This is a genomic window from Bacillus sp. CH_48 (assembly GCF_038008465.1).
GTDB lineage: Bacteria > Bacillota > Bacilli > Bacillales > Bacillaceae_G > Bacillus_A > Bacillus_A thuringiensis_S.
In genome coordinates, this window is sequence record NZ_JBBOZF010000001.1 from 5,276,391 (window position 1) to 5,334,061 (window position 57,671).

Sequence of the window (57,671 nt, forward strand, 5' to 3'; positions counted from 1 at the left end):
AGAAAAATTGCTTCGCTGCATCTGGCTTCTCTTTTAATGCTTTCGTTAACTTTTCGTCATCAATTTCCATCGTTCCATCTTGCTTTAATTGAATACCAAATGTGAATAAATAATTACCATCTTGAGAAAATGTTACGACATTGTTCATCGCTTGACGTACACTTTGCATAATAGCTTGACCTTGGAAAGCTCCACCTTTTCCAGCAAAGATATCTACTGTAGAAACAGCTTTATTATAATCAGCTACCATTTTTTTAATAACATTCGATGCATCTGTTACGTTTGAGTCATTTACTGTAAATTTTAGGTCTATACCTTTTGTTTTGGGATCTGTTGTTGTACCAGCATCTGGCGCTCCTTCTACTTTCGGCTCAGTTACCTTTAACAACTCAATTTTTACACCAGGAAGAGCTTCAATTGTATTAGTAGAACTTTCATCTGTAATACCATTAATACTATATTTAGCATTTTGTGCTTCATTGATTGTATTGAGCGCTTTGCCATCCGCGTTAGCTAAACCAATATCTTGAAATAGCGTAGATGTGTTCGCCTCAAACTTAATCTGTCCATCTGTTCCCTCTTTTTTCGAGGTCATGAAAATTTTATTTCCAAGTGTATAAGCTGATACGCCATAATCTCCATCATTAATCTTATTAATTAAATCTTTATATGTCATATCTGTTGTTACTTTTAATTCTTTACCGCCTAGTTTTAATGTTTCATCTTTAGGAAGCTTTGCATTTATATCTTTAATTTCATTAGAAGCTATTTGATGACGTTGCGCGAGCTGTGTAATTGTCATATTAAAAGTTCCTGCAATTGCACCACCATCAGCTTTTACATTAATATAACCGTCTTGTGATGTTGTTACTTTTTTCTCATTCCCTTTAAAAGCCGCTAAGTTTTTAAAAGTTTGCGTGAAAGAGCTAAATTCTGATTTCAAACTTGTATATAATAATTTATCATTTGTAAGGTCGTTCTTTTCTTTCGTATACGGTGTCTTTTTCATATCTAACGCATTCATTTCTAATTCAACGAAGTGAGAAGTATCGATCATATTATTTCCAAGATTCCAAATCTGTTGTCTACCACCAATGCCTGTCATCGTTCCTGCCATATTTATCACTCCTTATTATTTACATATAATCTAAGATGCTCGTTTTACTCATCGTACTAACAGCTTTAAGCGTCGCTTCATACGTTGCATTTATATATGCTAAGTCAGAAATTGCGACCGCTAAATCAACATCCTCAATTTCTTTACGGTTTTCTTGAAGCGCTAAGTTTTGCTCGCTTAAAATTGTTTTAAACGTCTCCATTGTATTCATTGTTGAACCAACTTCAGTTGTACGGTTAATGATGCCATCTAAGTTTGTCTTATTTTCTCCTAATAACGGTTGTAACGCTTTTTGATCACCTTTTTGCATCGCTTCGCTCATCTGTTTTAACGTTTTTATAACCGGAGATAATAATGCTTCTCCGTTACGAAACGCTTTTAATTCATAACCGTCATTTAGTTGCCAATTCACATCATCTTTTCCACCTTGATATGTACCATCTTCTGTAAATGGTTGCTTCTCCGCACTATCACCACCGAAAATATAACGGCCTTGCTCTTTCGTATTTGCTAAATATACAACTTGTTTTAAAATTTGATCAATCTCTGCACCAATGGCTTTCAATTCTTTTTCACCATTTGGCTCATTTAATGCCTGTACCGTTAATTGATCTGCTCTCGTTAAAGATTTAAAAATACCTTGTAAAGTATTCTCAGTTTGTGTTAATACATTTTTCGAATCCGCTATATCTTTTTGCATTTGCTCCATATTCGCCAATGAATGTTGAATCGCAAATGACTTACTTGCCGCAAGTGGATCTTCACTCATAAGAAGGTTTTTCTTCCCTGAAGTTACTTGATTTCGATGATATTGCTGTTGCACGTTCAAATCCATTAACTGATTCTTTGCCCAGCTTGCATTTTGAAATGTTGATACTCTCATTTCTATCTCCTCCTTATATATTTTCAATCAATTATTATCACTTATCGAATAATCGAAAATAGACTATCAAACACTTCATTCATCGTAGTAATAGCTTTAGAGTTTGCCACGAAGTATTTTTGGAAGGCCATTAAATTTACCATTTCCTCTTCCATATTTACCCCTTCGACGCTCATTTTTTCTTGCTGAATGCCTTCTAATAAGTCCCCATGAATTTTTTGATAACCATTCACTGCACTTTTATCAGATGCAACACGAACTATAAATTGGTCTAATGCTGCTTTATAAGAAAGACCTTCTTTATAATCTCCATCTGTAATTGCTGCTAGTTTATTTGCTGTTTCAGCAGATATTTTCATTTTCGAAATATCTTTTTGGAATTCTGGATTTAACTTCATATCCTTCGCATAATCTCCAACGAAGAAATCTTTTCCCATTACTGTATTCACTTGACTTTTCACTGAACTCATTAAGTCTTCAAGATTTTTTTTATAATCAACAATTTTCGCTTTCGTATCAATCGCTGATTTTATTGCTCCGCTAGTTACAGAGATTTCTGAACCGTAAATCTCAACTGACATTGGGTCTTTTTCTTTATTTAATTGAAGTGGATATGTATCTTGCCCATTTACTGTTAAAATACCATTCATTCTAACGCTCGCGATATTAGGATTCATAGATTCATAAGATACTTCGATGTTTGCATACTTAGACATCTCTGTAACGATGCGATCTCGCTCATCTAAAAGTTGATTCGGTACTTGTGTACCCGCTTGTCCAATTTTATGATTCGCTTCTGCTAAACTAGCAGCAAGACGATTAAATTCATTAACATGCGCTTCAATATCTTCTGCCGTCTGCGCTTCCACTGTATCTAAGTTTTTCGCAAGACGATTTACTTGACTTGTGAACTTCCCAGTTTCAGAAATTAATGTATCGTAGTAGTTTGGTTGTTCTGGATTTTTTGCCACTTCACGAAAGGCATTAAAGAAACCGTCCATTAAACTAGATAATGAATTCTTTCCTGTCGTTCCAACCATAGACTCTACACGTGATAAAGTCGAATTCATATAGTTATAGTAAGAGAGCTGAGATAATTGATCATTAAACTGCTTCGTCTTTACCTCATCAGTAATACGGTCAACACCTAGCGTTTGTACACCGTAACCAATTCTCTGTTCTGGCGTATGACCATTACTTGCTCCAACAGATCCGTAATTCACCATTTGACGCACATAACCCGGTGTATGAATGTTAGATAAGTTTTGTTTCGTTGTTTGTAATCCCATTTGAGCCGCTAGCATCCCTGATAGCGGTGTATTATAATCAGATAATCTCATAAAGCTTCACTTCCCCTTTACAATAGTTCATTCATAAAGATTTGCGAATTATTGTTTCGCTCTAAATTATATTCAGAAACAGAATCCACAATACTTTCTGTAGTTTTTAATAGTACGTTTAAGTAATATTGATTTTTCAAAAGAATCATTTTTACATTCTCTTCTAATTCAGTTACGTTTTTTTGTAATTCTTCCATTTTTTCAATTTCTTCTTGAGAAAAATACGAAAATAATGCACTTACACGAGATGCTTCAACATCTTTTTCTTTACAAAACTGAACAACCATTTCTTCGAATGAGCTAGATAGTCCTTTTAAACCATCAATGTACTGCAATTGTTCTACTTGTAACTTTTGAACTGCATTTATATCTTTATTTTTTAAATTCTCATATATTTGCTCTCCAAGCGCTTGAATATTTTCATACGCCTTTTGTATAATAACGAGCTTTTCATATAATTGTATGTACATATAGCTTCCTTCCTTTTACAAGACTAAATTCACAATTAAACCATGGATTTCTCCAATTTGATTTAACATTTCTAAATGTCCTGTTTTCGTATTAATTAAATTCATAACATCTTCTAATTCATTCAATCCCATTTCTGCCTGTTTCACAATCGTCATTTTCTGTGAATATCCATAACGTGGGTGACGAGACATGACATCTTTATACTGCAATACATTATCAACGTAAAAATTCAAAAATGATTTTACTGTATTTTTGTATTCCATTACATTATCAAGCGTTAATTCCATTTCAATTTTTTCTTTAATTTCTCCAATATTATCGACAAACGCTTCCATTTGTTCTAGTAATTTATCTTTTTTCGGATCTGCATGCAAATTATCCGAAAATGCAAGTCCTGTCCTGACATTTGCATCTTTCGGCATTTGAGTAGCAGGCGGTATATGCGATAAAATTGGATTATGCGAGATAGAACGTAGCATATATATCACCTATTTATTTTTTTATTTCTTCCTAAACTTAATCGTAAAATCCAGTTATTTATAATTATACTCTGAACAGTAATATTTTGCAGTTATTTTTTATAAAAGATATGTTACAATTTAGCATGAGGTGGCACAATTCTATGAATATTTTCCTTTGTGGTTCAAATCAATTAACAGCATTAGATCAAGAAGAAATCAAAAAATTTTTAACTGACTATGCTCACAAACATAAAATTTACATATTATGTTATAAATCTATTGAAAATGAGGTTCTTCGTTTTTTCGTTGAGAATGAAAGACTCGCTCAAAATTTATGCCTTTACACGCTGCAACCATTGCAAGCAATAACAGATGAATTTCAAGAAGTCGTTGATTACTTAAAAAAACACGGAGCCGAATATGTTGCTTTCGATCATCCTTCCGACTCCATTTACCGATCAGATTATATGTTTTTTGTTAAACAAATTATTGAAGACACTGATTTAGTTCTCTGTTTTTATAATGGGGACAAACATACATCTGTCATCCCTGTCGATGTTGCAAAAGAAGCAGGTATTGATGCTGTCATTTATGATTTACCAGGATTACATGAAAAGCAAATGAAAAAAAGCTTTGAACAAAAAATTCGTATGATGTAAAGGGGGCGGCACAATATCATTATTGTGCCCATTGTAAATATGATAATTGAACAAGATTATGATCATTTTATCGCGAGTTTTAAACAACAATTCAATATGGATATCGCTTCGTATAAGCAAGATAGAATGCGCCGTAGAATCGATGCTTTCATTTCGAGAAAAGGCTTTGAAAACTACACTAATTTTTTAAACAAATTACGTGCTGATCAAAATTTATTTTTAAATTTTATTGACTATATTACAATTAACGTTTCAGAGTTTTTTAGAAATAAAGAACGATGGCAAACTTTAGAGTCGAAAGCACTACCTAAATTACTCGAACAAAATAGCGGAAAATTAAAGGTATGGAGTGCCGCTTGCGCTGCTGGTGAAGAACCGTATACACTTTCTTTAATTTTATCAAAGCATCTAGCTCCATTTCGTTTTGAAATTCAAGCAACAGATCTTGATTTTCATATTTTAGAAACTGCAAAACGCGGTCAATATACAGAACGTTCGTTAAAGGAATTACCTAATGATTTGAAAGAACGTCATTTCACAAAAGAGAATGATCTATATTCATTGCATCAAAACATTAAACAAAACGTCTCGTTTAAACAACATGACCTTTTAATGCAGTCGTTCGATACAAATTATGATTTGATTATTTGTCGCAACGTAATGATATATTTCACAGAAGAAGCAAGAGTAAAACTTTACGAAAAATTTAGTCGTTCTTTACGAAAAGGCGGTGTACTATTTGTTGGTAGTACGGAACAAATTTTAACACCCGAGCGTTACAATCTTCAGCGATTTGATACATTCTTCTACGAAAAAATATAAAAAAGGTCGTCACAATGGAGTGACGACCTTTTTACATAACTCGAATTAAAATAATACCGACAATCCATATGAAGAGAAAAAGAAACGTCATAGACCATTTATGTTCTTGCATCGTTTGTTTCAATGCCTGTGATAATTGTGTCATGTTCATTTCCGCAAGCGCTCTCCATACACTTACATCCCGATCTTTAGCAATGCGGTCTGTAACGCTAATTAAAATTGTTTCGTTAGACAATTTCGTTATATAAGCAGTAATAACCGTTACCATCAAATTTATATTTCCTTCTGAAGAATCACTTTCCACTCTAGAAATAAGTGCGCTCACATCTAGTAACGGAATATGTACTTTTCTACCAAATGATAGTTGTACTTCAGCGAAATCATATGTTCCATCTAACAAAGGAAGGTCTTTTATATGCGCCTGCTTAACAAGCCCTTGTAGGCTTCTAATTACTTGTTCAAATATTTTTTCTGTTTGCTTACCTTCTCCAGATAACGTATGTAGCTTTTTAAAAAGTTGTAACACTGTATCCATCTCTTTAGAAAGCATTTCCTTCATAATCTTTCCATCACTTAAACTTGCAAGTAAAATACCTATTTCATTATTTTTCGAAATAATTTTAGACTGTCCAGTAAACACTAAATTGCTACGCTTTCGTTCTTTCTGGATTTCATGCTCCGAAATAGCTGCAGGCTGTTTTAATGGTTGTAGCGTCTTATCTTCAATTGTCGTACGTTTAATCTCCATTTAAGCGCCTCCACTACTATGAAATAATTAGCCCCATTCTTTATTACTCTTTAAAACTAAAAACAGTACGAATAAACCTGACATGATAGTAAACACATCCGAAGCTTGTACTCCCTGTTCACCTTTTTCTTCTTTCTTGTCTTTTGATTCTTCTTTTTGTTCTTTCTTTTTAGAGGCAACTTGTTTGTTATTTTTCTCTTTTTGGTCCTTCGCCTTATGTACTTCCTTGTTGTCTTCGAACGGCTCTTTTATGACGTAAGTAAATTCCTCTTTCTCTTTCAACGGTTCTTTTATAAACTTATTTACTTTCTCATCTTGCTTCGGAATTTGAACAACTGGTAATTTTTCTTCTGGAAGCGGGTTTTTGACTTTCAAATCCTCTTGCTTCTCATTTTCTTTCTTATCTTCTAATTCATTTTCTAGTTTATTATCTAATTTATCTTCTTTCTCTTTCTCTTCTATCTTTTTGTCATCTTCGTTTTTTGGCGCCAAAATAGAAATGGTATATTCACTTTCCTCAACAAGTTTATTACCTGCTGCATCTATTATCTCTACATGTAATTCGTATGGCCCAGCTGGCAATTCTTCTGCTATTTCAAATACTTTTTGCCAATCCATATCATACTTGTTGTAGTCTAATAAAAACGAAAGCTCTTTATTTTCTTTCCCTTTTAATGTAACGCGCACTTCTTTTACAGCCGATTCTATATCTGACGCTTTTACTCGTATATGTATAGAATCTCCCTGTTTTCGTTCAACTAAGTTTTCTTTTACTTCATCAATAGTAACTTCCTGTAACTTTGGCAATTCTTTATCTATAGTAGGCGTTTCATTTTTAATACGAATGAGCGGGACTTTCAATTCATTTTTTATGAGGTCTTCTTTCTCATTCTCTTTGTAACTTTGAAAGAGCTGAAGATTCCAATCACCTTGCAAATCAAAATCCCCTGCTTTATAGTTAGCAACCCAGCTCTTCGTTTCTTCATCATACTCAAAAGATAGCATTCTTTCTTGCGCATATTGCTCGCCATTTTTTTGTAACTGCAATATACCTTTCATGCTTTGAATGTTTTTCCCATTTGGTTCTACAGCAATTCGCACTTCTTCGCCAACTTTAAGCTCCGGCTTATTTACTGTAACAATTCCTTGTTCCGTTTCTATCTTTCTTTCACCCAATTGTTTATTTACTACTTCTTGTTGTTCTACTTCTTGTTGTTTTACTTCTTTTTGTTCTACTTCTTTTTGTTTCTCTTCATCTTGTTTCGTTTCCACTTGCTCTGACTTTTCTTCTTGTACATTCACTTCATTTATTTTTTGATCTGGCTCAATTTGTTCCTCAGCCTGACTTTGCAAGGGGAAGAACAAGCACACATGTATGCATAGCCAACTCATTAGAAAAAACTTTACGTTTTTCATCTACTAGTTCAAACTCCTATTTCAATGCCTTATAATGATTTCGTTACTTTTACTCCGAAAAATCCATCTACATTTACAAGTTCACCATACGCCACTAATACATCATTTACATAAATACGAATCGGTTCATCAATATCCTCATCTAGTACAACTGCTTCATTTTCTTGTAAACTTAATATATCTTGAATCGTTTTCACTGTACTTCCAAATACAAATTTCACGTTCATTTCTACATTTTGTAGAATGGACGTGTCCATATATACTGGCTCCATTTGTTTTACTTCTTTAAATTCAATAGGTTGCACAACTGGTTCTACAATTTTTTCTTCTTCAATTTCTTCTGTGGCAATCTCTTCTTCTTCCACCATTGGATACAGAAGTCGCCTTACCATTTCTTTCGCTTCAGAAATCGGCAAAATTTGATACATTTTCGATTGAAGCAGATCACCAATTTCAAGATTGAACGTAATTTGAACGAGTTCGTCCACTTCCATTGACTCTCCCAAATACTCCATTTCTTCTTTTAACGTTACAAATTTAACATTTGGCGGCGTCATGTCCATTTTTTCTTGGAACATTTCTGACATCGCCGTAGCAGCATGACCCATCATTTGGTTCATAATTTCTTTAATACCGCTCAGTTCTAATTCAGTAAGCTCTTTTTCCGGATCAACTTCCCCTGTTCCCATCATCATTAAATCTACCATTGTTAAGGCGACATCTTTCGTAAATACGAATACATTCTCATTCTTTAGCCCTTCAACAAAGTCAACATTTAAAATAACAAATGGTACTGGTACTCCATCATAATGACGAACATTGATTGCTTCCACATTTGGTGTACTAATTGTAACTGGCTGATTTAAAAGCGTTGACAATACTGTTGAAGCGGAACCAATTGAAATATTTGCAATTTCACCAAGCACATCTTTCTCTTCTTGTGTTAAATGCTCTTTTTCAACTTCTTCTACAATCTCAGTTTCCACTACTTCTGCTGTCTCGTCTTTTTCTTCTACTCCACCAGATAATTGCATTAATTTATTTACCATTTGTTTCGCATGCTCAACAGAAACAATTTGTACAAGTTTAGAGTTTACAAGATTATCTATCTTTAAATCAAACGACACTTTAACAATCGTATGATTTCCATCGATTTCAGAGATCTTCTCCATTTCTTCTGATAACTTTACAACTTTAATCGTCGGCGGAGACATATCTACTGTATCTTGGAAGAATTCCGACATAGATGTAGCTGCGAATCCCATCATTTGATTCATCGCTTCTTGTACAGCACTTAGCTCTAATTCACCAAGTTCTTTTCCGTCCTCCACCTCGCCTGTTCCCATCATCATTAAATCAGCAATAGACAATGCAACATCTTGCTTAAGGACAAGAAGGTTTTCCATATCTAATCCTTTTGTAAAGTGAATGTTTAATACAACATGTGGAACTTCGACATCTCTTGAATCATATAAATCTACCAACTCTATGCGAGGAGCAGTAATGCTTACTTGCCTATTTAAAATTGTTGATAATACAGTCGAAGCTGAACCAAATGATATATTTGCAATTTCGCCAAGAATATCGCATTCTTGAGGCGTTAAATGCTCATTTTCTTTTTCTAGCACAATCGTGCTCGTATCCCCTTTTGTGTGTTGCTCAGGCATTTTCCCTGCCTCCTCATTTCTGTTTTTCTATCAAATAATATAAACTCTCATTTGATTTTAGCAAACTTATTATATAAAACGTTAATATGTATGTATTCCCATTATTAAATTAGTAACGATTAGCCAAAAAGCTCCCCAATTGTATACAAGTGGGGAGCTTTCCTTCATTCCTATTATAAACCTTCTGGGTTTAAAATGAGGACCACTCGTCCATCACCGAGAATCGTCGCACCAGAGAAATAGTTAGAACTCTCTGCAAAGAAGTCACCTAATGACTTTAAGACTATTTCTCTTTGACCGATAATTGTGTTTACAATAAGTCCATAGCTGCGATGTGTATTACGAACAATTAACACAGGAACCATTTGACCATCATATGACGCAAACGCCTCATCTACTGTTTTTTCACCAAATACAGTACTTAAATGTTTCACTTCAATAATTTGATTACGATAATTTAACACATCTTTTCCTTGTAAGGATTGGATGTCTTCTTTCTTAATTCGAATTGCTTCAACGATATTTCCAAGAGGTAAAGCATAACGCTTATCATTCGTTTGAACAAGCATAGATTGAATAATAGACAACGTTAACGGAAGTTCAATTCTAAATGTACTTCCCTTGCCTTCCTCAGAATCAATGATTAAATGTCCACCTAAACTATGAATCGTATGTTTTACAACATCTAATCCGACACCGCGTCCAGAAAGATCTGATACAACTTCAGCTGTACTAAATCCTGGTTGGAAAATAAGATCAAACACTTCACGATCTGTTAATCTATTGGCATCTGCTTCAGTTACAACGCCATTTTTAATCGCTTTTTCTAATACTTTCCCTTTATTAATACCGTTTCCATCATCCGTAATTTGAATAACGACATGATTTCCACTATGAAAGGCTTCTAATTTAATAGTACCTGTCTCATTTTTACCTGCATCACGTCGTTTTTCAACAGTTTCAACACCGTGATCGATTGCATTTCGAATTAAATGAACGAGCGGATCACCGATTTCATCAATAACAATTTTATCTACTTCAGTATCTTCACCTGTAATTTGTAAATCGATTTTTTTCCCTAAATCTTTCGCTAACATACGTACCATACGCGGGAAACGATTGAACACAGTTTCAATCGGTACCATACGCATATTTAATAGTACATTTTGAATATCTTTTGAAATATCGCCTAATCGATTTAAATGTTCAATTAGCTCCTTGTTTTGAATCGTTTGAGCCAATTCATCAATGCGCCCACGTTCAATTACACTTTCTTCAAACATATTCATTAATCTTTCGATTTTCTCTAATTGGACACGAATTGAACGATTCTCCACTTTAGCATTTTTCGTTTTTGTAGTACTTTTAGCTGGCTGATTCGTTGCCACTATCGGTGATTCTACCTGCGTAGCCACAGCTGGTTGTAGCGTTTCTTCTACTTGCACAACTTCTTGTGTAACGACTTTTTTAGAAGCTACTTCCCTCGATATAGGTTCTCCTTGCTTTACTTCCACTTTCTCAATTTCAGAAACATGAAGTACTACTTGTTTCAATTCTTCTATACTACAATCAGTATCCATAAATACTGTAAATTCAAATCCGAAAGCATCTGCTTCAATTTCTTCAATACTCGGAGCTGTTTTTTGTATATTCCCCACATTTTGTAATGCTTCAATACACATAATGGCACGTACTGCTTTTAAAATTGCTTGCTGTTCAACTGTTATATGCACTTCATGTGAAACTGCATCATCGTTGTCTATATGATTTTGCTCTATACGTTCCGTAGTAGTTTCTACATTGCCGTTCAATAATGCTTCTAATTTCTGTTTAGTTGAGACTACATCAATATTGCCCATTCCACCTTGTTGCACATCTGCAACCATCTTCTCCAAATTATCAATGCACTCAAAAATCACATCAATAATATCCGCATTTACAACTATATTTCCATGACGAATTTCATCTAACACATTTTCCATCTTATGCGTTAAATCAGCCATTTCTGTAAATTCCATGCTCGCAGACATACCTTTGAATGTATGAGCGGATCGGAATATTTCTCCTACAACATCCATATCAGCAGGATTTTGTTCTAACACTAGCACATTTTCATTTAGCGACTGTAAATGTTCTTCTGACTCTTCAAAAAATATATTTAATAGATCTGTTTGCATTTTTATCCCCTACCTGTCTAACAAACATTTCATTTATGTATAACAATTTAGTGTTTTACAATGAGAAAAAAGGGGGCCACACGTCGATCCGCTATCACTGTTTTGATTCCTTGTGGCACCCCTTCTATATTAACTATTTGCTACTTTTGTTAAAGCTTCAATTACACGATCCGCTTGGAATGGCTTTACAATAAAGTCTTTTGCCCCGCCCTTAATTGCATCTAATACCATACCTTGTTGTCCCATTGCAGAACAAATAACAACCTTTGCACTTGAATCAATTTTAATAATTTCTTTTAATGCTTCAAGCCCATCCATTTCTGGCATAGTAATATCTAATGTTACAATATCAGGTTGAAGTTCTTTATACTTTTGAATTGCTTCTACCCCATTCTCTGCTTCGCCAATAACTTCAAATTCAGCATTACTTTTTAATAAGTTTTTAATCATCGTTCGCATAAACATCGCATCGTCTACTACTAAAATTTTATGTGCCATTCTTTTTAATTCTCTCCTTCTATGTATAAATATATCTTAATATTTCACCTTATCATTCTCACTCATTATACAAAATAAAATGATAAAATTTAATATTTTTTTAAAAGAATTTTCGTATTTTTATTATTTTATTATTAAAATAATAATATACTACTCTTTTATATAAATAACAACGCGACGGTTTTTTTCCCAGTTTTGCGGTGAATCATTTGGTACAATTGGCTTTGTGTCTGCATATCCTACCGCAGCTAGCCTTTTATCATCCACATTATACACTTCAATTAAATGGTGAATCATATTTGCCGCTCGTGCTGAAGATAACTCCCAATTTGAAGGGAATTTCTCGTTATGAATAGGTCTACTATCTGTATGTCCCTCTACAACAATTGGGTTAGGTACGGATTGAAAAAATCCAACTAATTGACTTATTATCCCTTTCGCTTCGGGCTTAACGTTTGCATCGCCTGTATCAAATATTAAATTATCTACTATAACGACGCTTACCCCTGTATCCTCTCGATATACATTCACTTGACTAATACCGTTATTATCTACATACGCTTTTAACTTCTTATATAATTCATCCATTCTCTTTTTTGAGATCATCTTTTCATCATTTTTTTCATGTGAAATATCCGGTATTGTATTTTCCATTACTTTTGCATCTACTTGCCCCGTATCACTAAACTTTTCAAGCATCTTTGACAATTTTACTGCATCTTGCTTTGATGTAGCAACTAGTAATACAAAGAAAGTTAATAATAACATTGTTAAATCTGTAAAAGTCGTCATCCAACGAGGCGATCCCTTTTGCGGTCCTTTACTCATCATACCACTCCTTGAAATATTAGGCTGCTCCTTTTACCTTTTTTACCTTTGTTTCGTATACGTATGTATCCAGTTTCAACTTTAATTTAGAAGGGATTTGTCCACGATACAATTCTGAAATTGCTTCTATTACAAACTTCTTCTCTGTATATAAATCTTCAATACCACGATATACTTTTTCCGCAAGAGGGATTGCAATCATATTCGCAAGTACGGACCCATATAATGTCGTTAACATCGCAACTGCCATCCCTGTACCAATTTGCGATGTATCTTGTAAGTTTTGGAGCATAATGATAAGACCGATTAACGTACCAATCATTCCCCAAGCTGGAGCAAAATCACCAATTTTATCTAATAATGCTGCTCCTTTTCTTAACTCATACACTTCCGTTTCAATATCTTTCAGTAACACTTCTTTTAATTCATCTTCATCGTAACCGCTTAACATTAATCGAATTCCTTTTTGAATAAAAGGATTGTCTACTTGCTCTCCATCAACCTCTAAAGAAAGCAAGCCGTGCTTTTTAGACTTTTTCGAAAAATCGACAAACAAATCCGTTAACTGTTCTAAATCTTCTTCTCTTCTATGTAAAACAGTAAAAATGCTTTTCGTATATTTTTTTATTTCTCCAAATCGATATGCCACAACAATTGTCGCTGTTGTTCCCCCTATGACAATTAAAATAGATGAAACATCTAAAAAGTTTTTAAAAGCTTTTATTCCACCGCCGCCAAGCATAATTGCTGCTATCACTATAATGAAACCTACTATAATGCCCACTGGGCTAGAAATATCAAACTTCCTTTTTCTTCTTTGTGGTCTAGCTAATACTTGATTTTTCTCTCCCATATTTCTGCCCTTTCCTTTCCATTTTTATATAACATTTTTTTATTTTAATAATACGTTTTCACATATAACATGTATTATACGCTTATCATCTATTTATCGCAATATACTCATGAAATTGACACATTTCATTTCTATATTAGAATTATAGTATGGATAAATGAGGAGGATCACGATGGAACACAACATTTTACAAGTCATTGCATTAGCAGAAAAACTAAAATATGAAATGCGACATAGCTGGCTTTCTAACGGACGTCAAGAAAGTGTTGCCGAACATACATGGCGTATGTCTCTAATGGCTATTTTAGTTGAACCTTATTTGGATCAAAAAGTAAATATTGAGAAATTACTTAAGATGGTTATTATTCACGACCTAGTCGAAGCCGAAGCTGGTGATATCCCTGCTTTTGATACAATGAATAGTCACGAATTACAACTACAAAAACAAAAAAATGAACTAGAAGCTATTTTAAATATTAAACAAACATTAACAAGTTCTCTCGGTGAGGAATTATATGACTTATGGATGGAGTTTGAAGCGAAAGAAACGTACGAAGCAAAAGTTGCTAATGCACTCGATAAACTTGAGGTGAAAATCCAACATAACGAAGCTGATATTGATACGTGGTTACCAATTGAACATAAAATGACATTCCAAGTAGCAAAGCATACAAACTTTGATTCTTTCCTATCTAAATTACAAAAAATTATTGAACAAGATGGAGAAAAGAAGTTAATTGCTGCCGGTATTGATGTTGAGGCATGCAAGCAATAATGAAATAAGACACTCAACAAGAGTGTCTTATTTCATTATTGTTGATATAGCCTGCTTATAAATAAGCTGTTGTTTTCCATCCACTAATATTAAAACTGTAAATTTATCTACTCCAACAACTTCTCCTACTATTCTAACGCCACTCTTTAAGAAAATTGTAACTGTACCTTTTTCTTCTTTTATTTGTTTATACAATTCTTCCTGTAAATGTTCCAATTACTGTCCTCTCCTTCTCGTGAAACATCTTAATATAAAAAACTATAAATTTTTTATTTATGCACTTTGTCTTTTCCATTCATAAACTTATTAATTAGTATATCTAAATCTCGGCTAAATAACAAAACTTTATCATGATCCAATCCGTGTCTCGCAACAAGTTGAATTAACTCTTTTTTTTTGTTTTCTATTTTATTTTGTAATTGTCCCATCTCCATCTCTATACTAAAACTCCCTTTTCCCATAATATTACTTGTAAAATTATAGTACATATTCTCTCATAAAAAAATAAAAAAATGGTTTTTTTTACAATTTTTTATTTTTTTATGCCTAAATTACGAATCACGTAAAGGTTCATTTACAAATCACTAACATACAATCCTAATGAATCTACAGGCATTTGTCTAATTATAAATGAGACTGGCTCGTTTTCTATACAAAAAACATACTGTATATAGTAGTCCATGAACCATATAGATTAACTTACTAAAAAGGAGGAAAACATATGAGTTATGGTGGAAGTTGCGCTGGTTTCGGCGGTGGATTTGCTTTGCTTATCGTACTATTCATCCTTCTAATCATCATCGGATGTAGCTGTTGGGGTGGCGGCGGATACGGATATTAATATATCCTATCCTTGACAAATGAACTAAAAACTATAGAAAAACAGCTCATATTTGAGCTGTTTTTTTCATACTTTCGTATGAATTTATATCCCTCTTATTTGCGATTTCAACTAACAAAATATCGTTTAATATGGAATAAGAAACATTTTTCACTGATATAAAAGATCGTTATACATACATATTACAAACAAAAATTATTTTAACATTAATTCTTGTCGGCATTTCATGGGGCATTATTGGAGGCGCTTATCAGCTACTCCTAACGATCTATGCCGAGAGAATTTTCCACACTAACATTGGAATTTTATATACAGTTCAAGGCATTGGGCTTATGATTGGAAGCCTTCTCGTTAATCTTTATATGTCTCATAATAAAGAAAAAATGAAAAAAGTATTCGGTTGAGCCTAATTATTACAAGGAATTTTCTTTCTCGGATTCATTCTATCCGATCAACTTATTATCGGTATCGTTACTTTATTCTGTATGCGCATAGCAGGAGGAATCCTCGTTCCACTTGATACGACATTACTTCAAACTTACACACACGAAAATATGATGGGTAAAGTTTTTTCATTCCATTATTCCGTTTACGGATCTCTTATTCAGTTATCTATGTTTTTTACAGGAGGGCTGTTAGAAATTCTTTCTCCTCAAATAATTGGCAGTTTATTAGCTACATGCTGTATTTTTGTAAATTTTATATGGCTTTTCTTGTTTATCGCGGGGATCTCAGTGAATAATCTAATGATAATCAATAGATTATTCACTGAGATCCCATTCATTATTTGTTTCCCAATAATAAAATTGCTTAAAAATGTCAGTCTAATTTTTTAGTTAATGATCCTTATATGGCAACACTATTTGAGAAAAAACTAGATATTTATGTTAAAATATAAATAAGTTTGTGAAAGTTTGCACTTAAATAAGAGACTTCAACTAGTTAAACTTGATTAAAGAGGAGGGCTGTTTTGGGTATCACATTCATTTTCATATGTATTATATTAGTGGCTTCTATTCTGCAAGCAAGTACAGGTTTTGGCTTTTCCATAATGGCAACCCCTTTCTTACTTATGTTATTTTTACCACAAGAAGCTATACAAATAAACATTATTTTATCTTTAATTATCTCCATTTCACTCATTTGGAAAATAAGAATGGACGTTGATTTTGTTCTACTGAAAAGGTTTATTTTGGGAAGTATAGTTGGTGTACCTTTTGGTATTTTAATCTTCATTTCCGTTAACATAAACACTTTTAAATTAGCAGTTAGCATCCTACTCTTACTATTAACATTGTTGCTAATATGCAAAATTAAGGTTAGATCAACACAATCTAGAGATTTCATAGTTGGTGGATTATCTGGTCTTTTAACGACAAGTATCGGTATGCCAGGTCCTCCCCTGTTACTTTATTTTACAGGAACTAATACTGAAAAAGAGAAGTTAAGAGCAACTACATTAGCTTTTTATCTGTTTATATATTTCATTAGTCTAGTAACTCAAATACTCTTTACTGGCACAAACAAAACCATTTGGGAATCAAGTTTTTATGCCATTCCAATTTTATTTTTAGGTTTGTTTATAGGTCAAATTATTTTCAAATGGCTTAATCAACGGATTTTCAAAATATTTACGTATATCCTTTTAAGTTGTACGGGTATGTATCTTCTTATTGAAAGTTTGCATTTATTATAGAAGTTGCTTTAGGTTATGCATTAAGAATTAGGTTTCGAATGAAATATCATGATATATTTTTAAACGTGATAACGATAAAAAGCGGCTATTATGCCGCTTTTTATCATTATCAAATTGGTCGATATTAAACCAAATGACAGTAAATACATCGTTATAACAATCATCCACATATTGTTTTTCAATAGGGGTACTTAATGATTTATGAATAATGTACAAAATTAATTTTCCATATTAATCAATCACTTCTTTCAAAGCATCTTGATCATGTTTTTTCATAGCTATAATTAAATCCTCTTCAGAATTGAAAATCATAAGCATCTTCCTTCCTCAGTTCCCCTTTAGCAGCTGCTTTTACTTACTATTGGCATTTCATTCTCTTTTTCTATCACTTTTGTAAAAAATTATTAATTTTTATTTCTATGTATATGATAACAAACAAAATACCTAAGTTCAGAAAGAATAAAGAACTTTCTGGCCTTAGGTATTTCTCCTTCCAAAAAAGGCAAACCCACATCACAGGTTTGCCTCTTTACTCACTTCTTATTTAAACCTTTTTCACTTAAAAACTCTTTCATATGCATTCTTTTTTCTTTGGACATAAATGAACTCATTGATTCCGTCCACGTTACGTTTTTTTGATTTGATGATCTTTCTTTGTAATACGCGCTCATCGTTTCATCATATTCATTTAGTAATTCATCATATTTCTGTTCATTATATCCATTTTCATGAAGAACTGCTGCTACTGGTAAACGTGGTTTAACTCCATGTTCTTCATCTGGTACACCGACTGTCATTCCGAATACAGGATATACTTTATCCGGTAAATGAAGCAATTCGCTCACTTCTCTCGGATTATTACGAATACCACCAATATAACAAATACCGTAGCCTAATGACTCTGCCGCTAGTGCTAAGTTTTGCGCAAAAAGTGATGCATCTACCGTCGCAACGATAAAGTCTTCTACTCCCTCATGCTTTATCTCTGTACCATGTTTTTCACATGCAATTTCAAGTCGTTTTAAATCTGCACAACAAACAAAAAATGCTGCACAGTCCTTCACATGGCGATTTCCGGATAGCTCTGCTAGTTTAGCCTTTAATTCCTGATCTGTTACATATATAACAGAATACGCCTGTACAAAATGTGATGAAGCTGCATGTTGCGCAGCATGCACCATCTTTTCTACTACATCTTTCGGAATTGATTCTTCTTTATATTTACGAACTGAAACATGTTGCTCCATCTTATGTATCATCTCATTCATGAAAGTCACTCCTTTTTTCTCTTCATAATGAAAAATTAACATATCTTTTTCAATTTTCACAACTTATAAGCACAAAAAGAGCAATTCTTTTTGAATTGCTCCTTTATTAAAACGTTTATCAATACGGTAAATGAAATTATACTTATCTTATTACGCCGTTTTCAAAACTTTAATACCTTTTACGATATTCCAAATGAAGTAGTAAATTCCTACAAGAATGAACACTGCATATGTGATAGCCATTCCAATTCCAGCACCGTCAGATTGATTGAAACCTAAACCGTACATGCCTGATACTGCTAGTCCTCCAAATAAGATTGCGTATGGGAAAACATGTGACCAAAATGCTTTTTTCGCGTGATACTTCACTTCATCTTCTGCAATAAAGTACACGATAATTGGTAGTAAAAATGGTGCAAAAAAGATACTAAAGTAACATAACGAAGATAAAATATTATTTCCTTTCATCCGATTCACCTCTAAATAGTTTTTGTTACCTTCATTATGTCAGGAAATCATTCTAGAAACTATCGCTTTACCTTTCACGAACGTGACATATTTGTAAGATTTTCCTCAAACTAAATCCCGCCTGAAGTTTCAGACGGGATCACTTTCACTATATTCGATTCATAAACCAATACTGTGTAATTGCTAAATATTCTCGTACATTCGATGGAATGATGATTGGTTTCGGTGTTTTTGCCGGAAGACCTTCTAATTGTAAACCTTGTTTGGCCGCTATTTTTTTCGCTCTAAACATGTGAAAATCGTTTGTTACGATCATACCTTTTTTCATATCGGCTGGAATTAACGGTTTTGAGAATGTAATATTCTCATCTGTACTCGTAGATTTGTCCTCCATTATAATGCGGTCTTCTGCGATATTTTGTTTTATTAGTCCTTGTTTCATTGCTAATGCTTCTGAAATGTCTTCGCCTTTTCCTTGTCCTCCAGATACGATAGCGATTGTTTTCTCATGTGATTTTAAATATTCAGCTGCTTTATCAATACGATATTGCAATGAATAAGATGGTTTCGCCCCATTTACTTTCGATCCTAGTACAATTATGTAATCAGCATCGTATGTTGCATTCATATGCCCATGCTTATAAATGTGATATTGTAAAAACCCCGCATACACGGCGCAAATCATTATAACAACTAAAATGCCCTTCATTATTTTCTTCTTTCTCATATTCATATACTCCTATTTTCTTTTACTTCCTTCATGATAATATCCATTTATTTGTTTGTATACAGACAAATTCCAATAAACCCTAATTTATCCTCTGAAAGGTAATATTTATATTACTTTCGGGAATAGTAAGTACAACTTTACACGAAGGAGTGTCTCTATTGCTTCTCTTTTTATGTAACGTGTCGTTCTTTTTCATCTTATTTTTGCTATCGCTTAAGTTACTCGGTAAATCCGCGTTAGCGCAACTAACTCCTCATGATTTTGGGGCTATAATTTTTTTATCTTATTTAGCTTTCCAGGCCATACCCGTCTCTGGTGCTTTACAAGCATTTCTCGGTATGGTTGTTATCACATGTTTACATTTACTCCTTACAAAATTAAGCCTATTCAACAAACTAAATCGCTTTATTCTCGGACACCCTATCATTTTAATTAAACATGGTGATATTATTTTTGAGAACTTACAAAAAAGTAGATACCCCATTGCAGAACTGCTTTCTAATCTTCGCGTTGCAGGATATCCAAGTGTTCATGAAATTGAATACGCTATTTTAGAAGCGAACGGCGCTATTAGTATTTTACCAAAAAGAGAACTTGTACCATTAACTCCAAAAGATTTAAACATAGATGTTAAGTATGCTGGATTACCAATTGCACTTATCGTCGATTCACAAATTCAATATGATAACTTAAAGTTAATACATAAAGATGAAAAATGGTTATATAAAGAATTAAAAGAAAAAGGAATTACAAATATTAAAAACGTTGCCTTTGCTTCTGTTCAAGAAACGGATGGATCTTTTGCGATTAGTTTAAAGGAATAAAAAAATCCCCTTAATTGCTTAAGGGGATTTCTTCATCATATCGCTTCTTTCTCTCCTGCCATATTTAATGGCACAGGATGCTTCATACGATTCATCGTAAATACGATAACCGCTGTCATTACTTCTGCAACTGGCATAACGAGCCAAATTCCATTTATACCAAATAATTTCGGCATAATCCATAACAATGGAATAATAAATAGTAATCCTCGGCTCATTATAATAAGTACTGATTTCTTCGTTTGTCGCACTGATTGGAAGTACTCTCCATACACAATGTTATAACCTAAAAATACGTATTGGATAAAGAATAAACTAATACCTGTTAAGGTTAACTCCAATAATTCTGGAGATTGAACATCAAATAAACCAATGATATATTTCCCGAAGAATAATCCGACAATTATCGCAACGCCTCCAAGGACAACTGCAATTTTCACAGCAAACTTCAATCCTTCACGCAATCTTTCTGATAAGTTTGCACCATAATGGAAACTAGCAATTGGTTGCAATGCAGCACCTACACCGAAGAATAATAGTAATGTCATTGCATGAATACTATTCACCATCGCATAGGAAGCTACTCCTACTTCTCCTGCATATTGGACGAATGCGATATTAAAACCAATCGTTACGATTGCAACCGTACTTTCTGCTGTAAAACTTGGGAAACCAATCACCATAATTTGTTTGACAGTATCCCATTCAAAATGGAATTTCGTCCACTTTAAGATACTACTTTTTCTAAAGAAATGAGTTAATAATACAAGGAAACCAATCGCTGCCGAAAGAATAGTCGCTGAAGCAGCACCTGTTACGCCCCATCCAAAAATAAAAATAAAGATGTAGTCAAACACGATATTTAATACAGCCGTTACAACAAGACCTGCCATCGCTAAATTAGGATTTCCATCATTTCGAATAAATGTACTTAAAATATTTTCTAAAACGTATATCATTCCAAATGTTAATAATACGTGTAAATAGTCTAACGCATATGGTAGAATCACTTCGTTTGCACCAAATAAGTATGCTAAATCTTCTATTCTCCATAAGCAAATCGCTGCTAAAATCCCTACGATAACAACTGCTACCGTCATTGATTGAGTAAAAATAGACCTTGCTCTTTCTCGTTTATTTTCACCTAATGCAATGGAGTATAACGTTGCCCCGCCCATTCCAATCCATAATGAAATAGAGAAGAAAATCGAAAAGGCTGGAATAGCCACGTTCACTCCTGCTAAACCGTTCGCCCCAACTCCTCTACTAATCATAACCGCGTCAATTACAATATTCACTGACATTAATACCATTCCAAGAACTGCTGGTATTAAATAAGAAATAAATAAACTTTTAATTGGTTTTTCTCTTAATTTTTCTGTTGCTTCCATACTCTAATATGCTCCTTTTTTTCAACTCTCTTTTCTTAGTTTAAACCTTCAAGTAACTTTAAGGTCAATAGAGAATTAAAAAATAGGTAACTGACTTATATGAATGAATGTAAATTTGTAATCAATTCAAAGGTTTTCATCTTATTTTTTTACTACAGGAATTTGAATTTCTGTTACTTGCTCCTCAGGATCTTCTGTTACAGACCAATCAATCAATCCAATCTCAATCGAATCTCCATGTACTTCGTAACCTTCTTTATCAATGTATGTAAGTAACTCCTTGTACGTTGCATCTGTTTCTTCATATGGTCCATGATGATAAGAACAAGCATATAAACCTTCTTTAATTTCATCTGAAGTATGCACTTCATACGGCATATAATCCAAAAGAATAAATACACTGCTATATGCTTGAAACTCATTTTGCATTAAACCTTTTTTCGCAACAGTTACACCAATATCTCCAGAAAATAAACTATCATCCATTTGCCTCATATTTTTTTGAAGCGAATGGATGTAGTACTCAAACATATCATCCGTCGTATTTGGAGCAACCGCAATAGCTGTAATTTTTCGCGGCGGGATCTCTTTTATTACCATTTGTTCAGCTTTTGCTTTTGTTGCTTCCTTAATTAAATGAATTCTATGCTCCATTTTCGCCAAAGCATACTCAATTTCTCTTTGTTTCTTCAGCATCATCTCTTTTTGTTTTTCCAGTAAATTGAGTGCGTATGCTGGATTTCTTTCATCAATATATTTTTTAATTTCCTTTAATGGAATGTTTAATTGGCGTAAAAACTTAATCGTATCTAATAGTGAAAATTGATCGATTGTATAATAACGATAATTCGTTTGAGGATCAACAATGGACGGATGAAAAATTCCTTTTTCATCATAATACCTTAATGTAGATTCTGCGATATTATGCATTTTTGCCATTTCTCCAATTGTAAAACGTTTATTTAATAACATCTTTTATTTCCTTCCATTTCTATTTATTTCATTATATGTTCATTTTGTCTTCAAAACAAAAAAGAATTCCCATACGAGAATTCTTTTTTTACTATTAAACCTCTATTATTATAGGAAGAATCATCGGCTTTCGTTTTGTATTTGTATATATATACTTCCCTAACGCTTCTCTTACCTCCCTTTTCAAAATACCCCAGCTATTCACATTCTCTTTCTTTAAATTATTAATTGTAATAACAGCTAATTTATTTAATTCTCTTAAAAATTCTTCTGAATCACGAACATAGACAAATCCACGAGAAATAATATCAGGACCTGAAATTATTTCTCCATCCACTTTATTAAAAGTAATAACTATAACGAGCATTCCATCTTCTGAAAGTTGTTTACGATCACGTAATAATGCATTTCCAACATCTCCAATTCCTAATCCATCTACATATATATTTCCTGCCTGTATTCTTCTAGATTGAATTGCCACTTCATTACTTATATCTACAACATCTCCATTACGTACGATAAAGATATTTTCCTTTTCAATACCAATTGATTCTGCTAACAAACTATGGTGATGTAGCATTCTAAACTCTCCATGAATTGGAATAAAATATTTTGGCTTCATTAATGTAAGCATTAACTTCAACTCTTCTTGATATGCATGACCGGATACATGCACTCCAGTAGAACTACCTGATCCGTAAATCACCTTTGCTCCTAATGCAAATAAATTATCGATAATTCGAGAAACGTTACGTTCATTTCCTGGGATAGGGGTCGCGGCTATAATAACCGTATCTTCTGGTAAAATATCCACTTGTCTATAGTTTCCACTCGCTAAACGCGCTAAAGCTGCCATCGGTTCTCCTTGACTTCCTGTACAAAGTATCGCTACCTGCTTTGGATCTAAACGATTTACCTCACTCGCTTCAATTAACATGCCGTCTGGAATATGTAAATATCCTTTCTCTAGAGCAACTTCTACTACATTTACCATACTTCTCCCGAGCAAAGCCAATTTTCGATTTGTTTTTATACATGCTTCAACTATTTGCTGAACACGATTCACATTAGAAGCAAACGTAGAAATAATTACTTTTCTATTTGCTTTCATAAATATTTCCTCTATCCGTTCTCCTACTGACCTTTCTGATGGAGTAAAACCTGGGCGTTCTGCATTTGTGCTTTCAGATAATAAAGCTAGTACACCTTCACTTCCTATTTTAGCCATTTTATGAATATCAGGATGTTGATTATTTACTGGTGTTAAATCAAATTTAAAATCACCTGTATGTACTACAGTACCTTCTGGTGTATGAAAAACAATACCGAGACAATCCGGAATACTGTGGTTCGTTTTAAAAAAGGTTGCCTTAATAGAACCACAATCAATTTCTGATTCTGAATGAATAACGATTAATTCCGTATCATTTTGAAGATTGTGTTCCTTTAATTTAATTTCAATTAAACCTAACGTTAACTTTGTTGCATAGATTGGTACATTTAGTTGTTTTAAAAAATATGGTATTCCGCCAATATGGTCCTCATGCCCGTGCGTTACTACTAAACCGCGAATTTTTTCTTTATTTTCTTGCAAATATGTGACGTCTGGAATTATTAAATCAATCCCTAATAAACTTTCATCTGGAAATTTAGACCCACAATCAATGACGACAATATCATTTTCATATTGAATAGCATACATATTTTTTCCTATTTCATTTACTCCACCTAAAGCAACAATAGACAAGTTATTTTTTAATGAATTCAAATGATAAAACCTCCCTTTCACAGTTATAGTTTGTGAAATAGTATGTAGAATTTATTATTTGTAATGGAAAAGGACTTCATACTATTTTATACATATAAAATTCACACACTACTCTTACACCTATATCCCAATAAGACAGCTTCTTCCTCAAAAAGCTCCCATTTTTTCATTGATTTTTTATAAAATCTATTATATATTAATTACAGGTTCAAATTACGAGTTCAAAAGAACTTGTAATCAGACCCTTTTGTTTAATGGGTTTTACATATTTTCATTAGGCAAATTCCGAGAAATCGTATGATAAAATTAAAAATGACGAGGAGAGGATCAGATGGAATTCGAATTTTTCTTTCAAATTGCACTTATTTTATTAAGTACAAAGCTTGCTGGTGATCTTAGCGTTAGATTAGGTCAACCTTCTGTACTAGGTAAATTAATTGTCGGTATCGTTATCGGTCCAGCTGTATTAGGTTGGATTGAAAATTCAGAGCTTCTAACTCAATTAAGTAATGTCGGGGTTATTCTCTTAATGTTTATGGCTGGACTTGAAACAGACTTAGAAGAATTAAACGCCAATCGTAATTCTTCTTTAGCAGTTGCACTCGGAGGTATCATTCTTCCATTCGTAGGTGGTTACGTTTCCGGCCTTGTTATGGGAATGGAACAAGGAAACGCTGTATTCTTAGGATTACTTCTATGTGCGACAAGTGTTAGTATTTCCGTTCAAACACTTCGCGATTTAGGAAAGATGAAAACACGTGAAAGTACAACTATGCTAGGCGCAGCTGTATTTGATGACATTCTTGTCGTTATTTTATTAGCATTCGCAATGAGCTTCTTAGGTACTGATGATGTTAACTTAACAATGGTTATCTTGAAGAAAGTAGTATTCTTCGCTTCTATTATTTTAATCGGATGGAAAGGTGTTCCTGCAATTATGCGCTGGTTATCACCACTACGCGTATCTGAGTCTATCGTGAGCGCGGCTCTTATCATCTGTTTCTCATTCGCATATTTTGGCGAATTATTAGGAATTGCTGGTATTATCGGTGCTTTCGCTGCTGGTATTGCAATTTCTCAAACAAACTACAAACATGAAGTAGAAAAGAAAGTAGAACCAATTGCTTACGCTATGTTCGTTCCAGTATTCTTCGTTAGTATCGGTATGAATATTACATTTGACGGTATTGGCAATCAAATTTGGTTCATCCTAGCATTAACAGTAATCGCTGTATTAACAAAACTAATTGGTTGTGGTGTTGGTGCACGCATGACTGGATTTGACGCTAAGTCTTCTGCAATTATCGGTGCTGGAATGGTTTCTCGTGGTGAAGTTGCACTTATCATTGCAGGAACAGGACTTTCTTCAGGTCTATTGGCACAAGATTACTTTACAGCAATCGTTATTGTCGTTATTTTAACTACAATGATTACACCACCAATGTTAAAATATACTTTTGGTGCAAAAGATAAAGCAATGAAAGCAAGTAAATAAGTTTACTATAATAAAAGGAGATTGCTATTTTATAAGATAGCAATCTCCTTTTTGTTTTATCTTTAAACAATCTCGTTCTTTTTTAACCATTTTTCAAAAATAGTTCGTGCTTCTTCATCATTGATATCATTACTAAATGAATACACCTTAATACCATAATCATCTATATATTCACCCAGTTTCATTTCCTCCACTTTCTTATAAAAATCGTCTGCCTCATAGTGCGGAAGATAAGCATCCCAAACTGGTTCATTTATTCTTTTGTACGCCGTCACTTCTAAATCATATCCGTCTTCATAATATCCGATGTGATAATGTTTGTTCGGATCATATTTATCCATTAAAAGTCCCCTCCTACTAAACAAAAGCGAGCCTTATATTACAGCTCGCTCCTCTCTCTATTTATTAAATACGTTCCATCGCCGTCTTCAACGTTCCAACAACAAAGGCAATTTCTTCACTTGAAATAATAAGCGGCGGTGCTAATGTTAAGACGTTATTATACCCTGCTGTTGTCATACCATTGCGTCCTATAATTAAGCCCTTTTCTTTACAAGCATTTACAACACTTGCAATTTTGTCGTTATCAATTGGCTCTTTCGTCTCTTTATCATTTACTAATTCAATTCCGACTAATAGACCTTTTCCTCTAATATTCCCAACAAGCGGATGTTCCCCAATTTCATCTTTTAGTTGCTCTAATAAAAGGGAACCCATTTGCGCAGATCGCTCGATTAAATTTTCATTTTCCATAATCTCTAAGTTTTTAAGTGCTAATGCACAAGCTGCTGGATTTCCACCAAATGTATTAATATGTCGGAAGAATTCATACTCTCCCTTCCCTTTAAATGCTTCATATATTTCTTTTTTCACAGCTGTTGCAGATAATGGTAAATATGCGCTCGTAATGCCTTTTGCCATCGTAATAATATCTGGCTTCACATCATAATTCATAAATCCAAATGCTTTTCCTGTACGACCGAAGCCGCAAATCACTTCATCACTAATAAGCAAGGCACCGTGTTTTTGACACGTCTCATGAACAGCTTTCATATAGTCTTGTGGTGGCATTAAAATGCCCCCACCTGTAATAATTGGTTCCATAATAAAAGCGGCAATTGTTTCACTTAATTCCCACGTCATAACACGATCGACTTCTTTCACACATTCTACATCATAAATATGCTGCCCTTCAATCCCAGGCATACGGTAACAATCCGGTGGTGTTACGTGTAAAAAGCCTGAAGCAAACGGCTCATATTGATATCTACGCTGCGCTTGTCCCGTCGCTGCCATTGTCGCCATTGTATTCCCGTGATACCCACGATAACGTGACATAAATTTATAACGATGTGGTTCACCTTTTTGCGCATAGTATTGCCTTGCTATTTTAAAAGCTGTTTCGTTCGCTTCTGAACCACTATTTGAGAAGAAAATAACATACTCTCCCCCAAGCCACTCATTTAACTTTTCAGCAAGCTTTATAGCTGGTTCATGAGATTGTGACATCGGAAAGTATGATAATGTTTGTAATTGCTTATAAGCCGCTTCTGCGAGCTCCTTTCTTCCATATCCACTATTCACACACCAAAGACCACTCATACCATCTAAATATCTTTTTCCTTGTATATCTTCAACCCAGCACCCTTCAGCTTTTGCCCCTACCATTGTACTATTTGGACTAAAGGGACGCATTCCGTGCCAAACATATTGCTCATCTTTTGCTAATAATTCATCAGTTTGCTTCGTTTTCATCATTACTTCCACCTTCCATAACAACTTATTTTTCACAAAAGCTGCGCTGGTGCCATGATGACTTAAATTTCTCCCTGCTATTTTCATTCCACAAAATTAAGACAAATCCTACTTACAAATCAGTAATATTTACAAGAAAATGACAAAAGAAAAAAGAGCTTTTCTTATCTATCGAAAAGCTCCTCTTTTATTTAATGTGAAGACGCATCACTAATACCGTGACCAGTATTAGATTTCACAAGAATTTCATCAAATTTCACTGCATCTTCTTTCTTACTAGATAAAACAGTTCCTAAATATGCTGCAAGAAATCCGAGCGGAATTGAAATAATTCCTGGTGTCGTATATGGGAATATCGCTTCCCCAACAAAAATAGCTTTTCCAGCTACAGGGTTCCAAACATTCGGACTCAACGCTACGAGAACAATTGCTGATACGAGCCCTACAATCATACCGGAAATAGCACCCGTTGTATTAAAACGCTTCCAATATATTGTAAATAAAATCACTGGTAGATTTGCACTCGCTGCAACTGCAAATGCTAATGATACTAAAAATGCTACGTTTAATGTTTGGGCAAATAATGCAAGTATGATAGATAGTATCGCTACTCCAATAGATGCATAACGAGCCATGGATACTTGCTCTTTTTCCGTTGATTTCCCTTTGCGAATGATCTCATTATAAAAATCATGTGCAAATGCTGATGCTGCTGTTAATACAAGACCTGCCACTACAGCCAAAATCGTCGCAAAAGCAATTGCTGATACGAAAGCAAATAAGAAATCTCCACCTAACGCTTTTGCTAATAAAGGTGCCGCCATATTACCAGCTGGGTTCGCTTTAATAATCGCTTCATTTCCTACAAAAGCCGCCGCACCAAATCCTAAGAAAATCGTCATAATATAAAATGCACCAATTAACCACGTCGCATATACGACAGATTGACGTGCAGTTTTTGCATCACGTACTGTAAAAAAGCGGACAAGTATATGTGGTAATCCAGCTGTACCAAGTACTAGTCCTAAATTTAAAGAAAGTGTATCAAGACCATCCTTATACTTTACACCTGGATTTAAAAATGAATCTTTTAATGGTGTAGCTGTTTTCATTTGAGCGAACATTTCAGTCACGCTGAAGTTGAATTTTGCGAAAACGATAACAGAAATAATAAACGTACCAGCCATAAGTAATACAGCCTTTACAATTTGTACCCAGCTCGTTGCTGTCATACCACCAAAAATAACATACACCGTCATAAGTGTTCCAACGATTAATACAGATGTCGTATATTCAATTCCTAATAATAATTTAATAAGTGCACCCGCGCCAACTAATTGTGCAATCATATAAAAGATAGAAATCGTCATCGTATTAAGAGCTGCGACTCCGCGAACTTTTTTCGCATCAAAGCGTGCTGCAATCATATCCGCCAAAGTGTACTTTCCTAAATTTCTAAGCGGTTCTGCAACAAGATATAGTACAACTAAATAAGCAACTAAAAAACCGATACTATAAAAGAATCCATCAAACCCAGTTAATGCGATTGCTCCGGCTATACCAAGAAATGAAGCAGCAGACATATAATCTCCAGCAATGGCCAGACCATTTTGCCAACCAGTTAATCCCCCTCCAGCCGTATAAAATTCACTCGCATTTTTCGTTTTTTTCGATGCAAAATAGGTTATGACAAGCGTACCAAGAACAATAATTAAAAATAGTGCAAACGCAGTAGTATTCAAGTTCAGCCCCTCCCTTTTTGCATATCTTGCAGAATTTTTCGGGAGATTTCATCAAATGATTCTGCTTTTTTGCTATAAATCATACATAGTGCCCATGTCATGATAAATTGGGAAAAAGCAAATACCCACGCCCATGTAACGTCACCAAATGCAGGTGTATTGAGCACCTTTGAATACGATGTTAAAATAGGTAATGCGATAAAAAAACTAAAAAAGAAAATACTCATTGGAATGATAAACTTCTTTTTCGTATTTAATAACAATTGAAATTCTTCCGACTGAACGACCTCTGTATAATTCACCTCATTTTGCAACTTACGTGCTGACGTATCATCTCGTTTCATTAACCGATCCCCTCTCTTACTTGAAATGCACTTCCCCCTTGCATACCTAAAGACTAAATTTTATAAATATTCAGAAACTTATACTTATTGTAGACAATCCGTGCATTCATGCAAAGATTTTTTGATAGACATTTTTCGGCAATTTCCCCTAAATTTTTAATATACTTTTTCAACATAAAGTGACACCTTACTTATTTTTTCCTCATTAAGACAAAAGCAGTGCTTAACGCACTACTTTTGTCTTTTTTTCCTTTTCTAAATTACGAGCTGTTTCGCTTAACTCAACCTCTTTTCCGTCTTTAAGTGTTCCAAATATAAAATCGAATACTGGATTTGAAACACCGAACCAAAACTTTTCGTTTTTATAATGGTGTAATATATGTTGTTTTTTTAGCCATCTTCCAAACTTAGTGACGGGACGAATCGGTCTATGGGCAATATAATGTTTCCATTCGTAAACGAGCAGCATAATAATCATTCCGATTCCAAATGAAAGTGTAATAGTAAGACTTTTTGTAATACCATATGCTATAAGTAAATATATAGTAAAACTAGGTATACTAAACCATACAGGTAAAAACAAAAGTTTTAAATCATCTGGATATACGTGGTGATCATAATGCAATCTTCTTAACATTTTTAATAGAAATGTGTTTTTAGGTGGCTTTATATGGAATAAAAAACGATGTGTCATATATTCATTAAGTGTATAGAAAACAATCCCAAACATACATGCTAACATGCCAAACCACGTAAAAAATTGCATTTTTAAAATATTAATGAAAATAAATAGAATGCTATACATAATAACAATATCATGTTGTAAAAAGAACTCTTTCCCCACTTTCTTCATCTTGTTTCCCCCTTTTCCAAAAAAACAGCCGCAACATATCGTTACGACTATTTCTTTTCTATTCTTGTTCTATTCACTTTACAAATTTGCCCGCTGTTCTATTGCCGAGAAAAAATTGTTTGGCCCAAATATATTTTGCTTCGGAATAATATGTTCCACTGCAAACACTGTTACTTCTCCTCTTTGCACTTCTCCAATAATGAGACCAAATATTTGATGATTTACTGCAAACGTCGGTTGCTTTGTTTGTAGCAATCTTGCAGCATTATGAAATACTGCTTCATATAGTGGATTTCTATCAGTAATTTCTTTTCGGATTTTTGGCGCTAACGTAATTATAATTTCTTTTCCGTCAATAGTGGTTCGATACATAAAAATCTCCCCTTCAATCTTATGTGAACAACTGTAAAGCTTTGTATGCAAAATGTATAGAGTAACCTACTAAAATAATACCTGCTCCGGCTGTTATGTAGCCAAGCGCTTTTGGTTTTAATAAAGTTCTTCCAAAATGTACAGAAAAAGCAATATTTAAATTCCATAAAATAATACCTGCAATAATGCAAAGACTGTACAAAAAAGCTTCTTGTTTCGTTACCTTCGTAAGTAATGAGCTAAGTGTACTTCCGTATATACCAAACCAAAAAACAAGATTTAATGGATTGGATATCGCAATTAAAAATCCTGCCATAAACGATTGCTTAAGACCACCTACCTCTTCTTTTTTATATTCCATGTTTGAGTGGGAAATTCCTTGTTTTACACTTTGAAATCCTAAATAAAATAACAAGAAAAAACCCGTGCAATACATGAAGGCTTGTACATATGTATACATAAACACAGAAGATAAACCGAAATAAATGAGAAGCATAAATAAAACATCTGCAGTCATTCCACCAATTCCAACAACCCAAGCATGCCAAAACCCACGTTCAATTCCTCGTTTTAACATTTCAATATTAATCGGCCCTACTGGTGCAGCTAATGAAATACCTAATACGATTTGCTGTATAATTGCTCCAAACATCGCTCTATCCTTTCTACTCTCTTTACTACTAGTTAATGATGTAATTTGAAAAAATGGACTAGCTTCCATAATAAAATACCCTTTTTTATCCAAAATATACAAAAGAGCCATATAGGTGATGGCTCTTACTTTTCTATCCTATGAAGAAAAGGACATTTCCCTTTTATTGGTTCTACATCGTCTCCTATGAAATATTGTTTCCATTCACGATGCTCTGGGTCACCATAATGACTAATGTTAGGATGTTTCGGCAATTGATCCCACTTTTCAACTCGCTCACGGACCATTTGTCTTGAATATGCTCCTTTAGGACGATCCCCCTCTAATCCATCAAAAATAGTGCGTGGTTGAAACCCAATAACGAGAGAATTCCCTAAATGTCTAGTTTTTCGTTGTTTATAAGCTGGCGCGTTTCCAAATGCGAATATTGGCTCACCACAAAATGAAAATTCCCATAAATAATGGTCTGGATCCTCAGGAATTTGCTTTGGCCATGCTTGATTATCGTTTTCATGTAAATACTGTAACACTTTCCAAAAGGAATCACGGTAATATTCGAGTGATCGTTCTTCACATTCCGGTTCTACAAAAAGGAAAAAGCCCCTTCTTACAATCGGCCTCTCTTTCATTAACTCTAAAAAAGATAACATTGTATGCGGCAAATGACTCCAATCATTATGAGAAAGAAATGAATAACGAAGTTCATTCTTTTTCAAAGCTGTTAAACCGAAATAACATGGAAAAGTTGGTTCTAACACGACACTTGAAAAAATCTCAAATTCTTTTGCAACCCAATCCGGTATGTCGGTTCTCGTTCTCATTCCTTCATTATCTAATAAGTACGACCTATTCATTCTTTCACCTCGTTATGTATAGCATTCAATTAAGAATATTACATACTCGGCCTGTCCTATACCTATTTAAAAATTTGATTGGAAAATTATTTAAAAATATAAAAAATAAAACCGCTTACTTGACTAAATTCTCCCAATTCGTGTATATTTAAATTAATCATTTAGCAGAATATTCAAGAATATAGCATTTTTAGTTTATATTATTTCTTTAAATGAATTTCACTAAATGAAAATAGTAAACGCTTTTAGGAGGAATTGTAACATGCAAGGAAAAGTAAAATGGTTTAACAACGAAAAAGGTTTTGGATTTATCGAAATGGAAGGCGCTGACGATGTATTCGTACATTTCTCTGCTATTCAAGGAGACGGCTACAAAGCTTTAGAAGAAGGTCAAGAAGTATCTTTCGACATTACTGAAGGTAACCGTGGACCTCAAGCTGCTAACGTAGTAAAACTTTAATCCAACATATAACAGAAGGTTACCTTACTTGGTAACCTTCTTTGTTATTCCTTTGTATATTTCCGTTTTACAGAGCAAAAACTATGTAAAATGCGCACTATACAAAGGAGGAATTATTAATGGGATCAGAAGTAAATGATTTTGAAGAAGTAAAATTCCGTGTAGAAACAGCACAAAAGATGGTAGGTTCTGCAACAATTTCAATGGATCCAGACACATTAGAGCATGCCACTACTGCAGTAGAAGCAGCTCGCTCACAGCTTGAAATTATGAAATCTGTTGCAGTAGATTTAGATGAACCATTTTTAATGAACGAGGAAAAGAAACTAAGCAAATGCGAGCAGCAATTAAACGAAGCAAAGCACTAAAAAACATCCAGAGAATTTTCTCTGGATGTTTTTTTATGACAACTGTTCTCCATACTTTTTCAATGTTTCTCCAACTGTACATTGTCTTATACAAAATGAATGTGCATAATATTTACTATTTGTCTTTCGATTATGTTCTCGCAAGAAACATCCTTCACAATATGTTTCTAATAAGTCATTTACCTCTGTAATGAGTTGCTTTTTATCCACCTTTGCACCTCTCTATTCGGTTATTTCTTTATGACTATCAATGACTGTCCCTTCTAATGCTTGCGTTGCTAATTGATGTGCTTCTTTATTTTGTTTTCTAGATATCGGATCACATACAAGTTTTAATTTCATTTGCTTCGCCTTTTGTTCAATTTGATCTAAATAATGGTTTAAATGCTCATCATAACAAGGCCATTCTCCCGCCAATTGCTGCAATACAACTTGAGAATCTCCGCGAAGTGTAACTGCTTCATATTTAATCCCTAATTCCTCGAGTATATTCATACCGTATAATAGTGATGCATATTCCGCTTCATTATTATCATCTATACCTTCTATATATGCATTGCGGCGAATGCGGTAGTTTGTATTTCCTTTTTTATAGTACACACATATACCAACGCCAGCTTCTTTCGTTTGCACATCATACCCCCCATCAAAATAAACGAGTATTTCTTGGGGCTCTTCCTCTACTTGTTTACTCAGTTTTTTCATTTCCTTTAATGACCATTCTGCATCCATTTCATCGTAAAATAAAAGTTCCTTAGCTCTTCCTGTTTTCTCAAAATCCTCTGCAAATTGAAGTATTTCTTCTATGTTCATATAATCTGTTGTTAATTCCGTCTGCAATCCTCGCTTCGTTTTATACAACCAATGAATTTTATATTTCATACTAGATTCCCCTTATATAAGACTTCTTATATGTAGCCAGCTAATGAAAGCCTCACTTTATTTTATTATATTTTATCTAGAGTCACAGCATTATATTCAATATGATTACATACAAAAAGAGCTATCCCTATAGGAATAGCTCTTTCATCTATTACATAAATCTTTCAAATTGTACTCGCTTATTAATCCAGTACATTACAGGCATACCAATGGCCATTACAACAAATTCACCGACTGCACATGTTAACCAAGACAACATAAATGGTAAACCCAATGCAAGATGAAGTTCAATTGCAATCATAAACATTGTAATCGTAAAGATAACCGTATTAAAAATCATACGAGCCCAAACACCTTTAATAAATCGCATAGAAATAATCGTTGCAACTAATGCAAGAATAGATTGCCCTACTCCAAATACTAAATCATAAGCGATCATAGGTGAGAAAAAGAGATTCGTTAAAAATACACCTAATACAATTCCGTAAATTGCTTTCTTGTTAAATACAACGAGATGATTAAACATCTCTGAAATACGAAATTGTACATTCGTAAAGCCAAATGGCTGAATAAGCATAGAAACAGCAATATATAATGCCGCTAAAATACCATTGCCGACTAAAGTTCTAATATTCATGACAAAATCTCCTTAGTTTTTTTACGTGGGATGGTTTCGAACCACGTTATTCTTTTTTTAGCAACAAGATTATATTTTACGTGGTAGCCCCTCTTTCGTCAATAGATTCCTATCATGAACTACCTTTTTTCTTTTAGACAACGTATAATGAAACATATGAAAGATTTAGGAGGTTTCACTTCATGATAGCAACAATCCAAAATGAAAAAGTGATCGTTTCCATTTCTGACAAAGGTGCAGAATTACAAAGCGTTCGCTTAAAAGAAGACAACACAGAATATTTATGGCAAGGTGATTCTACATATTGGGGACGTCGCGCACCAATTTTGTTCCCAATTGTCGGCCGATTAGTAGATAATACATACTACGTAGACGGTAAACCATATTCATTAACACAACACGGTTTCGCTCGTGATCTTACTTTCTCTGTGAAAGAACAAAGTGAAACAAAGATCACTTATATCGTTACTAATAATGAAGAAACGTTAAAAAAATACCCATACGAATTCGAATTACTCGTTTCTTATGAGCTAGAAGGACAAAGCGTTCATGTAACATATGAAGTAAACAATCCTACTTCTAAAGAGATGTTCTTCTCAATTGGGGCACATCCTGGATTCAACTTCCCTTTATTGGATGGTGAATCATTTACAGATTATCACTTATCGTTTAATGGTTCGGAACGCTTAGAAACAAGCGTATTAGAAGGACCTTACCTTTCAAACAAAAAGCAATTAATCGCTGAAAATACAACTGAATTGCCACTTACATATGATTTATTCAAAAATGATGCGCTTATTTTTGAAAATATGAATACGAATGAAATTTCGATTCGTTCTCATAAACATAATAAATTTGTAAAAGTAGAATTTGATGGCTTCCCATTTGTCGGCGTATGGACACCAGGGGATAACGCACCTTTCTTATGTATTGAACCTTGGTATGGAATCGCTGATGAAGTAAATCCAGCAAAAGATTTCAAGGACAAAAAGGGAATTCAATCTTTACAAGCGAATGAAACATTTACATGTCGTTACAGCATCACAATCGGATAACTACTCTATCCCCTACTTCAAAAAAATATTTAAGTAGGGGATAACCTTATAATTTGGAGGTTTCTCATTTTGATTGAAGTATATATTGATGGTGCATCAAAAGGAAATCCTGGTCCTTCTGGTGCAGGAGTGTTTATTAAAGGCGTTCAACCACCTGTACAATTATCATTACCACTTGGAACAATGTCCAATCATGAAGCAGAATACCGCGCTTTACTTCTAGCATTAAAATATTGCATCGAGCATAATTATAGCACTGTCTCTTTTCGTACAGATTCCCAGCTTGTCGAACGGGCTGTTGAAAAGGAATACGCAAAAAATAAAATATTTGCACCTCTTTTAGATGAAGCACTACAGTACATAAAAAACTTCGATCTCTTTTTTATTAAGTGGATTCCAAGTAGTCAAAATAAAGTAGCTGATGAATTAGCTAGAAAAGCTATATTACAAAATTAACGGGGGTATGAGTGTGAAAAAAGATTGGATTGCTCCTCTTGCTTTATTATTTGTCTCTTTTATTTGGGGAGCTACGTTTGTTGTCGTTCAAAATGCTATGTCTTTCGTTGGTCCATTTACCTTTAATGGTATTCGCTTTTTATTCGCTGGAATTATTTTATTATTCGTTCAAATGATTTTCTCAAAAAACACTTCAAAACAAGATATAAAACAGAGTAGCCTCGCTGGATTAATCGTTGGGTTCTTTTTATGTGTTGGCTATGTATTACAAACATTTGGCTTACTTTATACAACTTCTTCAAAAGCAGGTTTCTTAACAGGGCTTAGTATCGTTATGGTACCAATTTTGTCTTTTATCTTTTTAAAACAAAAAGCTACCATTTTTATCGTACTTGGTATTGCTGTAGCAACAGCAGGTTTATACTTATTAACAGCTGCTGATTCTTTCCAATTAAATATAGGAGATATACTTGTTCTCGGTTGTGCAATCGCTTTCGCTGCCCATATTCTTATTAACGGCTTCTTTTCTAAGAAAATATCACCTTTATTATTAAGCACATCTCAAGTATTAGCTGTTGGTATATTTTCTTCTATTTGCGCTTTCTTGTTTGAAGATTGGGAAAAATTATTTTCAGTATCACTATGGACGAATCAATCTTTTTTATTCGCACTCTTTCTAACTGCCCTGTTTGCAACATCTATTGCTTTTTTCATTCAAACATCGGCCCAAAAGCACACTTCTCCAACGAGAGTAGCAATTATTTTCGCAATGGAACCCGTTTTTGCTGCATTAACAGGCGTTCTCGTTGCAAATGAACAACTTTCTATTTCTGCTATTATCGGATGTCTATGTATTTTCCTGGGCATGATTTTTGTTGAATGGCCTTCCAAAACAAAAAAAGAAGCGCAGGCTGCGTGAAGTTATGCTTGTAACTTCCGCATAAAAGCCTTAGCGCTTTTTTTATCTGTAATTTCTTCCTCTTTCAATCGTTCTAATAACGCAACGAAATAACTACCATCAAACTGCAATTGATGTTTAATTGTCGCTTCTATTGCTGCGTTCACAATCCCATCAGACGCACCAGTATATCCTTGTCCGAACATAATAAACCCTTGTGCTTCCTCTGATAATTTAAATCCTTTCGTATGTAAGAATGAAAGATAATCTTCTACTGTTTGCATGTTATTCCCACCTACTCAAAAATTCTCCATCTCCTATCATACATGTTTTTACACGCTATGAGAATGAAATTTCTTTGACAACTTTGTAAATCGCTCTTCTAATTCGCTTGCAATGGAGGATTTCCTAACAATCTGAAGGAATATGTACAGTGGAACTTATTTCATATTAAAGGGGAGACACGATGAAACAAGCACTATTAATTATCGACGCTCAACAAGAATTAATTGATGGAAATGAGCAAGAAAATGAAGTTTTTCGTAAAACCGAGCTATTATCTACACTAAATACAGTCATGCAGAAAGCAATAGATTCCAATGCTCTTATTGTTTTCGTAAGAGATATCGATGTTGCTTCTGGCAGCGGAGAAGGATTTGAAGTACATAATCAAATTCAAGTACCTCAGTCTGCAATCTTTATTAATAAAGCAGCAACCAATTCATTCTACGGCACTTCTTTACTTGAACTTTTAAAAGAAGAGAAAATTGGCCATATCGTTATCGGTGGATGTAAAACAGAGCATTGTATCGACACCGCAGTTAGAACTGCGACTGTACAAGGATTTGATGTTACATTAATTAAAAACGGTCATTCCACAACTGATTCTAACGTATTATCTGCAGAGCAAATTATTGCTCATCACAATAAAACTTTACACGGTCATTATAACGTTGATCATTTTTCTATGGTGAGAGATATCGAGGAAGACCTCTTTCAGCCAACTCATGACCAATATCGTGATTAAATTAGCTCAAAAAAGAATCCTTCATTTAAAAGGATTCTTTCTTTATCCAAAAATTTGTGCTGCAATACTATATAGTTCACTATTTCTTTTTATTAACCGATTACTATTTTTCATCATAATTGGTGGTGTATTCACCCTTTTAAAACCAGCAATCTCTAATTCTTTCATGAAATCGTTCTTTCCTTCTGGTACATCCATTCTTAATTTTCCATTATGCCCTCTTGCTAAATCATGTACTATTCTCATCGCCATCGCATTATTTTTAGCAACGACTGGTCCTATTATTTTATTTTCTGGCGTTTGTATACTTATACCGTATCCTACTACATTTTCTTTCGTATCCTTTACAACGACACACTGCTCACTTTGCATAATTCTTTGTTTTAAAAACTCGTTTCGGCTTGTCCCAAATGCGCCTTTATCTATTTTTATTATTCCTTCTAAATCACTCTCTTTATAAACCATCATATATTCTTCATTTTCTGCACATTTATGATTCGCATTGTACGAGTTACAAATATATTTAGAAACATAGCTTACTACCCTAAATCCTAATGTTTCATATAAGGGCTTCCCTTCATCCGTAGCAATAAGCATACATGGAGTTTGAGCTGATACGCTATTCATGCATGAATTCGTTGTCATCTTTCCAATCCCTCTCCCCTTATAATCTGGATGTACAATTACCATTCCAATAGATGCCAACGCCTCCCCGTATAATATAATTGCTGCGCTAGCAATAAGTTCCTTTCTCTCATTCCAGACGCCGTATACAATACCTGAGTTAAAAACTGCTTCAATTTCTTCTATGTTATAATCCCAGCCAATATAAGAAGATAACGCTACAATATCGCCTATTTGTTCTTTCCTAAGACGCTCCACCCTAATTTCCAATTCAATCATACTCCATCCCCTTATCTAGACATTTAAATCATTATTACTAAATCAACTTGTACATGTTTCCCTTTATTTGTCACACACATATGTTATTTTGACCAAGAGTATATTGTAAATGAGGTGACAACATGCCCATTACGAATCGATTTTCTACCACCACTAACGGCGCACTCGCTATTACAGGTAATACTTTAGGCTTAAGTAAAATTAGTAATCAAAACCGTGCTGGTACAATCGGGGCCATTGGTGCGTTCGTAACTACGAATACAGCTTTACAAGTTCCTACTTTTCCTGCTGGTACAACGTTAAACTATACACAAAATAGTTCTACCGCTATTTTAAATATCCCTGCTGGCAGTACTATTCTTTACGCAGAACTCATATGGGGAGGAAATTATTTAACTCGCGATCAAAATATTACAAGTGTTCTAGGAAATCCCGTTTCATTTACGACACCCGTTTCAACATACTCAATTACTCCTTCAGCTGTTACAGCTTCAAATCAAACATTCGTTTCAAACTCTATTACATTTGGCTTTTATACTCGTTCAGCAGACGTAACAACTCTTATTCAAGCGGGGGGTTCTGGTTCCTATACTACAGGAGCTGTCCCTGGACTTGTTGATCCTTTAGATGCTTCAAATGGATCTATTAACTCGGCTGGATGGACACTCATTGTCGCTTATCAAAACGGGACATTGCCTGCAAGAAACTTAACCATTTACGTAGCTGGTAACCGTGTTTCTGCTGATACTGGTAGTGCAGATGTAGCTGTTTCAGGATTTTTAACACCCGCAGGAGGACCTGTAAGCGGGAGATTATTCTTAAGCTCCACTGAAGGAGATGCAGATTTAACCGGGGATCAAGCATTATTTGGACCAAATTTCAGTTCATTAAATGCTTTATCTGGGCCAAATAATGCTGTAAATAACTTCTTCGGTTCTCAAATTAATAATGCTGCTGGAAACTTAGATACAACTGGGACATTTGGAACGCGAAATCAAAGTGCTTCTACAGGCACAAACATCTCCGCTGGGAGACAGGGCTGGGATATTACTTCTATTGATATTTCTCCTTATTTAACAAACTCACAAGTGTCCGCCGCAATCCGTTTAACAACTAACGGAGATGCGTATATGTTAAATACAGTCGGTTTACAAATCAACATAAATTCACCTACTATACAAGCAACGAAAAGCGTGAATAAAAGTGTTGCTGCAATTGGAGATATTCTCACTTATACAGTTACGATCCCTAACACCGGACTTCTTCCGGCGAATAATGTTACCTTTACAGACATTCTCCCTAACGGGACTTCCTTTATACCTGGCACTGTAACAGTAGATAATGTCCCGCAAACAAACGCAAATCCCGCCGCTGGTATATCTCTTGGAACAATCAATAATGGTGCTTCTCGTACAGTAACTTTCCAAGCTACTGTCGTTTCTCTTCCAAGTCAAAACCCTATCTCTAATACCGCTAATATTACATTTCAATATACACCTATCGCCGGAGGAACAACCTTTAACGGTCTTGCAACAAGCAATTCTGCTGGAACACAAATTAACCTGGCAGATATTAATGGAACAAAATCAGTCAACAAAATTTTTACCGATATTGGTGAAACATTAACTTACAGTATTGCCTTAGCTAATATAGGAAATATCGCTGCAACGAACGTTATATATACGGATCCGATTCCTAGCGGAACTACTTTCATTCCAGGAAGTGTAACTGTTAACGGAGTTACTCAAGCTGGAGCAAATCCCGCTAATGGTATATCAATTGGTTCGATTGCCGCAAATTCCACTACTACTATTTCATTCCAAGTGCTCGTTCCTTCTATCCCTCAAACAAATCCAATATTAAATAGTGGAACAACAACATATCAATATATTCCTGTACCAAATCAACCTGCAGTAAGTGGGACTGATACGACAAATATCGTATCTACTCAAGTGAATAACGCTACTGTAACAATGGTAAAAGCAGTAGATAAAAATTTTGCAGATATTGGTGATACACTAACGTACACCGTTTCTTTTACAGGTACAGGTAATACAAATGCGAACAATATTATTTTTACAGATGTCATTCCTACTGGAACAACTTTTGTTTTAAACAGTTTAACAATAGATGGCACTACACAAGTGGGCGCAAATCCCGCTAACGGCGTGAACATTGGATCCATCCCAAGCGGCACAACAAAAAATGTTACATTTCAAGTAGTAGTAAACACAATACCCGTGTCAAATGTCGTATCTAATGGATCAAATGCTTCTTATCAATATACCGTCAATCCTATCCAATCACCCGTTACAAAAAACATTTCTTCTAATCTCGTTTCCACTCAAATTAACAATGCGAATGTAACATTAACAAAATCAACTAACAAACAATTTGCCACAATTGGTGAAACGATAGGTTATACAATCCTTATTACAAACAGTGGAAATACAGCCGCTAATAACGTACAACTAACAGATCCACTTCCAAATGGAACGATATTAACATTAGGTTCGGTAACGCTCAACGGCGTTTTGCAAAATGTAGATTCTCTCGTTGCTTTACCTATTGGCACAATTCCTGCTGGAGCTACTTTTATCCTCTCTTTCCAAGTAACAGTTATTAATATTACTTCACAAAATCCTATCCTTAATAACGCTTTTGCCTCTTACATTTACACTGTAAATCCAAGTCTGCCACCAACTTCAAAAACAGCAAATTCTAATTCTGTTACATCTACAATTAGACTAGCAAATCTCCATGCTAATAAATCTGTAGATAAGACGTTTGCGGAAGTTGGCGATGTATTAACTTACACCTTTGCTCTTACTAACGATGGAAATGTTGCAGCAAACAACGTATTACTATCCGATTCCATCGCGAATGGCACTTCCTTTGTACCGAACAGTGTTATAGTTAACGGTGTTACTCAGCCGGGCATAACACCAGCTAGCATCAATATTGGTAGCATCAATGCTAATACTACAATTACAGCTTCATTCCAAGTAGTAATAACTAGCATTCCAAATCCAAACCCTATTTCAAATAGCGCTTTCGTCTCCTACAACTTTATCGTTGATCCAAACGCTTCACCTGTAAATAAAAACACTACTTCAACCACTACATTTACTCAAGTAAACGATGCAAATGTCATTTCAGCAAAAACAGTGGATCAAGCGTTCGCTACCGTAGGGGATATATTAACTTATACTGTTACTTTGACGAATGCAGGAAGTGTTTCTGCTGATAGTCCTACTTTCGTAGATACAAATCCAGACGGTACTACCTTTATTCCAAACACTTTTCTTATTAATGGTGTACTCCAAAATAACGCAGATCCAAATATAGGTGTTCCACTACCTTCCATTCCTGCTAACGGCTCACTTACCGTCTCTTATCAAGTAACCGTCACCTCTTTACCAACACAAAACCCAACGATAAATTCATCTAGTACACAGTATAGTTTTATTCTAAATCCGGGAGATCCACCAACTATAGAAATATCTGTAAGTAACACTGTAAGTACACAAATTAATTTAGCTAATGTAGTTATTGTCAAAGAAGTAGATTTAACTATCGCCGATGTAGGGCAACCAATCACATATACAATTTCTTTAGCTAATCTTGGCAATACTACAGCAAATAATGTTATTGTTACTGATATAATCCCTAATGGCACCACTATCGTACCAAATAGTATTTTTATAGGTGGTGCTTTACAACTAGGTGCAGATCCCAGTACCGGTCTTCAAGTCGGCTCCATTCCTTCGGGTGGTTTTACAACGATTGTTTTTCAAATAAGTGCAAATGGGCTACCTTCACCAAATCCAATTCAAAACAGCGCTTCACTTCAATATAGCTTTATCGCTGATCCAAATTTACCCGCTCTTGTTAGAAACGCTGCTAGCAATATAGTAACTACACAAATTAATACTGCTAATATCATTGCTACAAAGCTAACAAGCACAAACTTTGCTGATGTCGGTGATATCATATTATATGCGACTATTTTAACAAATAACGGGAATATCCCTGCTGCTAATGTAACGTTTACAGATATCATTCCAGCGGGTACCCTCTTCATTCCTAATACTGTAACGATTAATAATGTCCCTATAGCTAATGCAAATCCTGCTAACGGCATTTCGATTGGTACGATAGGAGCAAATTCATCACGCACCGTTGCATTCCAAGTTTTTGTACCAACTATCCCTGCTGTAAATCCGATTACAAATCAATCAGGCACAACATTCCAATATACGTATGATCCATCCAAACCCGCTGTGATGCAGATGGTTGCTTCTAGCACTGTACAGACAACTATTAATAACGCCTCAATTGCCGCTACTAAATCGGCAGATAAACAGTTTGCTAACGTAAATGATATTATTACGTACACGACTACTTTAACGAATAACGGGAATACACTTGCATCAAATGTAATATTTACAGATGTAATCCCAAACGGGACATCGTTCATTCCTAATAGTGTTACTGTAAACGGGAATGCACTGCCTAATGTCAATCCAGCAAGCGGAATTGCAATCGATCCAATAGATCCGAATACAAATACAATCATCTCGTTCCAAGTACAAGTAAATTCTATCCCGAACCCGAATCCAATCCCGAACCAAAGTAATACAACGTATCAGTATGTCATAGATCCTAACTTACCTCCAGCATCCGCTAATGCGCTGAGTAACGTAATAACAACTCAAATCAATAATGCCACGATTATCGCTACAAAATCAGTGAACACACCGAATGCTGCAATTGGAGATATCGTTACTTATACAATTGCAGTTACGAACACAGGAAATATCCCTGCTAGTGCTACAGTTTTAACAGATGGGCTTGGACCTGGTGCATCCTTCATCCCAAATTCCGTTACAATAAATAATGTTTCCCAACCTGGATTAGATCCTTCATTAGGGATTCATTTAGACGATATTTCACCAGGAAACACTACTTTCATTACATTCCAAGTGAAAATTCTGGCTATTCCACCTAGTGGAACTTTAACGAATAATGCTCTTGTAAACTACGAATATGCAGTGAATCCAGCTGAAACGCCAGCTATTGGTAGTACCGTTACAAACACAACAGTTACACCGATTATTGACGCTACTTTAGTAATAAATAAAAGTGCTAGTACAACTTTCGCTACGATTGGTGATACAATTACATTCACTTCATCTGTTACAAACACAGGAAATACTACTGCGAACAACATTGTTTTTACAGATACAATTCCAAACGGTACTACCCTTGTCCCAAATAGCTTTAAGATAAATGGTGTAACCGTCCCGAATGCAAATCCACAAAACGGTATCAATATTGGTAACTTAAATTCAAATGCATCGGTTACACTCAGTTTCCAAGTAAACATCACAACGCTTCCAAACCCTAATCCAATTCCGAACAAATCATCGCTTCAATATAGCTTTATTGTTGATATAAATGAACCGCCTGTTTCACGAACAGTTCAATCCAATACAACTTTTACGCAAGTAAATTCAGCTTCCGTTATCGCAACGAAAACTGCGAGCAGTGCATTTGCCGCTGTTGGCGATACAATTACGTATACAACTACTCTCACTAATAGCGGAAATACTACCGCAAACACACCTGTTTTTATCGATATATTACCACCTGAACTTTCATTCGTTCCTGATAGCGTACAAATTAATACCATCCCACAACTTGGATTTAGACCAGATAGCGGAATCTCTTTAGACTCAATTCCAGTTGGAGGAACGACAACAATTAGCTTTCAAGCTATCGTTGGCTCAATACCAGCTACAAATCCAACTTTGAACCAATCCAGTACGACATACTTGATCATTGTTGACCCTACCCAGCCACCGGTGACAGAAACAGCTACAAGTAATCCAACTTTAGTTCAAATTAATGAAGCAATTATTCAAGCAACGAAAAGTGTGGATCGACTATTTTCTGACGTAGCACCTGGAAATTCATTTTTAACGTATACAGTTTTATTAGAAAATGTAGGGAACACAACTGCTACGAATATCATTTTTACAGATCCTATTCCAAATAACACAATATTTATAGAAGATAGCGTTCGAGTCGGCGGAGTTTTATTGCCTGGGGTAAATCCAGCGAATGGAATACCAATTGGGGATATTATTGCAGGAGATTTTACAAACGTCACCTTTCGCGTTCAAGTAGTTAGTATTCCAAATCCAATTTTCACAATTGGACCTGGTGGACCAAACTCACCGGTTGTAAATAGTGCCTCCATTGACTATCAATTTATTACAGGACCTAATTTACCACTCGTTTCAAGAAGTACGACATCCAATCCCGTTGCGACACAAATAAATTCCGGAGAAATTGTGGCAATCAAATCTGTAGATAAAACTTTCGCAACGATTGGCGATACAATTTCTTATACAATTACATTAAGTAACCCTGGAAATGTCACTTCACAAAATATCATTTTTACAGATATTTTACCTGACGGAACGACATTCATATCTGGCACTCTTACAAACGATTCTGGTACACAGCAAATCGGAAATCCAGCTAGCGGGATACAGATTGGAAATATAAACCCAAATGGAACGGCCGTTATTTCTCTCAACGTACTTGTTACAAACATTCCAAGTATAAATCCTATCTCTAATTTTAGTTCCATACAATTTGAACATGTGATTGATCCTAGCCAACCTTCTGCATTACAAACAGCTGTATCTAATACAGTTTCAACGACCATTAATAGCGCAGTATTAACTACAACAAAAAGTGTTGATAAATCTATTATTTCCGTCGGGGATACACTTACGTATACAACGACTATTACGAATACAGGAAATACACCAGCTACAAATATAACTTTTACAAGTGCGATTCCTCCTAGTACTACTTTTGTACCAGATTCGATCACTATAAATGGCATCCAGCAGCTTGGTGCACAGCCAGCACTCGGCGTAAATATACCAAATATCGCTCCTGGTGAAACAGTAACTGTTACTTTCCAAGTAAATGTGATTTCTGTTCCCCCTTCAAGCTCAATTATGGGTAACGATACAATTTTATATTCTTATACTGTTGATCCAAACGGAACTCCTGCTACTACTTCTACTTCAACAAACATTGTTACAAACCCTGTATTAGATGCTATGATAATGATGATTAAATCAGTTGATCAAACACTTGTAACGCTAGGTGATACCATTACCTATACGACAATTTTAACGAATAATGGTAATACAAATGCAACGAATATTACTTTCACCGACCTTATACCAGATGGTACAACGTTTATTACTGATAGCGTTACAATAGATGGCATCACGCAAATTGGCCTTAATCCTAATACAGGTATAACGATTGGAGCAATTGCTCCTAACAGCTCAATATCTATAGCATTTCAAGTGACGGCTACTTCTACACCTGTTCAAAATCCTATTGCCAATTCCGCTAGTGCTTCTTACACATTTATCGCTGACCCAAATGCCCCTATTGTTTCAAGAAATGTTACTTCAAACACAGTGTTCACTACGATTAATACAGCTACCATTCTTTCATTAAAACAAGTCGATGAATCCTTTAGTCGTATTGGAGACACACTCACTTATACTGTCGCTTTAACAAACAATGGAAACTCATCCGCACAAAATGTTATATTTACAGATACAATGCCGAGCGGAACTACTTTTATTGCAAACACATTCTCTATTAATGGGGTTCCTCAAAGTGGTGCGGATCCATCGAATGGTGTGAATATTGGGACTATAACAGCCGGGACTACAGTAACCGTTTCGTTCCAAGTTACTGTAACGTCATTACCAACGGAAAACCCCATTGTAAATTTCTCATCAACATCGTACCAATTAGTCTCACCACCTGATGCAGAAACTTCAATTAGTAATCCTGTTTCAACGCAAATTAAAGAAGCCATATTATCCATGACGAAAAATGAAAGTGTATCCTTTGCAGATATCGGGCAAACTGCTTTTTATACTACTTCTATTACCAATGTAGGAAATACCGATGCAACTAACATTGTATTCACAGATGTATTACCAAGTGGACTCACATTTGTTCCTAACACATTAACTGTCAATGGCGTTTTACAACCTAACGCGAATCCAAATACAGGTGTATTACTTGCAACACTTCCACCAAATGAAATATATAGTATCGTCTTTCAAGTGACAGTGAACAGTATTCCTCCTAGTAACCCAGCACCAAATACAGCATCAACGACGTATGAGTTTACTGTTGATCCAGGTAATCCGCCAGTATCGAGTACAGCTACTTCCAACACTACACTCCTTCAAATAAACAACGCAACTATTATTAGCATAAAAACAGCAGATCTTACTTTCGCGGATGTTGGTAATACAATAACATTTACACTTAACCTCCCTAATACCGGGAATGTGACTGCAACTGATGTAACTATTATTGACATTCTTGATAGTAATTTAAGTTTCGTTCCAAATAGTTTCACAGTTAATGGGCAAACCATTCCAAACGCTGATTTATCTACTGGTGTAAATATTGGTTCCATTAATGGTGGTAATGCGGCAATCGTTACATTCCAAGCAACTGTTATTACACTTCCAACACTTAATCCCATTTCTAACTCTGCTTCTATCACATATCATTATGTCGTTGATCCTAGCCAGCCACCTATTACAACTTCCAATCAATCTAATACAACGACAACACAAATTAATAGCGCTACCCTTACTGCACAAAAAAATTCAAATGTATCTACGGTAGATATCGGGCAGGATATTACCTACACCGTTACAATTACAAATAGCGGAAATGTTAGTGCAACGAATGTTATTTTTACCGACCTTATTCCAGACGGAACTTCCTTTGAACCAAATAGTTTTACACTAAACGGAACTAGCATCCCAAATGCAAATATCATTACAGGCGTTCCAATTGGTGATATTGCGCCAAACGAATCTGTCATCGTAGCATTCCATATTAATGCCAATGAAATTCCGCCTATAAATCCAATTACTAATCAAGCTAGCGTTAGCTTTCAACATATCGTTAATCCAGCTAATCCTCCAGTTTCAAAAAACATTACTTCTAATAGCGTTTCAACACAAATTGAAAGTGCTATTTTAAATACGATTAAAATAGGAGATAAAGCATTTGCAACGATTGGTGATACGATTACGTATACAACAACTATTACGAATACAGGAAATATCCCAGCTAACAATGTTGTATTCTCAGACCCTATACCATCGTGGACACAATTTGTTGCAGGATCAGTTGTTGTTGATGGAACTCCATTAACATCCGCTTCTATCATTGACGGCGTTGGCATAAATACAATAACTCCAAATCAAATCGTAACAATCGTATTCCAAGTTCAAATTGTAAGCAACCCAACAACGCTCACACCTGAACTCCAAAACTTAGGATTTGTTAACTTCCAATATAACGTAGGCAATGCATTACAGGCTCAACCTGGCAATGTGGAAACGAACGTCTTCGTTACCTCTATTAATTCAGCAATACTTTCAGCTGTAAAAACTACTAATACAGCCTTTGCAAATATTGAAGATACAATCACTTATACAGTTTTGATTCAAAATAATGGCAATACAAACGCTACGAATGTAAATTTCTCAGACATGGTTCCAGCAGGAACAACCTTTGTTGAAAATAGTTTTACTGTAAATGGAAGTAGCCTTCCAGGCGCAAATCCAAATTACGGAGTTAATATCGGAACAGTTAACGCGGGTAGTTCCTTAACCATTACTTTCCAAGTCATAGTTACATCAACCCCACCTTCAAATCCGATTACAAACGTAGCATCTATTCAATACGCATTCATCGTTGATCCAGCCTCTCCTCCTGTTACAAGCACGATAAATTCTAATAGCGCTTCAACACAAATTAATAACGCGACTGTTACAACTGTTTTACAAGCAAATCGAACAATCGTATCTCTCGGAGATGTAATTACGTATACAGCAACATTAACGAACACTGGAAACTTCCCTGCAAACTCTGTATTACTCATTAACGGCATTCCTGAGGGAGCATTATTTGTTCCAAATAGTGTCACGCTCAACGGAGTTTCACTTCCAGATGCAAGTCCAACTCTCGGTATTCCAGTTGGTATTATCGCACCAGGTGATTCTGCTACTATTACGTTCCAATTTCTCGCTAGTTCTATTCCACCGCAAGGAGCAATTATCAATCAAGCCATTACAAGTTACACGTATATCGTCAATCCAAGTCAACCTCCAGTTACAGCAACATCCTCATCTAATACGGTTAACACAGCTGTTGTTGATGCATCGTTATCCGCAATTAAAAATACAGATTCTCTCGTACAATCTACTGACGGTACAATCACTTACACAGTAGTCGTTCAAAATAACGGAAATACTACTGCAAATACAGTTACTTTAACAGATTTGGTTCCAGAAGGAACTGCATTTATTCCTAATAGCGTAACTATTAATAACGTTTCCGTTCCAGGTGCCGATCCTAATGTAGGAATACCATTAAACTCCATCGCACCGTCAGAAATAGTTACCGTCACATTCCAGGTTATCGTTCAATCCATTCCAAGCGTGAATCCAATTTCCAATACGGCCCGTATTGACTATAATTTTATCGCTGATCCAACTGCTCCCATCATCTCTCGAACAATTACGTCTAATCCTGCTTTCACACAAATTTCGGATGCGACTATCCTTTCTTTAAAAGCAGTCAATGCACAACAAGCAACAACAGGTGATATTTTGACTTATACAATAACATTAGAAAATACAGGAAATATCCCAACTACGAATCTCACATTTTCAGACACTATCCCTCAAGGGACTACCTTTGTAGAAAATAGTTTTACACTTAACGGAACAGCTATACTTGATGCCAATCCTAATGTAGGTGTTACTTTGCCTAACCTAGCTGCAAACGCTACGCACCTTATTTCGTTCCAAATTCTTATTAACGATTCATTCTCGCAAGAATCAATTACAAATCAATCCAACACAACTTATACAATTCAGCCAGACCCAGGGCAACCGCCTATTACTGAAACATCTACTAGTAATATCGTCATTACAAATTTCGTGCAAGCACAATTGACAATTACAAAAACATCCAATCCAACAACTGTTGATATTGGCGGAACTATACTTTATATTTCTGAAGTAAAAAATATCGGCAATGTTGACGCAATAAATATTAATTTCACAGATTCTATTCCAGCTGGGACTACATTCGTTCCCGATAGTGTCACAATTAACGGTATCCTTCAGCCAGGTGTAAATCCAGAAAACGGAATACCGATTGGAACAATTCCAGCAAACAGTTCCAAAACGATACTATTTCAAGTGCAAACAAATAATCCACCTACTGAAACCGAAATTGTAAATCAATCTTCAGCAACTTACCAATATGTAAGTATTCCTGCAGCCCCACCAGTAAATCGTTCTGCAAATTCTAATATCGTTACAACATCACTTCAAAATGCAAATATTATTTCTGTTAAAAGTGCGGATGTAACTTTCGTATCAATCGGGCAAATTATTACCTACACAAATACACTTCAAAATATAGGAAGCGTTCCAGCTAACAATACCGTTTTCATTGATAACATTCCAGAAGGTACTATATTCATTGAAGATAGCTTAGCAATAAATAATGTAATTCAGCCTGGCGCTAATCCTGAAAACGGAGTAACTCTCGGCACGATACAACCAAATGAAACAGTCACTATTTCATTCCAAGTACAACTTACAAATATACCAGAGGGCAATACAGTCATTAATATTTCAGACACTTCGTACGAATACCAAATTGACCCTAGTTCTCCAATTATTCAGCGTAGATCGTTATCAAATGCAGTAAATACTGAAGTGCGGACGGCAAATGTTAGTGCCATTAAATCCGCCAATAGATCCATTACACGCATTGGTCAAATCATCACATATACAGTCGCAGTTACAAACGCCGGTACAGTACCTATTACAAATACTCTCCTAATTGACGCAATTGCAGCTGGGACCACATTCGTTCTAAATAGCATTCTTGTAGATGGCATACCGAGACCTAATGAAAATCCAATTACCGGTATCAACCTTGATATTATCCTTCCAAATAATACAATTATTGTTACTTTTCAAGTAAGCGTAGTCTCTATACCGCCACAAAATAACATTAATAATATCGCAGTCATTCACTATGAGTATGAACCAGACCCAAGCGCACCACCAATTTCAGAAACGACATCTTCCAATAGTACAAATATACAATTTATTGATGCTATTCTTATTGCTACAAAATCCGCTAATACTGTATTAGCTAACATTGATGAAACCATTGAATATACAGTATTCATTCAAAATAACGGATCGACTACAACTAACTCCATCTTTTTTACAGATACTATAGCGGATGGAACAGTATTTATTCCAGGAAGTGTAATAGTTAACAATACTGTACTTCCTGCAGCAGATCCGAATATCGGCTTTTCCATTCCTAATGTCGCAGCAGGTCAAATAGCTACAATAACATTCCAAGTTTCCGTTACGAATTTACCTGTTGTAAATCCAGCACCTAATACTGCAAACATCGTCTACGACTTTATTTTCAATCCTGACTTTGCACCAATTCAAAAATCTACTACTTCCAATACTACTTTCGTTCAAATTAATGATGCTGATATCGTTTCACTTAAAACTGTTGATTTGACCTCTGTAACAATTGGTGACATTTTAACTTATACAACAACTTTAACGAATACAGGGAATACGGATGCCACTGCTGTTGTATTTACAGACAATATACCTGATGGAACAACTTTTATTGACGGTAGCGTTTTAGTAAATAACATTCCTCAGCTTAACGCCAATCCAAGTGCAGGTATACTTGTAGGAACGATTACTCCTAACACTTCTATCCCAGTCACATTTTCTGTTACCGTCGTAGCTCTTCCTGCTAGCGGCCATGTTCAAAATCAATCAACTTCTCGTTATACAATAAACGCGGAAGAACAAATATCGACTAGCAATATTACCTTCACTGAAGTTATTTCTGCTAATGTAATTGCGACAAAAACAACGCCTATCCAATATGCTGACTTACAAACTATCATCCCTTATACAATTTCCATCATAAATAACGGAAATATACAAGTCGAAAACATTATTGTTACAGATATCATCCCAGCAAATACGAGCTTTATAGAGAATAGTGTTATCGTGAACGGCAATGCTCGGCCAAATGACAACCCTCTTAACGGTATACAAATTGATAACATTCCGCCTAATACGACAGCAACTATTCTATTCCAAGTACGGGTTACTTCGATTCCACAAACAAATCCAATCTCTAACACGAGTACAATTGAATATGAATACACGGTACCAGATCGACCACCTATTACCGAAACTATTATTTCATCAGCTGCCGCAACAGAAATTAATCACGCGAATTTGAATAGTAATAAGGCTGTTGACCTTGCATTTGCAACGGTTGGTGATACGTTAACGTATACGATTACACTAAATCAAACCGGTAATGTTGCAACAAATGATGTAAACATTCAAGATATTATTCCTCAAGGTACTACGTTTATAGAAAATAGCGTCATTGTAAACGGAGAAGCTCTTCCGGGAGTGAATCCAGTAAGCGGCATACCAATTGGCACTATAATTGTTGGTGGAGATGCTATCGTTTCATTCCAAGTAACTGTGACTTCTATTCCAACACCAAATGAACTAAACAACAACGCAATTACTACTTTTAACTATATAGTCAACCCAAATAACGTACCCGTTACAAATACGACTACAACAAATACCGTCACAACTACTGTCCAAAATGATAATGTCATTGCCATAAAATCTGTTGATGTAACGAATGCCTTACCTGGTCAAACTTTAACGTATACAATTACGATTACGAATAGCGGTAATGTAACGATTGAAGACCTTCTTGCCATAGACACCGTACCAATAGATACGACTTTTGTTGCTGATAGTGTTACGATTAACGGAATCAATCAGCCTAATGAAAATCCTGAAAATGGTATTACGTTAGGAAATCTTGCTCCTAATGAATCTGTTATTATTACGTTCCAAGTGACAATATCTTCTTCTACTCTTCAATCTACAATTAATAATGATGCTTCTGTTTCCTATACCGTTATCATTGATCCAACAAAACCACCTATTACAATTACAAAACAAACAAATACCGTTACAACGACAGTCATTGATCCGATGGTTCGCATTGAAAAAACAACTGACAAATCTATTGTCGTTATAGGAGATATCATTACATTCACATTAGCGGTATTTAATCACTCCCCCATTCCGACAATCAGTACTTCTGTTATAGACAGCATTCCAGCTGGTACAACATTTATAGAAAATAGCGTAACAATTAACGGTACTTCGGTTCAAAATGTTCGTCCAGACACTGGTATTAATATTGGTTCTTTATCTGCAGATACAGTAGCAACTATAACATTTCAAGTTCTCGTAACTTCTATTCCTTCAAACAGTACAATTATAAATTCTGCAACAGTTACCGCTGCTTTTCAATTGACACCACAGGATCCAATTATTACTTTCATTGTTAATTCAAATATTGTTCGTATACCAGTTCAATTTGTAACTGCAACAGTCACGAAAAACGCTTCCGTCAGCTCCGCTTATTTAAACCAATACTTTGATTACACGGTGCGTATTACAAATACTTCCGAAATTTCACTCTCAAATATTTCTTTACAAGATACCATTCCAGCAGGTTTACAATTTATAAACGGCACTGTCTTTATTAACGGTGAACGCTCTCCACTAGCGAACCCAAATATCGGTTTCCTAGTTGCCACTAATTTAGAGCCAAATGAAACAATTATCGTGTTATTCACAGTACAAGTAATAAGTCCACCTATTAATAATCAATTTAAAAATACGGCCAATATTTCGTTACAACTTCAAGTCTCGCCTACCGATCCACCAATTACAGTAACCGTTACAAGCAACGAAAACATCGTCACCTTTGTTCCAGAAAATCCAGACGAAACACTTCCAAATTTAAATTGCTTCTTTGACGGTGAACGCTTCATACGGATTACTCCCCAAAATGCAAGAAATTACCTTTGGACTTGGATTTGGTGGAATTAAATTAAAAAAGAGATTGTAGTTTGGTTGAAACCAAATTACAATCTCTTTTTCATTGCCTTTATCACACTACGTTATAACTCGTCCAAGGATATACAATTAAGCATCACCTCAAGTTATTTTAGTCGTAATAAGTTGGCCAGCTTCATTAATAGTAACTTTCCATTTCACTCCACTAGCTGTCTTCATGATTATGCCTTTACTTGCCTCTATTTCAATATCTCCAAACATTCTTCCACCAGTTGTAGCTAACCAAGCATTCCCATTTTCCATAGAAGACCTTGCAAAAATGCGATTAATTCGAAAACGCTTATGATCTTGAGAATAACCACTTAATGTAATTCTTACTTTATATAGTTGATTCGCCTTCATATTCGATATAATTGTATCGCCTACATTTAATGGAACATCCGATGCGATAACCCAATTTCCAGTTGTGCTTAATGCATATTCAATTTTAATTTTTTTTGGACTCTCTCCCCATCCAAAATACATTCCGAAACAATTTAACATTTGTATTGGTTTTTTCGTAAAATCCAGTTCAATAACAACTGGATTACTATCTGGAACGTCAATATAGTTTACACTTTGTTCATCTATTAAATTAAAGCAATTTGCTAGATTTCCACCGTACGGTACTTTCCCACTTACTTGCTTAACAATATACTTTTGCTGAGCATTTACTAATATATCATCTTGATTGCCTATTAAGTGAGGTTTATTTAACGTAATCGGTAACTGAATTCGAAGAGATTCTTCATAGGTAGACTTACAAACATTATATTGCCCTTTATCTACAATAGTTGTCGAAAGCAGATTTGAAAAAAGGTAGTTACGATGAGAATTAGAAGAAAATTCAATGACAATTTGTTCACTACTCATCCGGTACGTATCCCAGATCATACAATCAAATGTATTATACGCACCTGAGCAACGAATTACTTTTTTCGTTTGTTGTCTACATTGTACTTGAATATCATGAAACGTATTTCCTGAACTTTCATTTGGTAAACCACTATTTCCATCTACTTCAATCCCATACACACATCCATCAATAAATATAGATTGAAATACATTGGCGTTAATCCAACAAGGTGTATTGATATCATTTATATATTCTGTCTTCAAATGTATTGCAGTTTGAAAGTTTTTAATTTGAATAAATTTAACTTGAAAGAAACTAATAAAATCCCATGCCTTTTGACAATAAAAATGTATAGCTTTTCCTTTATACGATGGGGTTGCATTTACTATATTTATATTTGATATAACAGATTGATTAGGTACTTCGATTTGTTGTGAACCAGAAACATAAATAACAACAGATTGAAACAATGGATTTATAACTTGAAGAGTACCACCAACTATCGAAGCGTTATTTTGTAGCTCAAATGCATTAAAATCTCCATCAATTTGCAGCGTTACGGTAGGATCTAACTCTAATCTTACGTTTGATTTAATAACAATCGGCTTTACAATTTTGTACGTATTTACCCCGGTAATTCTAACCGTCGAAATTCGATTCGCTACACAATAATCAATAGCTTGCTGAATTGCTAATGAGCTATCATTTCCCGAGTTTGGAACTGCGCCAAAACAATTAATGTGAACGCTACTTTCTGGCACACAATCTTCTTGGGAAGAAATATATTCTGACAAAATAAATTCACTCCTCATATTACCTTTTTCATATAATATGTGAGTTGTCTCTTAAAAGTTTCTATAATAAAAAAAACAAACGACCTACCCGGTCATTTGTTTAATTCATATATATTTTTCGTTTCCTCTATCATTTTAGTTAACGAGAAATACATCATTGCTTTCTCTCGTGCTTTTAGTCTAATAGCAATTACCTTTTCTTCATTCCCTTGTAGTTCCTCAAGCGCACTTGCGAATTCATATTCGCAATATTCAGATATCAAAATACCTGATTCTCCATCTATTACTGCTTCATGTATTCCACCAACATCTATTGAAACTATTGGTGTCCCTGTAGCCATTGCTTCAATTACTACCATTGGAAACACTTCACGAAAAGATAATAAAAGTAAGGCATCCATATTCCCTATAAACTCATGCGGCTCAGAAATATTTCCTAGCATCTTTACACTCTGTTGCAATCCATATTTTTCTATTTCTTTCATAATCGGTTCTTTCTCTGGTCCATCACCAGCAATATAAAACATAAAATCATTTCTCTTTTTCAACACATTTGCAATTTTGACAAATAGTAGATGGTTTTTCTCTTTGGATAATCTAGCTAATATCCCTATTTTATATGTAGATTCTTTCTTTTTCTGCTGGAATAAAAACTTTTCAATATCGACACCGTTATAAATTGTATTTATTTTTTCTTCTGCTACATGAATTGAAATTAAATTATTCTTTTCAAACTCACTTACTGTAATAATATTGTTTACATATTTATTCATGAAATAACGAAAAAGCGTTGGCATTTTCTTTTCTAATATCGTTACATTATGTTTCGTATAAACAATTTTCATCTTTTTTTTAATAAACTTTTGAAGTAGCAAAGCATATAATACCATTCGCAAACTATTTGCATGAATAAGTTCTATCTTTCGTTTACAAATTTCGTTTCGTAAATAATAAATATTTCTCAAATGATTCCATCTACTAAGTAAGATGAAATTTTCTTTTCTAGTAAGAGATTCATATAGTTCTCCATCACCTGCAGCTGTATAAATCTTAAAATCCTCATAACGCAAATTACTTTCCAATTTACAGAAATAGCTCTCGGCTCCGCCAGTTATCAATTTATCTGTCATCAACAGTATATTCATAATTGCGTCTTCCCAACTACATTGATTTTATTTTTTTTATAAGCATGATAAGCATACTTGCTGAAATAGTAAAAAATTTGTACCGAATTCAGTCTTTCTTGTTCCCTTAACAATTTCCAATACCGGAAAGCTGCTCTAATTTTATTTCTAGAAACAGAATTTGTAACAATTCTATATTTTGCTAACACTTGCTGTATCCCTTTTGCTTCATACCCTTTATGTAATAAGTTCAGCCATAACGCTGTATCTTCCGGCTGTATACTAGGCATTTCTACATACGGAATTTTTT

General features: G+C 34.7%; 50 protein-coding genes, 2 pseudogenes and 1 riboswitch (2 of these 53 cut by a window edge). Of the genes and pseudogenes, 15 read left to right on the forward strand and 37 right to left on the reverse strand.

Annotated elements, in window-relative coordinates; genetic code table 11:
- The 5 genes in view from N2V92_RS26595 to N2V92_RS26615 are tightly spaced (at most 41 nt apart) and all read right to left on the reverse strand, a layout consistent with a single transcriptional unit that may run on beyond the window.
- On the reverse strand, positions 1-1,117 hold the 5' portion of the coding sequence (locus N2V92_RS26595) for a flagellar hook-associated protein 2 (protein WP_016077911.1). It extends 263 nt beyond the left edge of the window; the window shows 1,117 of its 1,380 coding nt (coding positions 1-1,117); the start codon lies at positions 1,115-1,117; its stop codon lies beyond the left edge, outside the window.
- Between the two features lie 19 nt (positions 1,118-1,136).
- Positions 1,137-2,000, reverse strand: coding sequence for a flagellar hook-associated protein 3 (locus N2V92_RS26600; protein ID WP_016077912.1), 864 nt, complete (start codon positions 1,998-2,000; stop codon positions 1,137-1,139).
- A 41-nt stretch (positions 2,001-2,041) separates the two neighbouring features.
- A complete protein-coding gene (flgK, locus tag N2V92_RS26605) occupies positions 2,042-3,340 on the reverse strand; it encodes a flagellar hook-associated protein FlgK (RefSeq protein ID WP_016077913.1) in 1,299 nt (432 codons plus the stop codon).
- Positions 3,341-3,357: 17 nt separating this feature from the next.
- On the reverse strand, positions 3,358-3,810 hold the full coding sequence (gene flgN / locus N2V92_RS26610; protein ID WP_000275875.1) for a flagellar export chaperone FlgN: 453 nt from the start codon (positions 3,808-3,810) through the stop codon (positions 3,358-3,360).
- Positions 3,811-3,825: 15 nt separating this feature from the next.
- Positions 3,826-4,290 (reverse strand): YaaR family protein, encoded by a 465-nt coding sequence (locus tag N2V92_RS26615; RefSeq protein ID WP_000946318.1) that lies wholly within the window; start codon positions 4,288-4,290, stop codon positions 3,826-3,828.
- Positions 4,291-4,433: 143 nt separating this feature from the next.
- Here N2V92_RS26615 and N2V92_RS26620 point away from each other — a divergent pair, with 143 nt between their 5' ends.
- Together N2V92_RS26620 and cheR are read left to right on the forward strand one after the other, a co-directional pair.
- Positions 4,434-4,931, forward strand: coding sequence for a flagellar motor switch protein FliG (locus N2V92_RS26620; RefSeq protein WP_001020110.1), 498 nt, complete (start codon positions 4,434-4,436; stop codon positions 4,929-4,931).
- A gap of 39 nt (positions 4,932-4,970) precedes the next feature.
- A complete protein-coding gene (cheR, locus tag N2V92_RS26625; protein WP_000582876.1) occupies positions 4,971-5,753 on the forward strand; it encodes a protein-glutamate O-methyltransferase CheR in 783 nt (260 codons plus the stop codon).
- A 31-nt stretch (positions 5,754-5,784) separates the two neighbouring features.
- On the opposite strand, the gene N2V92_RS26630 is transcribed toward cheR, so the two are convergent.
- The 7 genes from N2V92_RS26630 to N2V92_RS26660 all read right to left on the reverse strand — a co-directional run bounded on the left by N2V92_RS26630 (position 5,785) and on the right by N2V92_RS26660 (position 13,940).
- On the reverse strand, positions 5,785-6,501 hold the full coding sequence (locus tag N2V92_RS26630) for a hypothetical protein (protein ID WP_000403964.1): 717 nt from the start codon (positions 6,499-6,501) through the stop codon (positions 5,785-5,787).
- A 27-nt stretch (positions 6,502-6,528) separates the two neighbouring features.
- Entirely contained in the window at positions 6,529-7,917 is a 1,389-nt protein-coding gene (locus tag N2V92_RS26635) for a hypothetical protein (RefSeq protein ID WP_016077915.1), read from the reverse strand.
- A gap of 29 nt (positions 7,918-7,946) precedes the next feature.
- Positions 7,947-9,584: a flagellar motor switch protein gene (locus N2V92_RS26640; RefSeq protein WP_001115006.1), complete on the reverse strand. Its 1,638-nt coding sequence runs from the start codon at positions 9,582-9,584 to the stop codon at positions 7,947-7,949.
- A 173-nt stretch (positions 9,585-9,757) separates the two neighbouring features.
- A complete protein-coding gene (locus N2V92_RS26645; protein WP_016077916.1) occupies positions 9,758-11,761 on the reverse strand; it encodes a chemotaxis protein CheA in 2,004 nt (667 codons plus the stop codon).
- A gap of 129 nt (positions 11,762-11,890) precedes the next feature.
- Positions 11,891-12,259, reverse strand: a complete 369-nt coding sequence (locus N2V92_RS26650) for a response regulator (protein WP_000940568.1) — start codon at positions 12,257-12,259, stop codon at positions 11,891-11,893.
- Between the two features lie 150 nt (positions 12,260-12,409).
- Positions 12,410-13,087: an OmpA family protein gene (locus N2V92_RS26655; protein ID WP_000033627.1), complete on the reverse strand. Its 678-nt coding sequence runs from the start codon at positions 13,085-13,087 to the stop codon at positions 12,410-12,412.
- Positions 13,088-13,106: 19 nt separating this feature from the next.
- A complete protein-coding gene (locus N2V92_RS26660) occupies positions 13,107-13,940 on the reverse strand; it encodes a flagellar motor protein MotP (RefSeq protein ID WP_000504191.1) in 834 nt (277 codons plus the stop codon).
- 172 nt (positions 13,941-14,112) lie between these two features.
- Here N2V92_RS26660 and N2V92_RS26665 point away from each other — a divergent pair, with 172 nt between their 5' ends.
- Positions 14,113-14,715, forward strand: a complete 603-nt coding sequence (locus N2V92_RS26665; RefSeq protein WP_000400770.1) for an HD domain-containing protein — start codon at positions 14,113-14,115, stop codon at positions 14,713-14,715.
- A 27-nt stretch (positions 14,716-14,742) separates the two neighbouring features.
- Here the strand turns inward: N2V92_RS26665 and hfq are convergent, their stop codons facing one another.
- Both hfq and N2V92_RS26675 read right to left on the reverse strand, forming a co-directional pair.
- Positions 14,743-14,931, reverse strand: coding sequence for an RNA chaperone Hfq (hfq, locus tag N2V92_RS26670; RefSeq protein ID WP_000400665.1), 189 nt, complete (start codon positions 14,929-14,931; stop codon positions 14,743-14,745).
- A 53-nt stretch (positions 14,932-14,984) separates the two neighbouring features.
- On the reverse strand, positions 14,985-15,203 hold the full coding sequence (locus tag N2V92_RS26675) for an aspartyl-phosphate phosphatase Spo0E family protein (protein ID WP_000291690.1): 219 nt from the start codon (positions 15,201-15,203) through the stop codon (positions 14,985-14,987).
- A 233-nt stretch (positions 15,204-15,436) separates the two neighbouring features.
- Here N2V92_RS26675 and N2V92_RS26680 point away from each other — a divergent pair, with 233 nt between their 5' ends.
- From N2V92_RS26680 to N2V92_RS26690, 3 genes and pseudogenes are all read left to right on the forward strand, one after another.
- The gene (locus N2V92_RS26680; RefSeq protein WP_000120179.1) at positions 15,437-15,556 is read left to right on the forward strand and encodes a YjcZ family sporulation protein; all 120 of its coding nucleotides are present in this window, start codon (positions 15,437-15,439) and stop codon (positions 15,554-15,556) included.
- 140 nt (positions 15,557-15,696) lie between these two features.
- A pseudogene (locus N2V92_RS26685) lies at positions 15,697-16,284 on the forward strand (MFS transporter); the annotation flags it as partial.
- A gap of 242 nt (positions 16,285-16,526) precedes the next feature.
- Positions 16,527-17,252 (forward strand): sulfite exporter TauE/SafE family protein, encoded by a 726-nt coding sequence (locus tag N2V92_RS26690; RefSeq protein WP_000513087.1) that lies wholly within the window; start codon positions 16,527-16,529, stop codon positions 17,250-17,252.
- A 57-nt stretch (positions 17,253-17,309) separates the two neighbouring features.
- On the opposite strand, the pseudogene N2V92_RS26695 reads toward N2V92_RS26690, so the two are convergent.
- From N2V92_RS26695 to N2V92_RS26710, 4 genes and pseudogenes are all read right to left on the reverse strand, one after another.
- Positions 17,310-17,570: pseudogene (locus N2V92_RS26695) on the reverse strand (RNA polymerase); the annotation flags it as partial.
- A 215-nt stretch (positions 17,571-17,785) separates the two neighbouring features.
- Positions 17,786-18,520, reverse strand: coding sequence for an oxygen-insensitive NADPH nitroreductase (gene nfsA / locus N2V92_RS26700; protein WP_042597510.1), 735 nt, complete (start codon positions 18,518-18,520; stop codon positions 17,786-17,788).
- A 150-nt stretch (positions 18,521-18,670) separates the two neighbouring features.
- Positions 18,671-18,988 carry a DUF4870 domain-containing protein gene (locus N2V92_RS26705; protein WP_000678034.1) on the reverse strand — a complete coding sequence of 106 codons (318 nt, stop codon included), beginning with the start codon at positions 18,986-18,988 and terminating at the stop codon, positions 18,671-18,673.
- Between the two features lie 148 nt (positions 18,989-19,136).
- Positions 19,137-19,715: a YdcF family protein gene (locus N2V92_RS26710; protein WP_001227675.1), complete on the reverse strand. Its 579-nt coding sequence runs from the start codon at positions 19,713-19,715 to the stop codon at positions 19,137-19,139.
- A gap of 161 nt (positions 19,716-19,876) precedes the next feature.
- Here N2V92_RS26710 and N2V92_RS26715 point away from each other — a divergent pair, with 161 nt between their 5' ends.
- Positions 19,877-20,542 carry a DUF421 domain-containing protein gene (locus N2V92_RS26715; RefSeq protein ID WP_000923922.1) on the forward strand — a complete coding sequence of 222 codons (666 nt, stop codon included), beginning with the start codon at positions 19,877-19,879 and terminating at the stop codon, positions 20,540-20,542.
- A gap of 35 nt (positions 20,543-20,577) precedes the next feature.
- On the opposite strand, the gene N2V92_RS26720 is transcribed toward N2V92_RS26715, so the two are convergent.
- The 3 genes from N2V92_RS26720 to N2V92_RS26730 form a co-directional block, all read right to left on the reverse strand.
- The gene (locus N2V92_RS26720; protein ID WP_000388391.1) at positions 20,578-21,933 is read right to left on the reverse strand and encodes an MATE family efflux transporter; all 1,356 of its coding nucleotides are present in this window, start codon (positions 21,931-21,933) and stop codon (positions 20,578-20,580) included.
- A 141-nt stretch (positions 21,934-22,074) separates the two neighbouring features.
- Positions 22,075-22,905 (reverse strand): MerR family transcriptional regulator, encoded by an 831-nt coding sequence (locus tag N2V92_RS26725; protein WP_000925909.1) that lies wholly within the window; start codon positions 22,903-22,905, stop codon positions 22,075-22,077.
- Between the two features lie 94 nt (positions 22,906-22,999).
- Entirely contained in the window at positions 23,000-24,673 is a 1,674-nt protein-coding gene (locus N2V92_RS26730) for a ribonuclease J (RefSeq protein ID WP_001086700.1), read from the reverse strand.
- A gap of 331 nt (positions 24,674-25,004) precedes the next feature.
- Between N2V92_RS26730 and N2V92_RS26735 the strand changes: the two genes are divergently transcribed.
- A complete protein-coding gene (locus N2V92_RS26735; protein WP_000393904.1) occupies positions 25,005-26,168 on the forward strand; it encodes a cation:proton antiporter in 1,164 nt (387 codons plus the stop codon).
- Between the two features lie 62 nt (positions 26,169-26,230).
- Here N2V92_RS26735 and N2V92_RS26740 read toward each other — a convergent pair whose 3' ends face one another.
- From N2V92_RS26740 to N2V92_RS26775, 8 genes are all read right to left on the reverse strand, one after another.
- Entirely contained in the window at positions 26,231-26,509 is a 279-nt protein-coding gene (locus N2V92_RS26740; RefSeq protein ID WP_000362149.1) for a DUF3986 family protein, read from the reverse strand.
- A gap of 64 nt (positions 26,510-26,573) precedes the next feature.
- Positions 26,574-27,923 carry an aspartate aminotransferase family protein gene (locus N2V92_RS26745; RefSeq protein WP_000850964.1) on the reverse strand — a complete coding sequence of 450 codons (1,350 nt, stop codon included), beginning with the start codon at positions 27,921-27,923 and terminating at the stop codon, positions 26,574-26,576.
- A 191-nt stretch (positions 27,924-28,114) separates the two neighbouring features.
- A complete protein-coding gene (locus N2V92_RS26750) occupies positions 28,115-29,665 on the reverse strand; it encodes a solute symporter family protein (RefSeq protein ID WP_042597506.1) in 1,551 nt (516 codons plus the stop codon).
- Between the two features lie 2 nt (positions 29,666-29,667).
- Positions 29,668-30,009, reverse strand: a complete 342-nt coding sequence (locus N2V92_RS26755; RefSeq protein WP_000817366.1) for a DUF485 domain-containing protein — start codon at positions 30,007-30,009, stop codon at positions 29,668-29,670.
- A gap of 223 nt (positions 30,010-30,232) precedes the next feature.
- Entirely contained in the window at positions 30,233-30,862 is a 630-nt protein-coding gene (locus tag N2V92_RS26760) for a sterol desaturase family protein (RefSeq protein ID WP_042597504.1), read from the reverse strand.
- Between the two features lie 78 nt (positions 30,863-30,940).
- Positions 30,941-31,234, reverse strand: a complete 294-nt coding sequence (locus tag N2V92_RS26765) for a hypothetical protein (RefSeq protein ID WP_042597503.1) — start codon at positions 31,232-31,234, stop codon at positions 30,941-30,943.
- A gap of 19 nt (positions 31,235-31,253) precedes the next feature.
- Positions 31,254-31,997 carry a LysE family transporter gene (locus N2V92_RS26770; RefSeq protein WP_001196838.1) on the reverse strand — a complete coding sequence of 248 codons (744 nt, stop codon included), beginning with the start codon at positions 31,995-31,997 and terminating at the stop codon, positions 31,254-31,256.
- A 14-nt stretch (positions 31,998-32,011) separates the two neighbouring features.
- Positions 32,012-32,740, reverse strand: a complete 729-nt coding sequence (locus tag N2V92_RS26775) for a YqcI/YcgG family protein (RefSeq protein ID WP_001082150.1) — start codon at positions 32,738-32,740, stop codon at positions 32,012-32,014.
- A gap of 262 nt (positions 32,741-33,002) precedes the next feature.
- Here N2V92_RS26775 and cspB point away from each other — a divergent pair, with 262 nt between their 5' ends.
- Together cspB and N2V92_RS26785 are read left to right on the forward strand one after the other, a co-directional pair.
- Positions 33,003-33,200, forward strand: a complete 198-nt coding sequence (cspB, locus tag N2V92_RS26780) for a cold shock-like protein CspB (RefSeq protein WP_001161731.1) — start codon at positions 33,003-33,005, stop codon at positions 33,198-33,200.
- A gap of 119 nt (positions 33,201-33,319) precedes the next feature.
- Positions 33,320-33,568, forward strand: coding sequence for a DUF2564 family protein (locus tag N2V92_RS26785; protein ID WP_000534400.1), 249 nt, complete (start codon positions 33,320-33,322; stop codon positions 33,566-33,568).
- A 33-nt stretch (positions 33,569-33,601) separates the two neighbouring features.
- Here N2V92_RS26785 and N2V92_RS26790 read toward each other — a convergent pair whose 3' ends face one another.
- The 3 genes from N2V92_RS26790 to N2V92_RS26800 all read right to left on the reverse strand — a co-directional run bounded on the left by N2V92_RS26790 (position 33,602) and on the right by N2V92_RS26800 (position 35,087).
- Positions 33,602-33,778, reverse strand: coding sequence for a zinc-finger domain-containing protein (locus N2V92_RS26790; protein ID WP_000358801.1), 177 nt, complete (start codon positions 33,776-33,778; stop codon positions 33,602-33,604).
- Between the two features lie 12 nt (positions 33,779-33,790).
- Positions 33,791-34,450: a ribonuclease H family protein gene (locus tag N2V92_RS26795; protein WP_000875533.1), complete on the reverse strand. Its 660-nt coding sequence runs from the start codon at positions 34,448-34,450 to the stop codon at positions 33,791-33,793.
- Positions 34,451-34,601: 151 nt separating this feature from the next.
- A complete protein-coding gene (locus N2V92_RS26800) occupies positions 34,602-35,087 on the reverse strand; it encodes a QueT transporter family protein (protein ID WP_001026475.1) in 486 nt (161 codons plus the stop codon).
- 6 nt (positions 35,088-35,093) lie between these two features.
- Positions 35,094-35,138, reverse strand: a riboswitch (PreQ1 riboswitch).
- A 131-nt stretch (positions 35,139-35,269) separates the two neighbouring features.
- Between N2V92_RS26800 and N2V92_RS26805 the strand changes: the two genes are divergently transcribed.
- From N2V92_RS26805 to N2V92_RS26815, 3 genes are all read left to right on the forward strand, one after another.
- Positions 35,270-36,142 (forward strand): aldose 1-epimerase family protein, encoded by an 873-nt coding sequence (locus tag N2V92_RS26805; RefSeq protein ID WP_000562118.1) that lies wholly within the window; start codon positions 35,270-35,272, stop codon positions 36,140-36,142.
- A 69-nt stretch (positions 36,143-36,211) separates the two neighbouring features.
- Positions 36,212-36,598 (forward strand): reverse transcriptase-like protein, encoded by a 387-nt coding sequence (locus N2V92_RS26810; protein WP_000573877.1) that lies wholly within the window; start codon positions 36,212-36,214, stop codon positions 36,596-36,598.
- A 13-nt stretch (positions 36,599-36,611) separates the two neighbouring features.
- Positions 36,612-37,517 (forward strand): DMT family transporter, encoded by a 906-nt coding sequence (locus N2V92_RS26815; RefSeq protein WP_000711161.1) that lies wholly within the window; start codon positions 36,612-36,614, stop codon positions 37,515-37,517.
- A 2-nt stretch (positions 37,518-37,519) separates the two neighbouring features.
- Here the strand turns inward: N2V92_RS26815 and N2V92_RS26820 are convergent, their stop codons facing one another.
- Entirely contained in the window at positions 37,520-37,780 is a 261-nt protein-coding gene (locus tag N2V92_RS26820) for a DUF6123 family protein (protein WP_001195212.1), read from the reverse strand.
- Between the two features lie 182 nt (positions 37,781-37,962).
- Here N2V92_RS26820 and N2V92_RS26825 point away from each other — a divergent pair, with 182 nt between their 5' ends.
- Positions 37,963-38,523 carry a cysteine hydrolase family protein gene (locus N2V92_RS26825; RefSeq protein WP_042597500.1) on the forward strand — a complete coding sequence of 187 codons (561 nt, stop codon included), beginning with the start codon at positions 37,963-37,965 and terminating at the stop codon, positions 38,521-38,523.
- A gap of 42 nt (positions 38,524-38,565) precedes the next feature.
- On the opposite strand, the gene N2V92_RS26830 is transcribed toward N2V92_RS26825, so the two are convergent.
- Complete coding sequence (locus N2V92_RS26830; protein WP_042597498.1) at positions 38,566-39,426, reverse strand: GNAT family N-acetyltransferase; 861 nt, start codon at positions 39,424-39,426, stop codon at positions 38,566-38,568.
- A gap of 122 nt (positions 39,427-39,548) precedes the next feature.
- Between N2V92_RS26830 and N2V92_RS26835 the strand changes: the two genes are divergently transcribed.
- Complete coding sequence (locus tag N2V92_RS26835) at positions 39,549-54,581, forward strand: DUF11 domain-containing protein (protein ID WP_044797926.1); 15,033 nt, start codon at positions 39,549-39,551, stop codon at positions 54,579-54,581.
- A 108-nt stretch (positions 54,582-54,689) separates the two neighbouring features.
- Here N2V92_RS26835 and N2V92_RS26840 read toward each other — a convergent pair whose 3' ends face one another.
- The 3 genes from N2V92_RS26840 to N2V92_RS26850 form a co-directional block, all read right to left on the reverse strand.
- Positions 54,690-56,237: a hypothetical protein gene (locus N2V92_RS26840; RefSeq protein ID WP_044797925.1), complete on the reverse strand. Its 1,548-nt coding sequence runs from the start codon at positions 56,235-56,237 to the stop codon at positions 54,690-54,692.
- Positions 56,238-56,329: 92 nt separating this feature from the next.
- Positions 56,330-57,382 (reverse strand): glycosyltransferase family 4 protein, encoded by a 1,053-nt coding sequence (locus N2V92_RS26845; protein ID WP_001023711.1) that lies wholly within the window; start codon positions 57,380-57,382, stop codon positions 56,330-56,332.
- Positions 57,379-57,671, reverse strand: the 3' portion of a protein-coding gene (locus N2V92_RS26850; protein ID WP_000237679.1) for a glycosyltransferase family 2 protein. It continues 508 nt past the right edge of the window; only the last 293 of its 801 coding nucleotides appear in the window; its start codon lies off the right edge, out of view; the stop codon is at positions 57,379-57,381. Before N2V92_RS26850 ends, N2V92_RS26845 begins: the two co-directional genes overlap by 4 nt.

Bases quoted from the DNA above. Each gene is read 5' to 3' on its own strand.
- N2V92_RS26705 (WP_000678034.1), bottom strand. From the start codon at position 18,988: ATGAAAGGAAATAATATTTTATCTTCGTTATGTTACTTTAGTATCTTT.
- N2V92_RS26675 (WP_000291690.1), bottom strand. From the start codon at position 15,203: ATGTACTATAATTTTACAAGTAATATTATGGGAAAAGGGAGTTTTAGT.
- flgK (WP_016077913.1), bottom strand. From the start codon at position 3,340: ATGAGATTATCTGATTATAATACACCGCTATCAGGGATGCTAGCGGCT.
- N2V92_RS26720 (WP_000388391.1), bottom strand. From the start codon at position 21,933: ATGGAAGCAACAGAAAAATTAAGAGAAAAACCAATTAAAAGTTTATTT.
- N2V92_RS26615 (WP_000946318.1), bottom strand. From the start codon at position 4,290: ATGCTACGTTCTATCTCGCATAATCCAATTTTATCGCATATACCGCCT.
- N2V92_RS26640 (WP_001115006.1), bottom strand. From the start codon at position 9,584: ATGCCTGAGCAACACACAAAAGGGGATACGAGCACGATTGTGCTAGAA.
- N2V92_RS26770 (WP_001196838.1), bottom strand. From the start codon at position 31,997: ATGGCTCTTTTGTATATTTTGGATAAAAAAGGGTATTTTATTATGGAA.
- N2V92_RS26680 (WP_000120179.1), top strand. From the start codon at position 15,437: ATGAGTTATGGTGGAAGTTGCGCTGGTTTCGGCGGTGGATTTGCTTTG.
- N2V92_RS26600 (WP_016077912.1), bottom strand. From the start codon at position 2,000: ATGAGAGTATCAACATTTCAAAATGCAAGCTGGGCAAAGAATCAGTTA.
- N2V92_RS26650 (WP_000940568.1), bottom strand. From the start codon at position 12,259: ATGGCACATAAAATTTTAGTAGTAGACGATGCGATGTTTATGCGAACG.
- N2V92_RS26755 (WP_000817366.1), bottom strand. From the start codon at position 30,009: ATGAAACGAGATGATACGTCAGCACGTAAGTTGCAAAATGAGGTGAAT.
- N2V92_RS26795 (WP_000875533.1), bottom strand. From the start codon at position 34,450: ATGAAATATAAAATTCATTGGTTGTATAAAACGAAGCGAGGATTGCAG.
- N2V92_RS26665 (WP_000400770.1), top strand. From the start codon at position 14,113: ATGGAACACAACATTTTACAAGTCATTGCATTAGCAGAAAAACTAAAA.
- N2V92_RS26710 (WP_001227675.1), bottom strand. From the start codon at position 19,715: ATGAGAAAGAAGAAAATAATGAAGGGCATTTTAGTTGTTATAATGATT.
- N2V92_RS26635 (WP_016077915.1), bottom strand. From the start codon at position 7,917: ATGAAAAACGTAAAGTTTTTTCTAATGAGTTGGCTATGCATACATGTG.
- N2V92_RS26830 (WP_042597498.1), bottom strand. From the start codon at position 39,426: ATGATTGAATTGGAAATTAGGGTGGAGCGTCTTAGGAAAGAACAAATA.
- N2V92_RS26765 (WP_042597503.1), bottom strand. From the start codon at position 31,234: ATGTATCGAACCACTATTGACGGAAAAGAAATTATAATTACGTTAGCG.
- N2V92_RS26845 (WP_001023711.1), bottom strand. From the start codon at position 57,382: ATGAATATACTGTTGATGACAGATAAATTGATAACTGGCGGAGCCGAG.
- N2V92_RS26800 (WP_001026475.1), bottom strand. From the start codon at position 35,087: ATGAATATTAGAACTTTAGTCGGCAATGGTATTTTAGCGGCATTATAT.
- N2V92_RS26725 (WP_000925909.1), bottom strand. From the start codon at position 22,905: ATGTTATTAAATAAACGTTTTACAATTGGAGAAATGGCAAAAATGCAT.
- N2V92_RS26820 (WP_001195212.1), bottom strand. From the start codon at position 37,780: ATGCAAACAGTAGAAGATTATCTTTCATTCTTACATACGAAAGGATTT.
- N2V92_RS26745 (WP_000850964.1), bottom strand. From the start codon at position 27,923: ATGAAAACGAAGCAAACTGATGAATTATTAGCAAAAGATGAGCAATAT.
- cheR (WP_000582876.1), top strand. From the start codon at position 4,971: ATGATAATTGAACAAGATTATGATCATTTTATCGCGAGTTTTAAACAA.
- cspB (WP_001161731.1), top strand. From the start codon at position 33,003: ATGCAAGGAAAAGTAAAATGGTTTAACAACGAAAAAGGTTTTGGATTT.
- N2V92_RS26660 (WP_000504191.1), bottom strand. From the start codon at position 13,940: ATGGGAGAGAAAAATCAAGTATTAGCTAGACCACAAAGAAGAAAAAGG.
- N2V92_RS26785 (WP_000534400.1), top strand. From the start codon at position 33,320: ATGGGATCAGAAGTAAATGATTTTGAAGAAGTAAAATTCCGTGTAGAA.
- N2V92_RS26620 (WP_001020110.1), top strand. From the start codon at position 4,434: ATGAATATTTTCCTTTGTGGTTCAAATCAATTAACAGCATTAGATCAA.
- N2V92_RS26655 (WP_000033627.1), bottom strand. From the start codon at position 13,087: ATGAGTAAAGGACCGCAAAAGGGATCGCCTCGTTGGATGACGACTTTT.
- N2V92_RS26835 (WP_044797926.1), top strand. From the start codon at position 39,549: ATGCCCATTACGAATCGATTTTCTACCACCACTAACGGCGCACTCGCT.
- N2V92_RS26645 (WP_016077916.1), bottom strand. From the start codon at position 11,761: ATGCAAACAGATCTATTAAATATATTTTTTGAAGAGTCAGAAGAACAT.
- N2V92_RS26740 (WP_000362149.1), bottom strand. From the start codon at position 26,509: ATGGATAAATATGATCCGAACAAACATTATCACATCGGATATTATGAA.
- N2V92_RS26760 (WP_042597504.1), bottom strand. From the start codon at position 30,862: ATGAAGAAAGTGGGGAAAGAGTTCTTTTTACAACATGATATTGTTATT.
- N2V92_RS26805 (WP_000562118.1), top strand. From the start codon at position 35,270: ATGATAGCAACAATCCAAAATGAAAAAGTGATCGTTTCCATTTCTGAC.
- N2V92_RS26630 (WP_000403964.1), bottom strand. From the start codon at position 6,501: ATGGAGATTAAACGTACGACAATTGAAGATAAGACGCTACAACCATTA.
- N2V92_RS26825 (WP_042597500.1), top strand. From the start codon at position 37,963: ATGAAACAAGCACTATTAATTATCGACGCTCAACAAGAATTAATTGAT.
- nfsA (WP_042597510.1), bottom strand. From the start codon at position 18,520: ATGAATGAGATGATACATAAGATGGAGCAACATGTTTCAGTTCGTAAA.
- N2V92_RS26735 (WP_000393904.1), top strand. From the start codon at position 25,005: ATGGAATTCGAATTTTTCTTTCAAATTGCACTTATTTTATTAAGTACA.
- flgN (WP_000275875.1), bottom strand. From the start codon at position 3,810: ATGTACATACAATTATATGAAAAGCTCGTTATTATACAAAAGGCGTAT.
- N2V92_RS26775 (WP_001082150.1), bottom strand. From the start codon at position 32,740: ATGAATAGGTCGTACTTATTAGATAATGAAGGAATGAGAACGAGAACC.